Here is a 56420-nt window from a genome sequence, read left to right as displayed (position 1 = left end):
TCGAGCGCGATGACGCCGGGAAAGGTTTTGCGTATCCCTTCGATACGCAGCAACTCCTCTGTGCGGCTCACAGGTTGCTCCTCTGTACGGGGGACTTCTCGCCGCACGACCGGCGCACGACGAGACGGGCGTGGAGGGTGACCGACTGCGGGGGCCGCCCCTCGATGTGGTCGACCAGGGCGCGTACGGCGGCCCGGCCCAACTCGCCCGTCGGCTGGGCGATCGCGGTGATCGGCGGATCGGTGTGCACGAACCAGGGGATGTCGTCGAACGCGGCGAGCGCGATGTCCTGCGGAATCCGCATCCCGCGCGCGCGGATGGCGTCCAGCGCGCCGAGCGCCATCAGATTGTCGGCGGCGAAGACGACTTCCGGCGGCTCGGGGAGTTCGAGGAACCGCTCGGTGGCCCGCCGCCCGCTCTCGGCCTGGAAATCGCCCTGCCCTATGTAGGCGTCGGGCAGCGGGATCCCGTACTCGGCCATGGCCGCCCGGAAGGCCTCGACTCGTTCGCTGCCGGTCGTGGTCGCCCCCGGGCCGGCGATGATGGCCAGCCTGCGGTGCCCGAGCCCGTGCAGATGGGCGACGAGATCGCGTACGGCCGCACGTCCGTCCGCCCGTACCACGGGCACGTCGAGGCCCGGGATCCAGCGGTCCACGAACACCACCGGGGTTCCCGCGCGCGCGGCGTCCAGCATCCCGGGGGAGCCGCCGTCGGTGGGGGAGACGAGGAGGCCGTCGATGCGCCGGTCCAGCAGGGTCCGTACGTGGTGATCCTGAAGGTCGGGCCGCTCGTCGGCGTTTCCGATGATCACGCTGTAGCCGAGGGCGCGGGCCTCCTCCTCGACGGAGCGGGCCAGCTCGGTGAAGTACGGGTTCATCACGTCGCTGATGACCAGGCCGAGGGTGCGGGTCTGGTCCGTGCGCAGGGAGCGGGCGACGGCGTTCGGGCGGTAGCCCAGGGTCTCCACGGCGGCCAGCACACGGACGCGTGCGTCCGCACTGACCGACGGATGGTCGTTCAGGACCCGCGAGACCGTGGCGACGGATACGCCGGCCTCGGCGGCAACGTCCTTGATGCTCGCCATCGCCGCTCCACCTCCTTGTGGAATCGATTACATGAAGGATTGGAATCGATTACACGCGCATTGACAAGACCCCGAGACCGGATCGTGATGAAGCGAGCCGGCGCGGAGTGGCCGGGGGATTGTCCACACGTGTCCCGGGCTGTCAGACCGGGGCGGTAGCGTCGGATCATGTCTCAGCTGGCTGTCCTGGAGGGCGTGCTCGAACGGATCACGTACGCCAACGAGGAGAACGGATACACGGTCGCCCGGGTCGACACCGGCCGCGGCGGCGGCGACCTGCTCACCGTCGTGGGCTCGTTGCTCGGTGCGCAGGCGGGGGAGTCGCTCCGCATGGAAGGCCGCTGGGGCTCCCATCCCCAGTTCGGCAAGCAGTTCACTGTGGAGAACTACACAACCGTTCTCCCAGCCACCATCCAGGGCATCCGCCGCTATCTGGGGTCGGGCCTGGTCAAGGGCATCGGCCCGGTCTTCGCCGACCGCATCACCCAGCACTTCGGCCTGGACACCCTCCAGATCATCGAGGAGGAGCCGAAGCGGCTCATCGAGGTCCCCGGGCTCGGCCCCAAGCGCACCAAGAAGATCGCCGACGCCTGGGAGGAGCAGAGGGCGATCAAGGAGGTCATGCTCTTCCTCCAGACCGTCGAGGTGTCCACGTCGATCGCGGTCCGCATCTACAAGAAGTACGGCGACGCGTCGATCTCCGTGGTCAAGAACCAGCCCTACCGGCTCGCGTCCGACGTCTGGGGCATCGGCTTCCTCACCGCCGACAAGATCGCCCAGTCCGTCGGCATCCCGCACGACAGCCCGGAGCGCGTCAAGGCCGGTCTTCAGTACGCCCTTTCACAGTCCACCGACCAGGGCCACTGCTACCTCCCCGAGGAGCGGCTGATCGCGGACGCGGTGAAGCTCCTCCAGGTGGACACGGGCCTTGTCATCGAGTGCCTCGGAGAGCTGGCGGCACCTGCCGAGGGCGGCGAGGACCCCGGTGTCGTCCGCGAGAAGGTGCCGGGCCCGGACGGCGGCGAACCGGTGACGGCCATCTACCTGGTCCCCTTCCACCGCGCCGAAATCTCTCTGTCCGCCCAGCTGTTGCGCCTCCTGCGCACCGACCAGGACCGGATGCCCGGCTTCCGCGACGTGGCCTGGGACAAGGCTCTTGCCTGGCTGAAGGGGCGTACGGGCCAGGAGTTGGCGCCCGAGCAGGAGGAGGCGGTCCGGCTCGCGCTCACCAAGAAGGTCGCCGTGCTGACCGGCGGTCCCGGCTGCGGCAAGTCGTTCACGGTCCGTTCGATCGTGGAGCTGGCGCGCGCCAAGCGGGCGAAGGTCGTCCTGGCCGCCCCCACGGGCCGCGCCGCCAAGCGTCTCGCCGAGCTGACCGGGGCCGAGGCCTCCACCGTGCACCGGCTCCTGGAGCTGAAGCCGGGCGGCGACGCGGCGTACGACAAGGACCGGCCGCTGGACGCCGACCTGGTGGTAGTGGACGAGGCCTCGATGCTCGACCTCCTGCTCGCCAACAAGCTGGTCAAGGCGGTGCCTCCGGGCGCGCACCTCCTCTTCGTGGGAGACGTCGACCAACTCCCCAGCGTCGGCGCCGGCGAGGTGCTGCGCGATCTGCTCGCCGACGGCGGTCCGGTCCCTGCGGTCCGCCTCACCCAGGTCTTCCGCCAGGCGCAGAAGTCCGGGGTGGTGACGAACGCGCACCGGATCAACTCCGGGCAGCACCCGCACACGGACAACATGAACGACTTCTTCCTCTTCGTCGAGGACGACACCGAAGAGGCGGGACGGCTCACGGTGGACGTGGCGGCACGGCGGATTCCGGCCAAGTTCGGGCTCGACCCGCGCCGCGATGTGCAGGTGCTCGCGCCGATGCACCGGGGCCCGGCGGGAGCGGGAGCCCTCAACGGCCTCCTCCAGCAGGCCATCACGCCCGCCCGCCCCGACCTCCCCGAAAAGCGCTTCGGCGGCCGGGTCTTCCGCGTCGGCGACAAGGTCACCCAGATTCGCAACAACTACGAGAAGGGCGAGAACGGCGTCTTCAACGGCACGGTGGGCGTCGTCACCTCCCTCGACGAGGACGAGCAGCGCCTGACGGTGCTGACGGACGAGGACGAGGAGGTGCCGTACGACTTCGACGAACTCGACGAGCTGGCCCACGCGTACGCGGTGACCATCCACCGCTCCCAGGGCAGCGAGTACCCGGCGGTGGTGATCCCGGTGACCACGGGCGCGTGGATGATGCTCCAGCGCAATCTCCTCTATACGGCCGTCACCCGTGCGAAGAAGCTGGTCGTCCTCGTCGGCTCCCGCAAAGCGATAGGTCAGGCGGTCCGCACGGTGTCCGCCGGACGGCGGTGCACGGCCCTGGACTTCCGCCTGGCGCAGGCCTGACGCCTTCGGGGAGCCTCTTGAGAGCCCCCGAACGCCCCCTCGGGAAAAATGATCGATCAAACGAGTCGCAAAGGTCACACAGCACTTCCGGAACCAGGGCGAAGGGGGGCAGGATGAGTAGGTTGGCGGCACTCAGTGCCGCCAATAGGCCCAATGGTCGACCCCGAGTGCACTCTCCAGGGCCAAATGGGGGATGGTAGAGACAGTCAGGGCACCTCGAAGAAGAGGGACAACGTCGGTGAGGGATGACGTGAGCGACAACTCTGTAGTAGTGCGTTACGGCGATGGCGAGTACACCTACCCGGTGATCGACAGCACCGTCGGCGACAAGGGCTTCGACATCGGGAAGCTGCGCGCACAGACGGGTCTGGTGACGCTGGACAGCGGGTACGGGAACACCGCCGCCTATAAATCCGCGATCACCTATCTCGACGGCGAGCAGGGCATCCTCCGGTACCGCGGGTACCCGATCGAGCAGCTGGCCGAGCAGTCCACCTTCCTTGAGGTGGCCTCGCTGCTGATCAACGGCGAACTGCCGAACGTGGACGAGCTCTCCACCTTCAAGAACGAGATCACGCAGCACACCCTGCTGCATGAGGACGTCAAGCGTTTCTTCCAGGGCTTCCCGCGCGACGCCCACCCGATGGCGATGCTGTCGTCGGTGGTCAGCGCCCTGTCGACGTTCTACCAGGACAGTCACAACCCGTTCGACGAGAAGCAGCGTCACCTTTCGACGATCCGCCTTCTCGCCAAGCTTCCGACGATCGCGGCGTACGCGTACAAGAAGTCGATCGGCCACCCCTTCGTCTACCCGCGCAACGACCTCGGGTACGTCGAGAACTTCCTCCGCATGACGTTCTCGGTCCCGGCACAGGAGTACGTGCCCGACCCGGTCGTCGTCTCCGCGCTGGAGAAGCTGCTCATCCTGCACGCGGATCACGAGCAGAACTGTTCGACCTCCACGGTCCGTCTGGTCGGCTCCTCGCAGGCGAACATGTTCGCCTCGATCTCCGCCGGCATCTCCGCCCTCTGGGGCCCGCTGCACGGCGGCGCCAACGCGTCGGTCCTGGAGATGCTGGAAGGCATCCAGGCCAACGGCGGCGACGTCGACTCCTTCATCCGCAAGGTGAAGAACAAGGAGGACGGCGTCCGCCTGATGGGCTTCGGCCACCGGGTGTACAAGTCCTTCGACCCGCGCGCGAAGATCATCAAGGCTGCCGCGCACGACGTCCTCTCGGCGCTCGGCAAGTCCGACGAGCTGTTGGACATCGCCCTCAAGCTGGAGGAGCACGCGCTCTCCGACGAGTACTTCGTCTCGCGCAACCTCTACCCGAACGTGGACTTCTACACCGGCCTGATCTACCGCGCCATGGGCTTCCCGACCGAGATGTTCACGGTCCTCTTCGCCCTCGGCCGCCTCCCGGGCTGGATCGCCCAGTGGCACGAGATGATCAAGGAGCCCGGCTCCCGCATCGGCCGCCCCCGCCAGATCTACACCGGCGAGGTCCTGCGCGACTTCGTCCCGGTCGAGAGCCGCTAGCCAGGCTTGCCCGGGTCACTCACGGTGCCCTGAGGCGAACCGAGCCACAAAAATACGGAAAGCGCCCTGCTACCGGTCCCCCCACGGGCCGGCAGTCAGGGCGCTTTCCTTGTCCCGGTGCGGATTCCCCCCACGGGATCCGGCCGGGCGTCTATGGACAGCGCCTGAATCGCTGTGATCTTGCTACGAACGGGTTACGAACTGACTGCGAGCAAAACGAGCAAAACTTCCGTCAAGACGGTGCGGTTGGCCGGGACGCGTACCGCCGGGAGGGCCGCTCAAAGCTCCCCGGTGCACGTGTCCCGGCAACGCAGTTCCAGGAACGTCCCCCAAGACATCCCCAGATGCCAGTCACGCCCCCCAAGACGCTTCTGACATCGCCAACTTAGACTCACGAACCCCTTCGATGGTTACGTTCACATCACTGTGACCTGCGTCTCTTGCATATGTCCTGAAGATAGGCAAGAGACCCCAAATGCGAACCGGGCCCAAGCGTAAGGAAGATGCGCGAGCCTTGTGAAGAGCTTATGTGAGGCTCTCGCCGGACTCTAGGGGGGCTCTCACTCGAACATCATGAGAATGCCTTGAGCCGGAGGCTGTTCGTCACCACGAACACCGACGAGAAGGCCATCGCCGCCCCCGCGATCATGGGGTTGAGCAGCCCGGCCGCCGCCAGTGGCAGTGCCGCCACGTTGTATCCGAAGGCCCAGACAAGATTCCCCTTGATGATGGCGAGGGTTCGGCGCGACAGCCGGATCGCGTCCGCGGCCACCCGCAGATCCCCGCGTACGAGCGTCAGATCGCTCGCCTCGATCGCGGCGTCCGTGCCGGTGCCCATCGCCAGACCCAGGTCGGCGGTGGCAAGGGCTGCCGCGTCATTCACCCCGTCCCCCACCATCGCGACGCTCCGCCCCTGACCCTGGAGCCGCTTGACGACGTCGACCTTGTCCTCGGGCAGCACCTCGGCGATCACATCGCCGGCGTCGATCCCGACGGCGCGCGCCACGGACTCGGCGACCGCCCGGTTGTCACCGGTCAGCAGCATCGGCGTGAGTCCGAGGGCGCGCAGTGCGCGTACGGCCTCGGCGCTGGTCTCCTTGACCGCGTCGGCGACGGTCAGCACACCGATCGCCGTACCGTCCCGGGTGACCACGACGGCGCTGCGCCCTTCCGACTCGGCCGCGGACTTGGCGCGGGCCAACTCGGCGGGGAGTACGTCCTCGAACCGGCCGACCGTGACCTCGTGACCCGCCACGCGCCCGCGCACGCCACGCCCCGGAACGTTCTCGAAGTGCTCCGGCGGCGAAAACGCGCCAACGCGCTCCTGAGCGCCCGCGGCGATCGCCTGGGCAATCGGATGCTCGGAGGCGTGCTCCAGGGCGCCTGAGAGCCGCAGAACCTCGTTCTCGGCGGTGTCCCCGACGACGTAGACCTCTTGAAGTTTCATTCGTCCCGTCGTCACCGTCCCGGTCTTGTCCAGGACGACGGTGTCGACGCGGCGCGTGGACTCCAGGACCTCGGGCCCCTTGATGAGGATGCCGAGCTGCGCCCCGCGCCCCGTGCCGACCATCAGGGCGGTCGGAGTGGCGAGCCCCAGCGCGCACGGGCAGGCGATGATCAGCACCGCGACGGCGGCGGTGAAGGCGGCGACCGTGTCACCCGTGACCGCCAGCCAGACACCGAAGGTGCCGAGCGCGATCAGCAGCACCACCGGCACGAAGACCCCGGAGATCCGGTCGGCGAGCCGCTGCACCTCGGCCTTGCCGTTCTGCGCGTCCTCGACGAGCCGCGCCATCCGCGCGAGCTGGGTGTCCGCGCCGACCCGGCTCGCCTCGACGACCAGCCGGCCCCCGGCGTTCACGGTCGCGCCGGTCACCGCGTCACCGGTCGACACATCCACGGGCACCGACTCGCCGGTCAGCATGGAGGCGTCGACGGCCGAGGCGCCCTCGACGACGGTGCCGTCCGTGGCGATCTTCTCGCCGGGCCGTACGACGAAGCGGTCCCCGACGGCCAACAGGTGTACCGCAAGACGGACTTCACGCCCGTCCCGCAGCACGGAGACTTCCTTCGCGCCCAGTTCCATCAACGCGCGCAGCGCGGCGCCCGCCTGCCTCTTGGAGCGGGCCTCCAGATAGCGGCCGAGCAGGATGAACGCGATGACACCGGCGGCGACTTCAAGGTAGATCGCCGAGGTCCCCTCCGTACGCGAGACGGTGAACGAGAAGCCCTCCCGCATGCCCTCCATCCCTGCGTCCCCGAAGAACAGGGCCCACAGGGACCAGCCGAACGCGGCCAGTGTGCCGATCGAGATGAGGGTGTCCATGGTGGCCGCGCCGTGTCGCGCGTTCGTGAACGCGGCCTTGTGGAACGGGAGTCCGCCCCACACGACGACGGGCGCGGCGAGCGTCAGCGCCAGCCACTGCCAGTTGTCGAACTGGAACGCCGGGATCATCGACAGGAGGGCGACGGGGAGGGCGAGGAGGGCGGAGACGACGAGGCGCTCGCGCAGGGAGGCCAGTTCGGGGTCGCGCTCGCCTGTGGCGTCCGCTGCGGGCTGCGGCGGCGCGGGCTCCTCGGCCGTGTACCCGGTCTTCACCACGGTGGCGATCAGATCGGCGACCGCCACGCCCTCCGGATAGGAGACCTTCGCCTTCTCCGTCGCGTAGTTGACCGTGGCGGTGACGCCGTCCATGCGGTTGAGCTTCTTCTCGACGCGGGCCGCGCAGGAGGCGCAGGTCATGCCCCCGATGGCGAGCTCGATTTCCGACGTGGCGGCGAGCTTGGTTATGGGTGTCTCGGGTGCTGCGGTGGTCATGGTCCGGCTCCAAGGAAAGAACCGGGCCGTACGGAGCCAGTATCAGCTGGTCGGTACGGCCCGGTGTGGAGAGCTAGGTGATACGGAGAGATCTGCTCAGGCCTTGCCGACGAGCTCGAAGCCCGCCTCGTCGACCGCGGCGCGCACCGCGTCCTCGTCGAGGGCGGCGGCGGAGACCACGGTGACCTCGCCGGTGGAGGCCACGGCCTTCACCGAGCTGACGCCGGCGATCCCGGAGAGCTCACCGGAGACGGAGCCTTCACAGTGCCCGCAGCTCATTCCGCTCACCTGGTAGACGGTCGTGACGGAACCCTGGGTGTCGGTCTGCGCGGTCATGGCGTTACTCCTCATTGAGGCAGGTCGGGCGTGCGTACGTAGACGGCGGAGGAGTCCTGTGGCTCCAGGGTTGCCTCCTGATACGCAGGCTATACCCCTAGGGGGTACTTCTCCAAGTGGGGTCCCGGCGTGCCAGCGAACGCACCCAGCCGATGCCGGCGAGCGACACGATGACCATGGCGCCGATCGAGAACAGCGTGAAGAGATGCTTCTGCTCGGCGGTGGGCTGCGGGATGTAGCCCTGCGCGAACAGCGCCCTGTTGAGCCCCGTATCGGTCAGCCGCGCCACCAGCCAGAGCGCGATGCCGTGCGTCGAGTCCCACAGGGCGTGCAGGAGCGAGACGCCGAGGTAGGTGCCGAGCACGGGCCGGTTGAACTGGAAGCGCCCGTTCGGGTGGCGGTACGCGAGCAGCACCGCGCCCGCGATCGCGGTCCACAGGCCGTGCCCGAAGGGGGCGAGCACCCCGCGCAGGATCTCGGTCTCCAGGAGTGCGCGCAGGTCGACGCCCTTGAGTGAGACGGCGGCGTTGAACGCGTACCCCGCGCTCTCCAGCGCCGCGAACCCGAACCCGACGGTCGCGCCGAGCACGAGCCCGGCCCGTAGCCCGTGGATCCGGGGGTGCCGGCGCAGCATGAACATCAGCGCCGTGAGCTTCACCGCCTCCTCGATCAGCCCGACGCCGACGTACATCCACAGGGAGGGGTGCAGCAGGTAGTACTCCATGACCGACGCGCCCAGCACGCCGAGTGTGCCGCCGGTCAGGAAGCAGCCGAGGATCAGGTTCACGCCCAGGTCACGGCCGTGCCGCTCGTACGCCCAGAGCACGAAGGTGACGGGCACCAGGAAGCTGCCGAGCAGGATCAGGGTCGGCAGCAGGGTGGTGTTCTTCGTCGCGTACGTGACGATCGCGGTCAGCACCCAGAGCGTGAGCCCGCCCCACAGGCAGTGCTTCCAGAGTCCGGCACGGATCGGGAGGTACGACGACGGAGGCTGCTGGGGTCCGGGAATGCGGGCTTGAGGTGCACCGGGCGGCTGATTCTGGGTCACGGCTCATCCCTCGGGCTCGGACAGGGGCTGTCCATTCGGGCGGAGGCTGTCCATTCGGAGGTTGTCCATGGGGCGGAGGCTGTCCGCCGGGATGGATTTTTAGAACCCTATGGCGAGCGGCCCCATGCCGCAGTTCGGGAAAGCTGGTCTCCGAGAATGGTGATCTCCGGGCGAAAGGCGCCGGGTGACGGGCGAGGGTGAGGGGCGAGACGGATGCGGGCAGTGGTGTTCGAGCGGTACGGGGAGCCGGCCGAGGTACGTGAGGTGGCGGATCCGGCGCCCGCGGAGCACGGCGTCGTGGTGCGGGTCGAGGCCACCGGGCTGTGCCGGAGCGACTGGCACGGCTGGATGGGCCACGACCCGGACATCACGCTGCCGCACGTACCGGGACACGAACTCGCCGGGGTCGTCGAGGCGGTGGGCGCCCGTGTCACCGGCTGGCACCCCGGAGACCGGGTCACCGTGCCGTTCGTGTGCGCCTGCGGAAGCTGTCCCTCGTGCGCCGCGGGAGACCAGCAGGTGTGCGAGCGGCAGACCCAGCCGGGGTTCACCCACTGGGGCTCCTTCGCGCAGTACGTGGCCCTGGAGCACGCCGACGTGAACCTGGTCGCGGTGCCGGACGGACTGTCGTACGCGACGGCGGCCTCGCTGGGCTGCCGGTTCGCCACGGCCTACCGGGCGGTGGTCGCACAGGGTCGGGTGGCCGCGGGGGAGTGGGTCGCCGTACACGGCTGCGGGGGCGTCGGTCTGTCCGCCGTGATGATCGCGGCGGCCGCCGGGGCGCGGGTCGTCGCCGTCGACGTGTCGCCCCAGGCGCTGGACCTGGCCCGGAAGTTCGGGGCGGCGGAGACGGTGGACGCGTCGGGTGCGCTGGACACGGCGGAGGCGGTACGCGAACTGACCGGCGGCGGCGCCCACTTGTCACTGGACGCCCTCGGCTCCCCGGTCACCTGCGCGGCCTCGGTGAACGGCCTGCGCCGCCGGGGCCGCCACGTCCAGGTCGGGCTGTTGCCCGTGGCCCCCGAGGTCCCCATGTCCCGTGTGATCGGCCTCGAACTCGAACTCCTCGGCAGCCACGGGATGGCGGCGCACGCCTACCCGCCGATGCTGGAGCTGGTGCGGGCGGGCGTACTGCGCCCCGACCTCCTGGTCACCTCCACCATCCCGCTTAGCGCTGCGCCGACCGCGCTGACGGCGATGGGGTCGGCGCCAGGAGCCGGAGTGACGGTCATCGAGCCGTGGACATGACTGTGCCCCGCACACGGGCGGGGCACAGGGGAGGTATGGGTCAGCCGTCTCTACGACCGCGGTTTCCAGGGCGGGAGGCGACCCAGGCCCGGACAGTGTCCGCGTACCAGTAGGGCTTGCCGCTCTCCACGTGGTCGGGCGGGGGGAGCAGGCCGTGCTTGCGGTACGACCTCACGGTGTCCGGCTGCACCTTGATGTGCGCCGCGATCTCCTTGTACGACCAGAGCCTACGGTCGGTCATGAGTGGCACCTCCCTGCGCGTACCGCGGCGGCGGCCGAGGGCGGCCGTCGGGGGAGCCGGGCACTGCGCTGGTGATCAACAAGCCTGTGCCCCGTGAACGACACAGAGTGAGCACCGGGACGTGCCTGTGGACCGGGTGTGACGGAAGACCCGCGTACACGCGACATGTGTGACGGGAAGGGGTTATTTGTGACACGAGCGACGCAATTGGCGGATGACCACCATGAGGCCGCAGGGGCCCGCCGAGCCCTGAGCACTCGGCGGGCCTACCCCGCGCCACCCCACCCCGCGCCGCCGCCGGACAGGCCCTACGCCCCGCAGGACCTCAGGAACGCCCGCGTCCGCTCCGCGATCGGCAGCGGCTTGTCCGGAGGGCATGGGTACATGTCCTGCTCGACGATCGCGAAGAGGTCGATGTCGAGCTGTTGCGCGGCGGCGAGTACGGGCTCCAGTGCCGGTACGCCGGACGGCGGTTCGCACATCACGCCACGCGCCACGGCCGGACCGAACGGCAGCTCGTCCGCCCGCACCTCGGCCAGGATCAGCGGATCCACCTGCTTGAGGTGCAGGTAGCCGATGCGCTCTCCGTAGGTCTCGATGAGCTTGACGCTGTCGCCGCCGCAGTACGCGTAGTGCCCGGTGTCCAGACACAGCGACACCAGCGAGGAATCCGTCGCGTCGAGGAAACGCGCGACGTTCTCCTCGCTGTCGATGTGCGTGTCGGCATGCGGGTGGACGACGATCCGCAGCCCGTACCGCTCGCGCACCTCATGCGCCAGCCGCTCGGTCTGAGCGGTCAGATTGCGCCATTGTGTGGGCGTCAGCGTGCTGTCCTCCAGCACCTCGCCCGTCTTGTCGTCCCGCCAGAACGCGGGGATGACCACCAGATGCTCGGCGCCCATCGCCTGGGTGAGCGCCGCGATGTCCGAGACGTGCGCCCAGGTGGACTCCCACACGTCAGGACCACGGTGCAGCCCGGTGAAGACCGTGCCGGCCGAGACGGTGAGCCCGCGCTTCGCGGTCTCGGCCTTCAGGACGGCCGGATCGGAGGGGAGATAGCCGTACGGGCCCAGCTCGATCCACTCGTAGCCGGACCCGGAGACCTCGTCGAGGAAACGCTGCCAGGGGACCTGCTGAGGGTCGTCCGGGAACCAGACGCCCCAGGAGTCGGGAGCCGAACCGATCCGGATACGGGACAGTGAGGACGGAGGTGATGACTGCGGCGACGGCCGCGGTGACAACGACGTCATGGGCGTCAGCTTCCGGCGGCCTCCAAGGACGTGTCAATACCTCGTCCGAATGTCTGGACAAAACGTTGACAGGGCTCCCTGGACCCGACTAGACCTTTGCGTGCAGCCGAAGCGAAGGGAACTCGATGGCGTACGACCTGATCACCATGGGGCGGATCGGCGTGGACCTCTACCCGTTGCAGACGGGGGTTCCGCTGGCGCGGGTGACCACGTTCGGAAAGTTCCTCGGTGGCTCGGCGACGAACGTCGCGGTGGCGGCGGCCCGGCTCGGACGGCGTACGGCGGTGATCACGCGCACCGGCGACGACCCCTTCGGCACCTACCTCCACGAGGCGCTGCGCGACTTCGGTGTCGACGACCGCTGGGTCACCCCGGTGCCCGGGCTGCCCACCCCGGTCACGTTCTGCGAGGTCTTCCCGCCGGACGACTTCCCGCTGTACTTCTACCGGCAGCCCAAGGCCCCCGACCTGGAGATCGACGCCCACGACCTCGACCTCGACGCCGTCCACGGGGCCCGCGTCTTCTGGATGACGGGCACCGGCCTGAGCGAGGAGCCCAGCCGCACGGCGACGCTCGCCGCGCTGGCCCACCGTGCCAAGTCCGGTACGACGGTCTTCGACCTCGACTGGCGCCCCATGTTCTGGACGGACCCCGGGTCCGCCCGCCCCTTCTACGCCGAGGCCCTGCGCCACGCCACCGTCGCCGTCGGCAACATCGACGAGGTCGAGATCGCCACCGGCGAACGCGAACCGCACGCCGCCGCCCGCGCCCTGCTGGACGCCGGTGTCGAACTCGCCGTCGTCAAGCAGGGCCCCAAGGGCGTCCTCGCCGTCCACCGCGACGGCACCTCCGCCGAGGTCCCGCCCCTCCCGGTGACCGTCCTCAACGGCCTCGGCGCCGGCGACGCCTTCGGCGGCTCCCTCTGCCACGGCCTGCTCGCCGACTGGGACCTGGAGCGGATCATGCGGTACGCCAACGCCGCGGGCGCCATCGTCGCCTCCCGCCTGGAGTGCTCCTCCGCGATGCCGACCCCAGTCGAGGTCGAGGACGCGCTCACGGCAGGAGCGGTGCTGTGAGGGCAGGCCAGGTCGGGGGCGCGAGACACGAGGGCGGCGACCCGACGCCGCGCGAAGGCGGCGGCGCGGCCACGCGCGAAGGCGGCGGCGCGGCCACGCGCGAAGGCGGCGGCGCGGCCACGCGCGAAGGCGGCGGCGCGGCCACGCACAAAGACGCCGGCCCGGCCACGCACAAAGACGCCGGCCCGGCCACGCGCGAAGGCGGCGACCCGGCACCGTACAGCCGAGTCGACGTCGCCGAACTCGTCCGCATCCGCACCCGCCACCCCGAAGCCATCGCCGAGGCCGCCGCCCGCCGGCTCCGCCGTCCCCTCGTCAACGACGGCGGCCGCCTGATGATCGTCGCCGCGGACCACCCGGCCCGCGGCGCGCTGGCCGTCGGTGACCGCAAGTTCGCGATGGCGAGCCGCGCCGGTCTCCTGGAGCGGCTCTGTATCGCGCTCTCGCGCCCGGGAGTCGACGGCGTCCTCGCCACCGCCGACATACTCGACGACCTGCTCCTGCTCGGCGCGCTCGACCACAAGGTCGTGCTCGGGTCGATGAACCGCGGCGGACTCGCGGGCGCCTCCTTCGAGTTGGACGACCGGTTCACCGGGCACCGCCCGCAGGACATCGAGCGGCTCGGCTTCGACGCGGGCAAGCTGCTGCTGCGCATCGACTACGACGACCCTGGCTCGCTGCGCACCCTGGAATCCACCGCCCGTGTCATCGACGAGATGGCGGAGCGGCAACTCCCGGTGTTCGTCGAGCCGTTCCTCTGCCGTCGCCGCGAAGACGGCATCCTCCGAAACGATCTCAGCGCCGAGGCGGTCACCAAGTCCATCGCCATCGCGAGCGGCCTCGGCGGCAGTTCGGCGTACACCTGGCTGAAGGTCCCCGTCACCGAGAACCCTGACGACATGGCTCGCGTCATGGAGACGTCCACGCTGCCCGCCGTACTCCTCGGCGGCGATGTCGGCGAGGACCAGGAGGGCGCGTACGAGAAGTGGCGCGGCGCGCTTCAACTCCCCACCGTTCAGGGCCTGGTGGTCGGCCGTTCGCTGCTCTACCCGGCGGACGGCGATGTGACCGCGGCCGTGGACACCGCCGTCGGACTGCTGTGAGGACGAGATGACGCGCAACGCCCTGCAGGTCCCGAAGGGGAGCACCGCCAACGCGCAGTACGTCCTCGACGTCGACCCCAAGCGCGCCGGCTGGACCCACAGCAGCCTGCGCGTCGTCGAGCTCGCCCCCGGTGGCACACACACCTTCACCACCGGCGACAGCGAATGGATCGTGCTCCCTCTCAGCGGCGGCTGTACGGTGGACATAGCGGGCGAACAGTTTCAAATCCTGGGCAGGGAGAGCGTGTTCAGCGGAGTCACCGACTTCGCGTACGTACCCCGTGACGCCCGGGTCCAGATCACCTCCGGCGTGGGAGGCCGCTTCGCCCTGGCAGGAGCGAAGTGCGAGCGCCTACTCCCCGCCCGCTACGGCCCCGCGCCGGAGGTACCCGTCGAAGACCGCGGCAGCGGCAACTGCGCCCGCCAGGTGCGCAATTTCGCCTCTGCCGACGCCTTCGAGTGCGACAGGCTCATCGCCGTCGAGGTCATCACGCCCGGCGGCAACTGGTCCTCGTATCCGCCCCACAAGCACGACGAACACCGGCCGGGCGTGGAGTCGGAGCTCGAAGAGATCTACTACTTCGAGATCGACGGTCCGAACGGATTCGGCTATCAGCGCGTATTCCCTTCGCACGAGGGCGGATCCGACGTCCTCACCGAGGTCCGCACCGGCGACGCGGTCCTCGTCCCCGACGGATGGCACGGCCCGTCCATCGCCCAGCCCGGCCACGCCATGTACTACCTGAATGTGATGGCGGGACCTGGCGCGGAGCGGGAGTGGCGGATCTGCTTCCACCCAGAGCACACCGAGGGGTACCAATGACAGAGCCGACGTCGAAGGCGACGAAGGTGACGCGCGAGTCGACCGTGTCCAAGGCGCCTGCTGCGACGACCAGGCTGACGGTCGCACAGGCGCTGGTGCGGTTCCTGGCCGCGCAGTACACGGAACGGGACGGCGAGCGGCGGCGGTTGATCGGCGCCACCTGGGGGATCTTCGGCCACGGCAATGTCGCCGGGCTCGGCCAGGCGCTCGTCGAGTACGCGGACGAGATGCCGTACCACCAGGGCCGTAACGAACAGTCCATGGTGCACGCGGCGGTCGGCTACGCGCGCCAGTCCAACCGCCTCTCCACGCACGCCGTCACCACCTCCATCGGCCCCGGCGCCACAAACCTCGTGACCGGCGCCGCCCTCGCGACGATCAACCACCTCCCGGTCCTGCTCCTCCCTGGCGACACCTTCGCGACCCGCCCCGCCGATCCGGTCCTCCAACAGCTCGAAGTCCCGTACGCGGGCGATGTGTCGGTCAACGACTGCCTGCGCCCGGTGTCGAGGTACTTCGACCGGATCACCCGCCCCGAGGCCCTGATCCCGGCCGCTCTCCAGGCGATGCGGGTGCTCACCGACCCGGTCGAGACGGGCGCGGTCACGCTCGCGTTGCCGCAGGACGTGCAGGCGGAGGCGTACGACTGGCCCGAGGAGTTCTTCGCGGAGCGGACCTGGACCGTGCGCCGCCCGGCTGCCGACGTGTCCGAACTGACCGCCGCCGTAAGGGCGATCCGCGAGGCCCGCCGCCCCCTCATCGTCGCGGGCGGCGGCGTCCACCACAGCCGCGCCGAGGACGCGCTCGCCGAACTCGCCGCCGCCACCCGCATTCCCGTCGCCTCCACGCAGGCCGGCAAGGGCTCGCTGCGCTTCGACCACCCGCAGGATGTCGGCGGCATCGGCCACACCGGCACGGCGACCGCCTGCGAACTCGCCCGCACCGCCGACCTGGTGATCGGCGTCGGCACCCGCTACACCGACTTCACCACCGCCTCCGGCACCCTCTTCACCGCCAAGGGCGTCCGCTTCCTGAACCTCAACATCGCGCCGTACGACGGTCACAAGCTCTCCGGGATCCCGCTGATCGCCGACGCGCGGGCCGGACTCGAAGCCCTCACCGAGGCGTTGCTGCTGCACAAGCACCGCACCGAGCCCGCGTACGCCACCGAGTACAGCGACGACAAGGAGCGCTGGGAGTACCGCGTCGACGCGGCCTACGAGGCCGAGGACCTCGACATCCGGCCCACCCAGCCACAAGTCCTCGGCGTCCTGGACGAGTTGGTCACCGAGGACGACATCCTGATCAACGCGGCCGGATCGCTCCCCGGCGACCTGCACAAACTGTGGCGGGCGCGGTCGCGGGACCAGTACCACGTCGAGTACGGCTACTCGTGCATGGGCTACGAGATCCCGGCCGCGATCGGCGTACGGCTGGCGGCCCCGGACCGTCCCGTCTGGGCGCTGGTCGGCGACGGCACGTACCTGATGATGCCGACGGAGATCGTCACCGCCGTGCAGGAGGGCATCGCGATCAAGGTCCTGATCCTGCAGAACCACGGGTACGCCTCCATCGGCGGCCTCTCCGAGTCGGTGGGCGGCGAGCGGTACGGCACCGCGTACCGCTACCGCTCCGAGGACGGTACGTACACAGGGGCGCCGCTGCCGGTGGATCTCGCCGCCAACGCGGCCAGCCTGGGGATGCGCGTCCTACGCGCGAAGACCGTCCGTGACCTGCGGGCGGCCCTCGCCGAAGCACGGAGCGCCGACACTCCCACTTGTGTCTACGTGGAGACCGAAACGGCAGACACAGTGTCGGGCGCGCCTCCGGCCCAAGCCTGGTGGGATGTACCTGTGGCCGAGACCGCGACCCGTTCGTCGGCGGTCAAGGCGCGCGAGTTGTACGAAAGGCACGTCGCCGCCCGACGCCGCCATCTGTGAAGGAGTTCCTGTCCATGACGAAGACTGTCAACCACTGGATCGGTGGCAAGACCGTCGAGGGTGCGTCGGGTGCGTACGGGCCGGTCACCGACCCGGCGACCGGCGCGGTGACCACGCAGGTCGCCTTCGCGACCGTCGAGGAGGTGGACGCCGCGGTCGCCGCCGCGAAGGACGCCTACGCCACCTGGGGTCAGGCCTCGCTGGCCAAGCGGACCACGATCCTCTTCAAGTTCCGCGCGCTGCTCGACGCCAACCGCGACGCGATCGCCGAGCTGATCACCGCCGAGCACGGCAAGGTCCACTCGGACGCGCTGGGCGAGGTGGCGCGCGGCCTGGAGATCGTCGACCTGGCCTGCGGGATCACCGTGCAGCTGAAGGGCGAGCTGTCGACCGAGGTGGCGTCACGGGTCGACGTGGCCTCGATCCGGCAGCCGCTGGGCGTCGTCGCCGGCATCACGCCGTTCAACTTCCCGGCCATGGTGCCGATGTGGATGTTCCCGCTCGCCATCGCGTGCGGCAACACCTTCGTCCTGAAGCCGTCGGAGAAGGACCCGTCGCCCGCGATGAAGATCGCCGAGCTGCTCGCGGAAGCCGGTCTGCCGGACGGTGTCTTCAACGTCGTGCACGGGGACAAGGTGGCTGTCGACCGCCTCCTGGAGCACCCGGACGTCAAGGCGGTCTCCTTCGTCGGCTCGACCCCCATCGCCCGCTACATCCACACCACAGCCGCCGCCAACCACAAGCGCGTCCAGGCCCTGGGCGGCGCCAAGAACCACATGCTGGTCCTTCCGGACGCCGACCTGGACGCGGCGGCGGACGCGGCGGTGTCCGCGGCCTACGGCTCGGCGGGCGAGCGCTGCATGGCGATCTCGGCCGTCGTGGCCGTCGGCGCGATCGGCGACGAGCTGGTGGAGAAGATCCGCGAGCGCGCCGAGAAGATCAAGATCGGTCCGGGCAACGACCCGGCCTCCGAAATGGGCCCGCTGATCACGGCCGCGCACCGCGACAAGGTCGCCTCGTACGTGACGGGCGCGGCGGCGCAGGGATCCGAGGTCGTTCTCGACGGCACCGGCTACACGGTGGAGGGCTTCGAGGACGGCCACTGGATCGGCCTCTCGCTGCTCGACCGGGTGCCGGTCACCTCGGACGCGTACAAGGACGAGATCTTCGGCCCGGTGCTGTGCGTGCTGCGGGTGGAGACGTACGAGGAGGGCGTGGCGCTGATCAACGGCTCGCCGTTCGGCAACGGCACCGCGATCTTCACCCGGGACGGCGGCGCCGCCCGGCGCTTCCAGCTGGAGATCGAGGCGGGCATGGTCGGCGTGAACGTGCCGATCCCGGTGCCCGTCGGCTACCACTCCTTCGGTGGCTGGAAGGACTCCCTCTTCGGCGACCACCACATCTACGGCAACGACGGCACGCACTTCTACACCCGGGGCAAGGTCGTCACGACCCGCTGGCCGGACCCGTCCGAGGCCCCGACCGGCGTGGACCTGGGCTTCCCGCGCAACCACTGAGGCCCGTCGGCAGGGCTTGTGAGGCCGTCCGCATCGCGGACGGCCTCACTTTTTTCGCCGACCGCGCTGCGGTTCCCGTAGGGAGGCAAGAAACCCCCTGCGTTGACCTGTTGTGGCCTGATGGGCAGTCGAGACGCCTTCTGGCTTCGGATTTCGTAGGTGAACAGCCATTGACGCGCGGTTTCCGTCAAGGTTCCATCAACGCCGGGAGCGGACGAAGAGATGAACGACACGAGCCGCCGGAGGCGATAACGCTCCCGCCCGAGCCATCTGACGCACGACACGAGTCGATCGGAACCGCCGCATGACCGACACGCTCCGCCCTGTCGACACCGCCGCCCTCGACACTGCCCCCACGGCGTCCGACGGCCCCCGCAAGCTCAAGCGCTCCATCGGCATCGTCGGCGGCACCCTGCTGACGCTCTCCTGCGTGACCCCGGCCTCCACGCTCTTCGTGGTCGTGCCCGACCTCTTCTCGTCCCTCGGCACGGCGACCGCGCTCACCATCGCGATCGGCTCACTGCTCTGTATCGCCGTGGCGTTCTGCTACTCGGAGCTGGGCACCCTCATCCCCAGCGCGGGCGGCGAGTACGCCATGGTCTCGACGATGGCCGGACGCCTCGCGGGCTGGCTGGTCTTCGTCCTCTCGCTCCTGGTCGTCATGATCGTGCCGCCGGTGATCGCCATGGGCACGGCCGACTACCTGGCGCCGATCGTGCATCTGAACCCCTCGATGGCGGGCGCCGGCGTGATGCTGCTCGCCACCCTCGCGGGCCTCCTCGACCTGCGCGCCAACGCCTGGATCACCGGCGTCTTCCTGGTCCTCGAAGTCATCGCGGCGGCCGTCGTGGCGGTCCTCGGCTTCTCGCACAGCGAGCGCGGCCTCGGCAGCCTCACCTCGATGCGGGTGGCCGGCTCCGGAGGCCACACGGACACCGTGACGGCCATGCTGGTGGTCTCCGGACTCGCGATCGCGCTCTTCATCACCCAGGGCTTTTCGACCGCGGTCTACCTCTCCGAGGAGCTGGAGAACCCGCGCCGCAACGTCGCCCGCACGGTCCTGGCCACCCTCGCCATCTCCACGGTGATCATCCTGGTCCCGGTCGTCGCGATCACCATGGGTGCCCCCGACCTCTCCGCCCTCACCGGCGGCGACATCAGCACCATGGTCACCGCCTGGTCGAACTCCGCCGTCGGCACCTTCGTCAGCCTCTGCGTGGCCCTCGCGATCATCAACGCCGGCATCGTCATGGTCATCCAGAACTCCCGCGTCCTGTTCGCCTCGGCCCGCGACAAGGCCTGGCCCGAGCCGGTCAACGGAGTCCTGACCAGGCTCGGCCGCTTCGGCTCCCCGTGGGTCGCCACACTCCTGGTGGGCGTCCCCGGCGCGGCCCTCTGCTTCGTCAACCTGGACACCCTGTACGGCGTCACGGGCGTCTCGGTGACCGGCATGTACCTGCTCGTCGCGGTCGCCGCACTGTTCGCCCGACGCGGCCCGCACACCCACACACCCGCCTGGCGCATGCCCCTGTGGCCCGCCGTACCGGTCGTGCTGATCGCCGTCCTCGCGTACGTCCTCAGCATGCAGGAGGCCGAGTACCTCCTGTGGACCGGCGGCATCGTGGCCGTAGCCACCCTTTACTGGGCCTTCTATCTGCGGCCGCGCCGCGAGACCCGGTGGCTGGTGTCGATCCCGGAGGACGCGCGGGCGTAACCGGGCTGCCGGGCAGCCTGCCGGGCATGAGGTCGGTCGGACAGCCAGGTGATCGGGCAGCCGGTCCTCGGCCGCTCGTACCACGGTCGCGGTATGCCGGCCCGGTTCCGTACTCCCGTGGGAGGGGCGGGGGTTCAGACCGGCGGCGGCATCGGTTGACAGTGGTGGGCCTTACCGTTGACGCATGGATCTTCGACTGCCCCGACTTCGGGTGCCCGCACTGCGGAGGCCGCGACGGTGGATCGCCGCCGCGGCCGCCGTTGTGGTGCTCGCCGGCGCCGGGACGTGGACGGCCGTCGCCTCCGACGACGCCCCGTCCGTACAGCGCGCCGACCGCGTCATGGACATGGGCGACGGGGTGAGCATCGACACCTCGTACTTCACCGCGGGACCGAGCGCGGACCGCCGCCCCGCCGTACTGCTCGGGCACGGCTTCGGCGGCAGCAAGGACGACGTGCGGGCGCAGGCGGAGCAGCTCGCGCGGGACGGATACGCGGTGCTGACCTGGTCGGCGCGCGGTTTCGGCAACTCCACGGGCAAGATCGGGCTGAACGACCCGAAGGGCGAGGTCGCCGACGTCTCCAAGCTCATCGACTGGCTCGCGAAGCGCCCCGAGGTCCAGCTCGACAAGCCCGGCGACCCGCGCGTGGGTATCACCGGCGCCTCGTACGGCGGGGCGGTCGCCCTGGAGGCCGCGGCCTACGACCAGCGGGTGGACGCGATCGCCCCGGAGATCACCTACTGGAACCTGTCGGACGCCCTCTTCCCGAACGGCGTCTTCAAGAAGCTCTGGGCCGGCATCTTCATCAACTCCGGCGGCGGCTGCGACAAGTTCGAGACCCAGCTGTGCGAGATGTACAACCGCGTGGCGGAGTCCGGAAAGCCGGACGCGGCGGCGACCAAACTCCTTGACGAGCGCAGCCCCTCCGCGGTCGGCGACCGCATCAAGGTGCCCACGCTCATCGTGCAGGGCCAGACCGACTCCCTCTTCCCGCTCGGCCAGGCCGACGCCATGGCCAAGCAGCTCCGCGCCAACGGCGCACCCGTGGACGTCGACTGGATCTCCGGCGGGCACGACGGCGGCGACCTGGAGGCGGACCGCGTCCAGGCCCGGGTCGGCTCCTGGTTCGACCGGTATCTGAAGGACGAGACGGGCGTCGACACCGGCCCCGCGTTCCGCGTGACCCGCACCGGAGGCGTCGACTCCACCGACGGCGCCGCACAGCTCCGGGGCGCGAGCGGCGACACCTACCCCGGCCTGGAGAACGGCGAGCACGCCGTGGCGCTGGCCGGACGCGAGCAGAGCTTCGAGAACCCGGCGGGCGCCAACCCGCCCGCCATCTCGGCCCTCCCCGGCCTCGGCGGCGCGGGCGGCCTGTCCCAGCTCTCGTCCCTCGGCGTCGGGGTGTCGCTCGACTTCCCTGGCCAGTACGCGCAGTTCGCGTCCTCGGCGCTCGGCAGCGACCTGCGGATCACCGGATCGCCGACGGTGACCGTGCACGTCACATCCAGCACCGACGAGGTCGTCCTCTTCGCGAAGGTGTACGACGTCAACCCCGGCGGCGGACAACAGGTGCTCCCGTCCCAGCTGGTGACTCCGGTGCGCGTCGAGGGAGCCAAGGCGGGCAAGGACGTCACCATCACCTTGCCGGCCATCGACTACGAGGTGCAGGAGGGCCACCGGCTGCGCCTGGTCCTGGCCTCGACGGACCTCGGCTACGCGTCACCGGGCGCCCCGGCGACGTACACGGTCTCCCTGAAGGGCGACCTGCACGTCCCCACCGCCCCCGCCGTGACGACGGCCGCCGCGTCGCTCCCCGGCTGGGTGTGGTGGCTGCCGATCGCCGGAGCGCTGGTCGCGCTGGCCCTGCTGCTGACCGGCCGGCGCCGTACGACCGCCGGACCGCCCGACCCCGAGCTGGCCGAAGTCCCGCTCCAGATCACCGACTTGAGCAAGCGGTACGCGAAGTCGGCGGACCGGTACGCGGTACGGGAGCTGTCGTTCCGCGTGGAGAAGGGCCAGGTCCTGGGTCTCCTCGGGCCGAACGGCGCGGGCAAGACGACCACCCTGCGCATGCTGATGGGCCTGATCAAGCCGGACGGTGGTGAGATCCGCGTCTTCGGCCATGAGATCCAGCCGGGCGCGCCGGTCCTCTCCCGGGTCGGCGCGTTCGTCGAGGGCGCGGGCTTCCTCCCGCACCTCTCGGGCCGCGACAACCTGGAGCTGTACTGGCAGGCCACCGGCCGTCCGCCCGAGGACGCCCACCTGGAGGAGGCCCTGGAGATCGCGGGCCTCGGTGACGCGCTGGCCCGCGCGGTCCGCACCTACTCCCAGGGCATGCGCCAGCGCCTGGCCATCGCCCAGGCCATGCTCGGCCTCCCGGACCTGCTGATCCTCGACGAACCCACCAACGGCCTGGACCCGCCGCAGATCCGCGAGATGCGCGAGGTGATGATCCGCTACGCCGCCGCAGGCCGCACGGTCATCGTCTCCAGCCACCTGCTCGCCGAGGTCGAGCAGACCTGCACCCACCTGGTCGTCATGGACCGGGGACGGCTGATGCAGGCGGGTCCGGTGTCCGAGATCATCGGCTCCGGCGACACCCTCCTCATCGGCACGGGTTCCCGCGTGGACGAGCCGATCGCCGAGAAGGTCGGCGCGCTGCCTGGCGTCGCCTCGGCCGTCGTCACCGACGACGGGATCCTGGTCAGGCTCGACCCCGGCGCAAGCGCACAGCGCCTGGTTGTGGAGCTCGTACGGCTCGAAGTACCCGTGGAATCGGTGGGCCCCCACCGCCGACTCGAAGACGCCTTCCTCACCCTGATCGGGGGCAACGCATGAGCACCCTCATCGAGCGGGCCGAGACGGCCGACGGATACCGGGCGCGCCGGACGCTGCCGCTGCGCGTGGAGCTGATCCGGCAGCTGAAGCGGCGCCGCACCCTCGTGATGGGGGCGATCCTCGCGGCGCTGCCCTTCGTGCTGGTCGCGGCGTTCGCGATCGGCGGTACGCCGGACGGGCGTGGCAACCAGATCACGCTGATGGACACGGCCACCGCGTCGGGCGCGAACTTCGCCGCGGTGAACCTCTTCGTCTCCGCGGGCTTCCTGCTGGTGATCCCCGTCGCGCTGTTCTGCGGCGACACCATCGCCTCCGAGGCGAGCTGGTCCTCGCTGCGCTACCTACTGGCGGCGCCCGTGCCAAGGGCCCGCCTGCTGTGGTCCAAGCTGACCGTCGCACTGGGCCTCAGCCTCGCCGCGATGGTGCTGCTGCCGATCGTCGCGCTGGTGGTCGGCACCGCGGCCTACGGCTGGGGCCCCCTGGAGATCCCCACCGGCGGCGCGCTCTCCGCGGGCACCGCGGCACAGCGCCTGCTGGTCGTGGTGGCGTACATCTTCGTCTCCCAACTGGTCACCGCGGGGCTCGCGTTCTGGCTGTCGACCAAGACGGACGCCCCCCTCGGCGCGGTCGGCGGAGCGGTCGGACTGACGATCGTGGGGAACGTACTGGACGCCGTCACCGCGCTGGGCCACTGGCGCGACTTCCTGCCCGCGCACTGGCAGTTCGCCTGGGCGGACGCCGTCCAGCCGCAACTGGAGTGGTCGGGCATGATCCAGGGCTCCGCGATTTCGGTAACGTACGCGCTCGTCCTGTTTGCCCTGGCCTTCCGGGGTTTCCGGCGCAAGGACATCGTGTCCTAGGTCTCCGGAGGATCTCCTACCGGTCTCGGCGGCCGCCCACCGTGGCCGCTTCGAGATCCATCCGCAACGCTCCGTCACGCACATCTCGGCCCCCTCGGACGTCACAGTCACAGACGTAGGCCCATGTACAGGCCGCTCACCGAGGGGGCACAGATGGGGAACGACCACATACGGGCGAGGGCTGTCACCACTCGCAGCCGTCGACTGCACGGCACACTGCTCGCCCTGACAACCGCGGGCGCCCTGCTGCTCACCGGCTGCAGCGGGGGTGACAGCGGTCACGGCTACTCGACGGACCGGAACGACGGCACGGCACCGCTGCCCGCCCCCGCCCACCCGACGGGCGGCGCCTCACAAGGCGAGCAGAGCGGTGAGCAACAGGGCGACGAGAGCCGTGAGTTCGCCCCGTCCCCCGACTACCTCTCCACCTTCGCCCTGGACGTCGACACCGCGTCGTACGGCTACGCCCGCCGCACCCTCGCGGACGGCAAAATGCCCGACCCGTCGACGATCCGCCCCGAGGAGTTCGTCAACAGCTTCCGCCAGAACTACGAACGCCCCGACGGCAACGGCTTCTCGGTCACCGTCGACGGTGCCCGCACCGACGACGAGGACTGGTCGCTCGTCCGGGTCGGCCTCGCCACCCGCGCCGAGGAGGACGACGACGAACGCCCGCCCGCCGCCCTGACGTTCGTCATCGACGTCTCCGGCTCCATGGACGAACCGGGCCGCCTCGACCTGGCCAAGGACTCCCTCGACGTGATGACGGACCGCCTCCGCGACGACGACTCGGTCGCCCTGGTCACCTTCAGCGACGAGGCCGAGACCGTCCTTCCGATGACCCGGCTCGGCGACCACCGGGGCCGCGTCCACGACGCCGTCGACCGTCTGGAACCCCAGTCCTCGACCAACCTCGGCGCCGGCGTCGAAACCGGCTACGCCACCGCCACGGAAGGCCTGCGCGAGGGCGCCACCAACCGCGTCGTCCTCGTCTCCGACGCCCTCGCCAACACCGGCGACACCGAAGCCGACACGATCCTGGAGCGCATCGCTGACAACCGCCGCGAGCACGGCATCACCCTCTTCGGCGTCGGCGTCGGCAGCGACTACGGCGACGACCTGATGGAGCAACTCGCCGACAAGGGCGACGGCCACACGACGTACGTCTCGGACACCGAGGACGCCCGCGAGGTCTTCTGCGAGGAACTCCCGAAGAACATCGACCTCACCGCCCGCGACGCCAAGGCACAGGTCGCCTTCGACCCCGAGACGGTCGAACAGTTCCGGCTCATCGGCTACGACAACCGCCAGGTCGCCGATGAGGACTTCCGCGACGACCGCGTGGACGGCGGCGAGGTCGGCCCCGGCCACACGGTGACCGCCCTCTACGCGGTCCGCACCAAGCCCGGCACCTCCGGCCACCTCGCCACGGCGAGCGTCCGCTGGCTCGACCCGGAAACCCGCTCCCCGCACGAAGAGTCCGGCCAGCTGGAGGCCGGGAACCTCGACGACAACCTCTGGACCTCCTCCGACGGCCTCCAGGTTGCCGCGGTCGCCGCGTACTTCGCCGCCGCCCTGCGCCAGGGAGACAACCGCTGGACGCGACTCCCCGGCAGCCTGCCCCTAACCGAACTCAGGTCCCGCGCCGACAAGTTGGCGGCTGACACCGAGGACAAGGCGGTACGCGAACTCGCCGACGCCATCGAGACCGCGACCGGTATGGAGAGCTGAGTCAGACGGCGCCGGGCCGCCGCCCGGCGCCGTGCAGCAGCGTGTCGACGACGAGCGTCGCCAGGGTGTCGGGATCGGGGTCCGGCCGCTCGTCGCCGTGCAGGGCCTCGCCGATCAGGGCGTAGTAGACGCGGCGGACCCACTCCAGGTCCGCGGCCGGGTCGAGCAGGCCCTCGTCCCTGGCTCGTCCCAGGAGTTCGACGCAGCGCGCCCCGACCTGGTCCCAGCCCGCCGCCGCGGCGCCGCCCTCGTCGGCCGGCCGCCCCAGGGCATAGCTCCAAGCCCCCTTGATCCGCAGCACGTTGGCGGTGACGCGATGCAGCGCGACCAGCGGCGGCGCGGTGTCGGGCCGCGCGTCCTCGATGGCCTGCCCGAGCTGCCGTACGGCTGACTCGGCGAGCGCCTCGATCAGCGCCTGCCGGCTGGCGAAGCGCCGGTGGACCGTCGTCCTGGCCACCCCGGCGGCCTCGGCGACCTGCTCCATGGACGCACTCGGATCGGCGGCGAGCACCCGCTCGGCCGCCTCCAGAATCGCGCGCACACTGCGCTCGGCATCGGCCCGTAGCGCTCGGCCCATGGGCTCCTCCACTCCGTCGGCTCCTGACCCCCACTGGACGTAGATGATACGCCCGAGTCGCCGTTCCCCAGATATCTGCATCACTCATGTTGCAATTAATAGAATAAGAGCTACAGTGGTGTCTTAGTTAGACGTTCGACTCGTCTTCACCCCGACCTTCTGAAGGGGAACAGCCATGACCAGCACATCCACCGGACCCACTGCCCTCATCACCGGCGCCTCCTCAGGACTGGGCGCCGAGTTCGCCACCCAGCTCGCCGCGGGCGGCCACGACGTGATCCTCGTCGCCCGCTCCCGCGACCGCCTCGAAGAACTGGCCGACCGGCTGCGTACGGCGTACGGCGTCCAGGCGCACGTCCTGCCCCAGGACCTCGCCGAGCCCGACGCCGCCGACCGCATCGCCGAGGCCCTCACCGCCCGCGGTCTCAGCGTCGACCTGCTGGTCAACAACGCCGGCTTCGGCACCTGCGGCCGCTTCGAGGAGATCGACCCGCGACGCGAGCACGACGAGATCATGGTCAATGTCGTCGCCCTCGTCGACCTCACCCATGCCGTGCTCCCCGGCATGCTGGAGCGCGGCTCCGGAGCCGTCCTCAACGTCGGCTCCACGGCGGGCTATCAGCCGGGCCCGTACTTCGCGGTCTACAGCGCCACCAAGGTCTTCGTCCTCAACTTCTCGCTGGCGCTGCGCCAGGAGTACCGAGGCCGCGGCATTCGGGTCACGGCCCTGTGCCCGGGCCCGGTCGAGACGAACTTCTTCGAGGCGATCGGCACCCGCAAGGCCGCGCTGTCGGGCTCGTTCAGCACCTCGGAACCGGTCGTTCGCGCCGCCCTGCGCGCCCTCGACCGCGACCGCGCGTACGTCACCCCGGGGCTGAGCAACGCACTGGGTGCCCACCTGAACCCGCGCCGCCCGCGCACCCTGGTGGCGGCGATCGCCGAGCGCATCACGCGCAAGGTCCTGGAGCCGGAGCAGAAGTCCTCCGAACCCGCGACCACGTGAACCGACTCCGCACAACCCGTTGAATTTCCGTTACGCCTGGGTAAGTTGACCCCCGTTCAGAACCCTGCGACCGGGAGCCGTGATGGGCGTACGCAAGGACCTGAAGCGGGCGAGGAAGCGCACCGGCCTCGCGTCCCGCGCCGAGGTGGAGCTGACCAGGGACTCCACCGGCACCGTCCGAGAGGCCCGCACCCCACGCCTTGCCCCGCCCCCCACCACCGGCAGCACCGCCGACCTGCCCTTCACCAACGCGGCCGAGTTCCCGGGCGCCGTCGTCCTGCGCCGCCAGGAACACGGCACCTGGCACCCGGTCACCGCGGTGGCCTTCGCCCGCGAAGTCACCGCCACCGCGAAGGGGTTGATCGCGGCCGGACTCGAACCGGGCGGCCGGGTCGCGGTGATGTCCCGTACTCGCTACGAGTGGACGGTCCTCGACTTCGCGATCTGGGCGGCGGGCGGCCAGACCGTCCCCGTCTACGCGACCTCGTCCGCCGAGCAGGTGGAGTGGATCGTCAGGGACTCGGGCGCACGCTTCGTGATCGTCGAGACCCCCGAGAACGCCGGCGCCGTGGCCACCGCCACGGCCCGGCACCCCGAACCCCCGCGCGTCTGGCAGCTGGACGCGCACGCGATGCCCGAACTCGCCACCCTGGGCCGGGACATCACCGACGAGGAGGTGGTCAAGCGCCGCGCCGCCCTCACCCCCGACACCATCGCCACCGTCTGCTACACCTCCGGAACCACCGGCCGGCCCAAGGGCTGTGTCCTCACCCATGCCAACCTGCACGCCGAGGCCGCCAACACGGTCGAGCTGCTGCACCCCGTCTTCGAGGAGGTCACCGGCCAGAACGCCTCGACCCTCCTCTTCCTCCCGCTCGCTCACATCATGGGCCGCACCCTCCAGATCGCCTGCCTGATGGCCCGCATCGAGGTGGGCCACTGCCCGAGCATCAAGCCCGATGAACTCCGCCCTGCTCTACGGGAGTTCAGGCCGACCTTCCTGGTCGGCGTCCCCTACCTCTTCGAGAAGATCCACCACACCGGCCGCGCGACCGCCGAGAAGATCGGCCGGAGCGCCTCCTTCGACCGCGCCGACCGCATCGGCGTCCGCTTCGGCGAGGCGTATCTGAACAAGTTCCTGGGGACGGGCAAGGGACCAGGGCTCGGCCTGTACGCCGCCTGGGCGCTCTACGACCTGCTGGTCTACCGCCGCATCCGCAAGGAACTCGGCGGCCGGGCCCGCTACGCCATCAGCGGCGGTTCCCCGCTCGACCGCGACCTCAATCTCTTCTTCTACGCCGCCGGAATCATCGTCTACGAGGGCTACGGCCTCACCGAGACCACGGCCGCGGCGACGATCGTCCCGCCCCTGCGCCCCCGCCCGGGCACGGTCGGCCTCCCGGTCCCCGGCACCGCCATCCGCACGGCCGACGACGGCGAGGTCCTCATCAAGGGCGGCGTCGTCTTCGGCGCGTACTGGAACAACCCGGCGGCGACGGACGCGGTACTGCGCGACGACTGGTTCGCCACCGGCGACCTCGGCGCCCTCGACGACGACGGCTACCTCACCATCACCGGCCGCAAGAAGGACCTCCTCGTCACCTCCGGCGGCAAGAACGTCTCACCCGCCGTCCTGGAGGACCGCCTGCGCAGCCGCTCGCCCGTCGGCCAGTGCGTCGTCGTCGGCGACAACCGCCCCTACATCGCCGCCCTGATCATCCTGGACCCCGAGTCCGTCGCCCACTGGCTCGCCGTACGTGAACTGCCCGCCGACACCCCGCTGTCCGAGCTCGCGGCCGACCCCCGGATGCGCGCCGACGTCCAGAAAGCCGTCGACCACGCGAACGAAGCGGTCTCGCGTGCCGAGTCCATCCGCCGGTTCACCCTGGTGGCAGGCGAGTTCACCGAGGACAACGGACTGCTCACCCCGTCCCTGAAGGTCAGACGCCATGCGGTGACGGCCGCGTACGCGGACGAGATCGAGGCGCTGTACGGGACTGAGCGCCTGGACTGAACGCCGGGCTGAGCACGTGCCCCGCACGGGGGAAGCGGGCATGAGAAAGCGGGCCGCCGATGGTGCTCGGCGGCCCGCTCTACCCGGTGCTGAGGTGAGATCAGCTGTTGCCGGTGCCGTTGCCGGACAGGACCGGGATGTTGTCCAGGATGTGCGACAGCGGCTCGTCGCCCTTGGCCTGGGTCGAGTTCTCGACACACTGCTGGTTCTGCGGGGCCGACAGGATCGGGATGTCCTGGACGGCGACGCCGCCGATGCCCGCGATGCCGCCGGCGTTGACCTTCGCGGGCAGGCCGATGCAGGGCTTGTTGAGCGAGCCCTGGATGAGCGAGAGCTGCGGGCTCATGTCGCCCTCGGTCTTGGAGTTGCCGAACTCCTGGACCGCGCCGTTGCCGCTGGTGGACGTGGTGCCGTTGTCGTTGCCGATCGCCAGGGCCTGGGGGGCGACCCCGGCCGAGATACCAGCGACGGAAGCGGCAATAGCGGCGGTTGCCCACAGCTTCTTCATGTTCATTCCCTTCAGAAAGCGGACTCCAGTGAGGAGCTGCGTGATGATCAACTGCGTAGCCCCTGCCGGGGTTGCGGGTTATGCCCCGTTTGGCCCAGCGTGAATTTATGAACGCCCATCAGGGGTGCGTCAGTTCGTGAACCACAGGCCGACGGGCCGCCGGGAGACCGGCGGCCCGCTGACGAGAACTCCGAAGAGAACTAGTTGTTGCCGGCGCCGTTGCCGGACAGAACCGGGATGTCGTCCAGGATGTGCGACAGCGGCTCGTCGCCCTTGGCCTGGGTCGAGTTCTCGACACACTGCTGGTTCTGCGGGGCCGACAGGACCGGGATGTCCTGCAGCGCGACACCGCCGATGAGGGCGGCTCCACCGAGGTTGAGCTTGGCCGGCAGGCCGACACAGGGCTTGTTGAGCGAACCCTGGATGAGCGCCATCTGCGGGCTCATGTGGCCGTAGGTGGCCGAGTTGCCGTAAGACTGCACGGCGCCGTTGCCGCTGGTGGACGTCGTGCCACCGTCGTTCCCGATCGCCATCGCCGGCGTCGCGGCGGCAGCGGACGCACCGACGACGGAAGCGGCGACCGCCGCAGCAGCCATAACCTTCTTGATCACTAGCTAGTCCCTTCTGGAGAAACCCCGTCCACCGGAGCGCTCTGGTCAACTGCCCCGGCCGTTCTTGGTTGCTCTCTTTCACTCCGATGGCCCACATCGAAGAGTGATTCCGGCATGCCCGCGCCATTTGTATTCCCGCTCGATTCCCCGGGGTCACCTCGCGCCGAACGGGCCATTCGGGTGAAGCACCGCAACCATTCCGGCGTGGCCGGGTTGATCCGAGAGCAGGAACACGTGTGTCTGCCAGGAAAGGAACGCAAAATGCTTAAGAAGGCAATGGCCGCGGCGGCGGTCGCCGCTTCCGTGGTCGGTATCTCGGCGGCGGCCGCCCCTCAGGCGCTTGCCATCGGTGACGACAACGGCACCACCTCGGTCAGCGGAAACGGCGCGGTCCAGCAGTTCGGCAACTCCAAGACCAAGGGCGACAAGAGCCCGCAGCTGAGCCTGGCTCAGGGTTCGCTGAACAAGCTCTGTGTCGGCCTGCCGGTCAAGGGCAACGTGGGCGGCATCGCGGCCATCGGCGGCGTCGCCGTCCAGGACATCCCCGTCCTGTCGGCCCCGCAGAACCAGCAGTGCGCCGAGAACTCGACCCAGGCCAAGGGCGACGAGCCGCTGTCGCACATCCTGGACGACATCCCGGTTCTCTCCGGGAACGGCATCGGCAACAGCTGACCGTTGTCTCGAAAAGGCTCGGGCCGCCCGGCGCGTTGACGCACGGGCGGGCCCGGGCTTTTCCGCAATCGACTTCCTTTTCTGTCACAGGGCGATTCGAGTGAATTCCCAAGTGGCTTACGTTGTGTAGTTTCTTCGGTCGGCTGTCCCTCGTTTACAGCCTGCAGGTCATGGTGCGAGCCGTTCATGCTGTGCTCGCTCGGTTTCGGCCGTCATAGAGGCATGACCGCAGAGAAGGGAAAGCACGTGAAGCTCAAGAAGAGCGCTGCTGTCGTCGCGGGCGCGATCATGGCCCTGGGACTCGCCTCCCCCGCCTTCGCGGACGCCGGCGCCGAGGGTGCGGCTGTGGGTTCGCCGGGTGTCCTCTCGGGCAACGTGGTCCAGGTTCCCGTTCACGTTCCTGTCAACGTGTGCGGCAACTCGATCGACGTCATCGGTCTGCTGAACCCCGCGTTCGGCAACACCTGCGTCAACGACTGACGCAAACGGCACAGCAGCCACATCGGCTGGGTCACAGCCGGCCTTGGAACGCCTTTCGGTTCCAAGGCCGGCTTTCCTCACTTCATCAAGCAGGAAGGCAAGAGATTGCGACAGACCCTGAGCAAGGGAATGGTCGTGGCCGCGGCCGCGACGAGCATCCTGTCCCTGTACGCCGCCCCCGCCTTCGCCGACTCGAAAGCGAGCGGAAGCGCCCAGGACTCGCCCGGCGTGGGGTCGGGCAACAACCTCCAGCTTCCGGTGGACGCACCGGTGAACGCCTGCGGCAACACCGTCGACGTGATCGCCGCGCTCAACCCGGCGTTCGGCAACTCCTGTGCCAACGGCTCGGGTTCGGGTTCCCACGGATCGCACGGCGCGCCGCACAGCTCCTCCGGCTCCGACGACTCGTCGGGCTACGGCTCCGGCCACTCGGGCGGCGGGCACACAGGCGGCTATGGCGGTGACCATGGCAGCGGCTATGACAGTGGCTACGGCAGTGGCACCGGTGGTGGCTCCGGCTTCTCGGCGTACGGCGAGACGTACGGTTCGCCCGGCGTCCTGTCGGGCAACAACGCCCAGGCCCCGGTGGACGTTCCGGTGAACGCGTGCGGCAACACGGCGGACGTGGTCGGCGTGGGCAACCCCACCTTCGGCAACAACTGCGACAACGGCCCCGCGGGCTACGGCGACACCCCGCCGACGACGCCCCCGGTGACGCCTCCCACGACACCCCCCACCAAGCCACCGACGACGCCTCCCACGACGCCGCCGACCACACCCCCGACGACGCCGCCCACAACGCCGCCGGGGACACCGCCCAGCACCCCGCCGGGGACGCCCCCCACGACCCCTCCCACAACACCGCCGGGGACACCCCCGACGACGCCGCCCACAACACCACCGGGAACACCCCCCACCACACCCCCCGGCACTCCTCCCACCACCCCGCCCGCAACTCCTCCCTCCGGGCCCCCGCCCACCCTGCCGCACACCGGCAGTGAAGGACTGCTCGCGACCTCGGCCGCCAGCGCCGCCCTGCTCGCGGGCGGAATCGTCCTGTACCGACGAGGCCGAGCCGCGTCCCGCCGGTAGCACCCCGGGTGCCGGACGCGTCACGCGCCCGGCACCCGAGCCGGCGTCACCGCCGAGCCGGGTCCGGTGCCTCGCGCCGCCGCTGCGGTACGGGCACAGGCATCGTGCGCAGCCGCCGCCGTACCCCTCGTACGAGCGTCTGGGCCGTGAACGTGGCGCCGTGCACGAAGCGCATCGCCGGGCCGAAGCCGGACGCCGTCACCAGGCCCGCCATGAAGAGGCCGGGCACCGAGGACTCGAAGTCCCGGCCGACCTCGGGGGAGCCGTCGGCCACCGCGGCCAGGTCCCCGCGCAGTTCGTCGGCGAGCAGGCCGAGCCGTTCGCGGGTCGCCCTGAACCCCGTGGCCGCGATGACGTGTTCGGTCTCCAGGGACGTCAGCTCACCGCCGCGGCTCACCGTCTCCAGGCGTACGCCGCCTCCGGACGCGTACACCGCGGCGACCTCGTGGCCAAGGAGCAGTTCGACGGCCGGCTCGACGCGGTCGCGTACCCACCAGGCGCCCGCCGGACCCAGGGCCGTGGCCGCGATCCGGGCGCGGGTGGTCTCCGGGAGGCGGCGGAAGAGGCCGGGGCGCTCGGAGTAGAACCAGTTGCGCCAGCCGGGGCCGAGGCCGCTGTGCGGGGTGCGGGCCGACTCCCACCACGGGCGCTCCAGTGCGGGCGGCACGTCGTTCCAGGTCAGGTGGTCGGCGCGGGCCAGGACCCGGACGCGGGTGCCCTGTTCGGCGAGGATGGCCGCCGTCTCCAGCGCGGCCTGACCGCCGCCGATCACGGTGACGTCCTGGCCGCGGAAACGGTCGAGGTCGCCGTGGTGACTGCTGTGCGAGACCTGCGAGGGTTCGAGCTCGCGCAGGGCGGCCGGTACCTCGATGAAGGGCAGGACGCCGATGGCGAGGACGACCGTGCGGGCGTGCAGGACCTCGCCGTCGTCCAGGACCGCCTCGAAGCCGCCGGGGACGGCACTCACCCGGACCACCGTGCGCTCGTCGACCTCGGGCACCGCGTTGCGGGCGAACCACAGGCCGTACGAGGCGAACATCTCGACCGGGATCGGCTCGCCGTGCCTGGCCTGTACACCCTGACCGGCGCAGTACGTGTCGAGCCGCCAGCGGCCCGCGGGGTCGGAGAGGTTGGACGCCGCCGGCTCCGACTTCAGGAACATGCCGCGGGGCATGTGGTCACGCCAGGACGCCATCGGCCGGCCGAGGACGCGCAGGCTCAGCCCGGCCGCCGCGGCGTGGGAGGCGACGGACAGGCCGTACGGGCCGGCTCCCACCACCAGGAGGTCGTACATCAGCAGCTGCTCGCTTTCTCGTCGTCGGTCAGGGGAGTGGGGACACCCGGCTGTCGTACGACCCGCGCCTGAGCGGCGGCAGGAGCCGGATGCCGTACGCGGTCCAGCAGGCGCCGGCCCACATGGCGGCCCCACAGGGCCCACATCGCCAGCCCGGGCGCGGGGTCGTCGCGTGCGTGCCAGGCCAGTTCGCACCCGGCGGCCTGGGGGCGCAGCGCGCTGAGCGGGGCGTAGTTCTCCACCACGAACGCGCGGCCGGGCAGCGGCGCCGGATCCGGCAGCGGACGGTGCGTCAGGTCCAGGTGCAGGGCGCGTACGACGTCCAGGCCCGCCCCGTCGGCGAAGAGCCGGAACTGGGCGCCGGGGCGGGGGTTGAAGTCGAGCAGGTGGTAGCGGCCGGTGGTGCCGTCCCTGCGGAAGTCGAGGTCGAAGACGCCGCGGTAGCCCAGCACCCCGATGAGCTGTTCGACGAGCGACTGGAGCTGCGGGTTGGGGGTCCAGCGGCCGACGGCGGTCAGCCCGGCGCCGCGCGGCCAGGCGCGCTGCTTTCGGCCGGGCCCGCCTCCGCACACCGCCCCGGACCGGTCGGCGTACCCGTGGAAGAACCAGTCGCGGTCGGGGCCCGGCGGCAGGAAGGCCTGCAACAGCAGTCGGCTGCCCGCCTCCTCGGCGCGCAGATACAGCGCCTGCGCCTCCTGCGGCGAGCGCACTACCACTGTGCTGCGCAGCCCCGACCCGGCGGGCACCAGCCAGGGGCGGCTCCACTTCGCCACCACCGGCAGCCCCAACTGCCAGGCCGCGGCGACCGCCTGCGCCGGGCTGTCCGGGATCAGCGTCACCGGGTGCGGAACGCCCGCGCTCTCGCACACGGCGGCCAGTTCCGCCTTGTCGGCCACGCGTTCGGCGAGAGTTTCGGGCTGCTGCGGCAGCAGATAGGAGGGGGCGAGGTGTTCACGGCACCGGCCGACCGCTACGGCGCTCGCGTCATCCATCGGGATGAGTACGGCGGGACGGGATACGCGCGCGGCCACTCGGCGCAATGCGGTGACGATTTCTCCGGTGGATGCGCCGGGCGGTGGCGGGGGATGCATCTCGCAGACAAAACGCGACCTGCGGACGGGACTTCCCGTTGAATCGGCGACGACATGCACCTCCACGCCCGCTCTGCCGAGTGAGCGTGCGGCCCCCAGCGTTCCGTGGTGAAAGGGGTTCTGGTCGATCCGTAGAAGCACGGCGGGGACGCGGGTGTCGAGAAACGGCACGGAATTTCCTTCGGGTCGGTCACCCGTGCGGGTGATCGGCACACTCAAAGGCCGGAGCCTCGGTTGGCGGAATGGGTATTCATATGACTGAGTGTCAGTAGGCGGAAGTAGCCAGAAGGCAAATCGGAGTTCCGCAAGACGGAATGTGCCGTCGGAACAGCAGAGTGGAGAGAGGAGCAGGCATGGCCCCTCAGCAGCAACGGCCCCGGAGCAGGCGGCTGGCGTGCGTCGCGGCCGGAATCGTCGCGTCGGTCGCCCTGGCGTCGGGTCCGGGATACGCCGTGGGCGCCGGGGTGGTGGGAGTCGCCGATCCTCCGGCGCCGACCCCGGCGTCGGTGACCCCGGCGACGACACCTGTCACGCCCGCACCTCTCACACCACCCGCGACACCTACAACGCCCGTGACGCCGGCGACTCCCACGGAGACGACCGCGCCGTCCGTCCCCTCCGGGGAACCGAAGCCCGCCGAAAAGGCACCCGCGTTCGGCGCCTACCTCGACTACGGCGCCCGCGGTGTCGCCCGGATCGCCGAGCTCAGCAAGTGGCTGGGCGGTACCGAACTCCGCGTCGGGCACACGTATCTGCCCGGCGACCGCTGGAGCAACATCGAGGGCGCCCCCGGCTTCCTCGACGTCTGGGCGGACTGGCGGCTCGAACAGGACGACCGGATGCTCGTCCTCAACGTGCCGATGATGGAGCGCAACGAAGGGCACGTCTCCGACGCCGAGGTCAAGGTGCTGCTGCGCCAGGCCGCCGCCGGAGCGTTCGACAAGCACTTCCGCGCGCTGGCCGAACGCCTTGTCGAGCTGAAGGTGCCGGACACCGTCATCGTGCTCGGCTGGGAAATGAACGGCATTACGTACACCCATCGCTGCGGTCCCGACCCGGAGGCCTGGAAGAAGTACTGGAACAGAATCGTCACCACCATGCGTGCGGTGCCGGGACAGAAATTCCGGTTCGACTTCACCCCGAACCGCGGCCGGGACGCCATCCCCTGGACGCAGTGCTATCCGGGGGACGACACGGTCGACATCATCGGCATGGATTCGTACGACCAGCCGTCGGGGCTGTCATTCGACGAGCAGGTGAAAGAGCCGTACGGCCTTCAGGAGCACGTGGACTTCGCCAAATCCCATGGCAAGCCCATTTCCTATCCTGAATGGGGACTCTTCCGCAACGGCGACAATGCGGCGTACATGAAGCGCATGCTCGCGTGGATGGACGAGCACAAGCCGCTGTACAACACGGTCACCGACTACTGCCCGCACGGTGTGTGGCAGTGTGCGGACAACCCGAAGGCGTCCGAGATCTACCGCTCGGCGCTGTCCGGCCACACGGATCCCACCCCCGTTCCCACACCGCCCACTCCCGAACCGACTCCGCCGCCCACCCCGGTGCGCCCGCCCAACTGCTCGCCGGTGGACCTGAGCGACTGGGTCGAGTACTGGATCGGCGGGAAGCTCTGCCTCCGCTTCGACTGGTGGTCGCGCGACCGGTGATGGGGACATGAGACCGGTGGCGGCGGGTCGTTCACGGCCTGCCGCCACCGCGCTCCCTCCAGCGTCGCAACAGCTCCTTGCCCCGGCTGCGGACGGCGACGTCGCAGACGACCGCGGACATCAGCGGCGCCGTCCGTCGCCGGGAGAGCAGAAGACGCTGGTTGACGACGGGTTCCGGGCGCCAGTGGTGCTTGTAGGGCTCGTCGCCGCGCAGCAGGCTCAGCGCCGCACGTCCGCCCGCCTCGGTGTGCTGGGCGCAGGCGTTGAGCAGTATCACCGCGACGTCCGCCTTCCGCTCACGCAACTGCGGATGGGCGCCGTACAGATAGCCGCCCGCGAGGCGCCGCGACAGCAGCGTGAGGTCCACGGCCATCACGGTGTCGTCGAGCCGGAACTCGGTGACCACCGCGTCCCCCGAGCGCACCATCGGACCGACCGACCGGACCAGATGCTCGGAGAACCGCTCCTGAAGGTGTTCCGACGTCACCTTCCGCCCCTGCCACTGCAGTTGATGCAGTTCGAGCAGCCGCCGCAGCGCCGCGTCCACCTCGTCATGGCTTACGACGCGCTGCTCGACCCCGAGCGCACTGAGCTTGCGCAGCTTGGCCCGCACCCGCTGGGCCTTCGAGGAGGGGAGCCGGCCGACCAGCTCGTCCATGGAGGTGCCCGGCAGCTCCAGGCAGAGCGAGTCACGCACCCGGCTGCGCGGCCCGCGCCAGCGCTCGAAGATCCGCTCCACCGCGCCGCCGGGCCGTACCTCGCGGAAGTCGATGAGCGCGGTGCGGGCGGCCGCCGACAGCCCCTCGGTGAGGGTGGCCGCCGCCCGGTCGGCGTGCTCGTCGTCGATGAGGACGTCCCCGTAGTCGGAGATCGCCCCGCCGAGCGGTACGAGCGCGGGCAGCGGACGGCGTACGCGCATCAGTGGTGCCACCGCCCGCAGCTCACCGCCGTCATCACGCACGAGCACCAGACGCAGGCGCCCGGGAGTGCCGTACGAGAGCCACCAGGAGTGCAGCCAGGCGTGACTCTGGAACGGGGTGGCCGTGGCGCAACTCCGATACAGGCGGCCCCAGGCCGGGCCGAGCTCGGCGAACTCGCGCTCGTCGGTGACGAGTTCGGCCACCAGCGTCCCGGCGGCGGCGGTTTGCAGCGTGCCGCTCACATCTGCCCGCGCACATCGGCGGCCATGGCGGGGCTCGGCACGGAGGCCGGGCGGGCGGTGCCCGCGGTGCGCCGGGGGCGGACGAGCAGCACCAGTCCGCCGAGCAGGCCGCCCGCGCTGGCGCCCACCAGCCCGGTCACCGACGCGGAGGCCGAGGACGCCTCGGTGGGCTTCGTGGCGCGGGCGAACTGCTGGAGTTCGACGTTCGTGTCGGCCTTGGCGTCGTTCGCGTGCCGGGTCAGCGCGCGCGAGACGGCGTTGGCCATGTCGGCGGCGAGGTCGGGGCGCGAGGACGTGGCCGAGACGGAGACCATAGGGGCGTCCGGGGAGGTCGCGGTCTGCACGCTCTCCTGGAGGGTCTTCACCGGCACACCGGCCCACACCTGCGCGTCGCCGAGCACGGCGAGCTGGGTGGCGACCCGGCCGTACGCCTGGGCGAAACCGAGGGCGGCCGCCGGGTCCGACTTCTCGGTCGGTACGGCGACGACGTAACTCGTGGCCGTGTACGTCGGGGCCTTGACGACCCCGTAAGCGCCGCCGAGCAGCCCGCCGAGCACGGCGCCGGCGGCGAGCAGCGACCAGGGGGGCATGGTCTTCGCCCGGGCGATGGCCGCTGCGTTCGGGCGGAGGCCTCTGGTGGGGTTTTCGGTCATCAGGAACTCACTCCCAGTCAGGTGCGGGACACAGCGGCCGCGTACACGTCCATGAGCTGTGCGGCGCTGCGGGTGATGCAGTAGTGGTGGGCGGCGTCCGGTACCGAGCGGGGCGCGGGGCCCTCCTCGCGGACTTTTCTCAGGGCGCGGGCGAAAGAGTCCGACCCGCCCTGGACCCGACGGGCACTGCGTCCGGCGTGTGCCGGCAGGTCCTCGACGGCCGGGCAGGAGACGTACAGCACGGGCAGTCCGGCCGCCATCGCCTCGACGACGGCCAGGCCGAACGCCTCTTCGGCGCAGGGCGAGGCGAGGACGTCCATGGCGGCTATCAGCGACGGCAGATCCGCGCCGGGCAGGCCGCCGGTGGGGCGCTCGCCGGTGAACAGCACCCGGTCCGCGATCCCGGCCTGCTGCGCCGCCCGCCGCAGCACGCTCTCCTCCGCGCCGCCACCGACGAGCAACAGCCAGTAGTCGCTGGGCAGTTCGGCCAGCGCGCGGATGAGCACGTCGAACCGCTTGGCCGCCGTGAGCCTGCCGACCCCGCCCACGACGTACGCGCCCTCCGGCAGCCCGAGCCGGCGCCGGGTGCGCTCGCGCAGCACCGGGTCGAAGCGGAAGCGGGCCAGGTCGATGCCGTTCGGGACGACCTCGATGCGCGGTGCGGGCACGCCCCAGCGCTGCAACCGGTCGGCGACGGTCGGCGAGACGGCGACGGTCGACCGGCCGAGCCGCTCGCTGGCCAGGTACAGCGCCCGCACTCCCGCGCTCAGCCTGCGCCCTTCCATCTGGGAGTCGCCGAGGGAGTGCTCGGTGGCCACGACGGCCCTGACTCCCGCCAGGCGGGCGGCGAGCCGGCCGTACACGCAGGCCCGGTAGAGGTGCGTGTGCACGAGGTCGTACCGGCCCGCGCGGATCAGCCTCACCAGGCGGGGGAGCGCGGCGAGGTCGCGGTTGCCCGCCATGCCGAGGTGCGTGACGCGTACGCCGTCGTCGGTGAGCCCGTCGGCGACCGCGCCCGGGTTGGTGAGGGTGACGACATCACAGTCGACCGGCAAGTGGCGCAGAAGCAGCCTGAGTTGCTGCTCGGCGCCGCCGACACCGAGGCCCGTGATGATGTGCAGGGCCTTCATCAGACTCCCTCGGCCGGACGCCTGCGCAGCCGGTGCAGCTTGAGCTTCAGCAGCAGGCGTACGGCGGTGTCGTTCTCGCCGATGTGGACGCGGGGGAGGGCGTGCGGGCCGGTCAGCGGGCCGGGGTCGATCGCGCAGGCGTACGTGTATCCGGCGTTCCGTACGGCGTCCACGACCCGCTGGTCGATCGTCCCGTACGGATAGCAGAACCCCTCGACGTGAGCACCGATCAATTCCGAGAGCACTGCTCTGCTTTCGGTGACCTCGGTGTACACGAGGGCGTCGTCGGCCTGGGTGAGGTCGACGTGGGTGAGCCCGTGCGAGCCGATCTCGATGCCCACGGAGGCGGCGGCGAGCCGGATGCCCTGCTTGCTCAGCAGCGGCTTGCGGGGGCCGAGCGGGTCCCAGCCGTTGTCGCCGCTAAGCCGGCCGGGCAGGACGAAGAGGGTGGCACCGCAGTCGTGACGCTGCAGGAGCGGCAGGGCGTTCTCGACGAAGTCGGCGTACCCGTCGTCGAAGGTGAGACCGACGAGGTCGCGTCCCTTGCCCCGGGCGCGGGCCGCGAGCAGGTCGCTCATGCTCACACCCCGCAGGCCGCGCCGCCGCAGCCAGGTCAGCTGCTGGTCGAGGCGGTCGGGGGAGACCGTGATGCGGTACGGGTCGTCGGAGGGGTCGCCCACCGAGTGGTACATGGCCACCCACGGGGCCGTCGTGTCGAGGCGTCTGGTGGCGGGTGCGTCAGCGGAAACGGGCATGCGGGAGCCTTTGTGTGAGCGAACGGAGGGCGGGTGCGAAGCCCTGGACCCCCAGGGCCCAGGCGAGCAGGGCGAAGACGACGGTCACGGCTGTGCCGCCGGCGAGGAGAGCGAGCAGGGGGGAGTCCACGCCGCTCGCGCAGAGCCCGCCCACCACGGCGGCGACCGCCGCCGCGCGCACCGGTTTGCTGAGCTCGGCCAGCACCTGCCGGGTGCGGATCGGCACACTGCGCGGGCCCATGCCGTACAGCAGGAGCACGGCGCTGACGGTGATGCCGAGGGCGTTGGCGGCGGCGATCCCGAGCACTCCCCAGGAGCCGACGGTCAGCGCGCCGACCCAGGAGGTCGCGATGATCCCCACGGTCATCGCGAACAGCGGGTACCAGGTGGGCCGCCCGCCCGAGAAGTACGAGCGGACGAGCGCGCCGACCAGGGTGTGGCCGAGCAGCCCGAGGGCGTACACGCGCATGACGGAGGCGGTGGCCGCCGTGTCCTGCGCGGTGAACGCGCCCCGCTGGAACAGGAGATGGATCATCTGGGGCGCACACGCGACGACCACCGCCGCGCCGAGCAGCACTGTGCAGGAGACCAGTGCGAGATCGCGCTCCACGCGGTTGCGGGCGCGCTCGGTGTCGCCCTCGGCGATCGCCTGCGCGACCACCGGGAAGGTGACGGTGCACAGCATCAGCGAGAGCACCATCGGCATCTGGGCCACTTTCTGGGCGTAGTTCAGATGCGAGATGGCGCCGGCGGGCAGCGAGGAGGCCAGGAAGCGCTCGATGAGGATCTGGGACTGACGGCACAGGGCGAAGAGCAGCACCGTGGTGACGAGGCTCAGGTCCATCGGGCGCGTCTCCTCGACGGTGCCCAGGTCTTCCGCCGCCACCGGCTTGCGCCTGAGCTGCCGCCACAGCGAGGGCGCCTGCGCCGCCACCATCAGCCCGCTGCCCAGCGCGACCCCGAGGGCCGCCGAGCGCACACCCCAGTGGCCGCCCAGGACGAACATCGCCGTGATGATCCCGGTGTTGTACGCCACGTAGATGACCGCGGGTGCGACGAACCGCCGGTGCGCCCGCAGCACCGCGCTGCAGTACCCCGCGAAGCCGAAGCCCAGCACACAGGTCGCCGTCAACCGGGTGCAGTCCACGGCCAGTTGGCGATCGGGCAGACCGGGTGCGAGTGCTTCGACCAGCTGGGGCGCCCCGACGATCAGCAGCGCACAGGCGGCCACGAAGGCCAGCGACAGCCGGGGCAGGGTACTGGCGACCAGCGCACGGACCGGATCGCCCGCGGCTCCCTGCGCCCGCCTGGCCACCGCCATGCTGAACGCCGGGATGAGGATGAAAGCCAGCCCGTCCTCGATCAGCAGCGTCGACGCGAACTCCGGCACCGTCCACGCCACCAGGAACGCGTCCGTCTCCGCCCCGGCCCCGAAGAGATGCGCCAGCGCCTGGTCCCGGCCGAGACCGAGCAGGGCTCCGGCGATGGAGAGAGCGACGGTGACGAGGGCGGCCTTGGCGAGGAAACGGTTGGATGAGGAGGGCGGGTCGTCGGGTTTCGGAGCGGCTGGGGGGGCGGTGCGGGCGGCGGGCAGGGGGACGGAAGCCGCGTGCCCCCGGGAACCGCCGGCACCACTCGCGTCGACGCTGGGGCCGGTTGCACACGGGGCTCTACTGGCGTCGGCTGCGCCTGTCACCGTGCCGGCGCCGGTCGCGCCCGGAGCCTTGCCGGCGTCGGCTGGGCGCACAACGGCGTTGGGAGTTGTTGTGCATGCGCCTTTGTCGGCGCTGGCTGCACGCGTCACGGCGCTAGGAGTGATTGTGCCCGCGCCTTTGTCAGCGCTGGCTGCGCGCGCCACCGTGCCGGCGCCGGTCGCGCCCGGAGCCTTCCCGGTGTCGGTTGTGCGCGCACCTTTGCCGGTGTCGGCCGGGTGCGCCACCACGCTGGGGCCGGTTGTACCCGGAGCCTTGCCGGCGTCGGGTGTGCGCGTCAGCATGCCGGCGCCGGGTGCGCCCGGAACCTTGCTCGCGCCGGCCGGGCGCGTCACCGCGCTGCCGCCGGTGGTGCCCGCGGTCTTGCCCGCGTCGGCCCGGCGCGTCACCACGCTGCGACCCGTACCGCTGACCGTGGGCCCGGCCGTGCCGTCGACCTCGCCACCCGCCCCACCCTCGGCCCCGGCCCGAGGCGGCGTCACAGTCATCGCGCCAAGGCCTCTTCCAGTGATCCCGGGGCTGCCACCGACCGTGACGGCGACCCCGGTGCCGAGGAAGCCCGATCCATCAGCGCCCACCAGCCCACGAGCCCGAAGCAGACGGCCGTCAGCACCGTCGAAGGTCCGCCGATGTCGGCGTACATGAAGTCGATCAACTGCCAGCCGAGCAGCCCGCACGCGACCAGCGCGCAGTCGAGGCCCGAGGCGGTGCCGACGCCCGACGGGGATTCACTGTCCGACGGTGTCAGCCGCACTCGTACGAGCCCCCGCAGCGCGCACGCCAGGAGTGCCAACCAGCTGCCCGCGAGGGCGAGCAGTCCGATCAGCCCCTGTTCACTGAGGACGAGGAGGTACATGTTGTGCGGGGAGAGCAGCGGCTGCTTGCGGAAGGCGGCGCCGGCGCCTCCGGTGTCGCTGCCCGAGGAGAGCGCGAGGGAGGCGTGGCCGTCGCGGTGGTCGGGGAAGCCCTTCAACCCGACGCCGGTCAGGGGGTGTTCACGCCACATGTCGACGGCCGCGGCCCACATCGTGTACCGGTCGGTCACCGACTGGTCCGGCGCGTCGGTGACCTGCGTGATGCTGCTGATCCGCTCCTGGAGCATCGCGGAGCCGACGCCGAAGCCGCCCACGAGGATCACCACCGCGGCGGCCACCACCGCGCCCACCTTCACCGCTCGCCGCAGCCCCGCCAGCACCAACTGCGCCCCGCACGCCGCCGCCGTGGCGATCCACGCGCCCCGGCTGAACGACAGCGCGAGCGGCAGCAGCAGTACCAGCGAGCACACCACGGCGACCGTCCGCTGCCGGGCGGCGCCCGACCCGAGCGCCAGCCCCACCGCGCACACCAGCCCGAACGCCACCACGGTCGCCATCCCCATGATGTCCGACGCCCCGAACGTTCCCACCGCCCGGATGTCCTCGCCCTGGTACGAGGCACCGGTCCCGGTGACGAACTGGTGCACCCCGATCGCCCCCTGCCACAGCGCAAGACCGACGAACGACCAGGCCAGCAGCCGGAAGTCACGCCGGTCCCGCACCAGCAGCAGCACCGCCGCCGGGACCAGCACGAACACCTGGAGGTAGCGGGCGAGGCCGGTGATCCCGGCCCCCGGGCCCGCCGCCCCGGCAGCCGCGACCGCGATGCCGATCACGGGCAGCCCGATGACCACCGCCGCCGTACGGGACAGGGGGCGCCGCCGGCCTCGTACGAGACGCACCGCGCAGCACAGCACGACGAGCCCGGAGACGGCGTCGGCCACCGTCGCGCCGCCCTCGCCGCCGGGCGCGACCGGCAGCCCGAGCAGGGCGATCACGGCGACGACAGGCAGAACGGGCAGCGTCCGCCCGAGTGCGGACGTCAGTGTGCCCAGGGGCGAGAGGGGCAGGACTTGGCTCACCGGCTCAGCTCCCCGTCGGACGTACGAGCGCGGCGGCCGTGCGCAGCAGGATGCAGATGTCCTGCCACAGCGACCAGTTGTCGATGTAGGCGTTGTCGAACCGGCAGCGGTCCTCGATCGAGGTGTCGCCGCGCAGCCCGTGCACCTGGGCCAGTCCTGTGATGCCGGTCCGCATCCGGTGGCGGGCCGCGTAACCGGGGTAGGTCTGGCTGAACTTCCCCACGAAGAAAGGGCGTTCGGGGCGCGGTCCGACCAGGCTCATGTCACCCCAGAACACATTCCACAGCTGGAGCAGCTCGTCCAGCGAGGTGCGCCGCAGGAAGTGGCAGAACCGGCTCATCTCGCGCTCGTTCGCCACGCTCCAGCGGGTCGCGGCCTCGTGCGCGTCGACCGGTCGGTGGGTGCGGAACTTCAGCAGCGTGAAGGGGCGTCCGTCCTTGCCGATGCGCTCCTGCCGGAAGACCACGCCGGGCCCGTCGCTCAGCCGCAGCACGACCGCGCACACCAGGAGCAACGGACTGACCAGCAGCAACAGCGTCCCGGAGACGGCGACATCGAGGAGCCGCTTGCCGATGCTGCCACGGCGCCTGGGGGCGGACAACTGTCGGCAGGAGAACCCCGCGAGCTGGCCGTGCTGCCCGTGCGTCCCGCTGTCGTACGACGGCGAGTCCGCGTCGATCTCCCACACCACGCAGCCCGCCTCGGCCAACGCCCGCAGCAGCGGCCCGCGTTCGCCACCGGACTTCACGACGAGCACGGCCCGCACACTGTTCTGGATGAGGGCCCGCTGCACCTCCTCGCCCGTGGTGAGGACCGGCAGCCCCTCACCTCCGGACGCCTGGTCGGCGACGATGCCCACCGGCCGTACACCGCAGGCCGGATGGCGCAGGAAGGCGGCGGCCACCCGTTGGGCCGTCGCGGCGGGACCGATCACCAGCGCGGCGCTCGGGCGCCCCACAAGGGCCCTGCGCCGCCGCCAGTGGAGAGTGCCGCGGCCCGCGCAGCTCGCCACCGACTGCAGGACGCAGCCCACGGCCAGGGTCCGGGCGGACAGCACGGCGGCGGGGAAGAGCGCCGCGAGCACGGCCGCCGGCACGCACCAGGCCACCGCGATCCGCGCGCAGACCGCGGGCAGTTCGTCCAGTACGGCGGGCACGGGCTCGGCGCGGTACAGCGACGCGTGTGCGTTCAGCCAGACCACGCCGAGCACCAGCGCGAGGATCAGGAGCGGCTGGCGCTGGGTCTGGGTGAGCGCAAGACCGGCCAGCAGCGCCGCACCGCCGTCCACGGCGAACAGCGGCAGCCGCGAGGCCCGCCGCACGGAAGGCCGGTGTCCGGCCGGGAATCTGAAGCCGCCTGCGGCCCCGCGAGGTGGGATGACCGAGACGGGCGAGAATCCGTACTCCCGGGGCTGTCCGCCCGGGGAGGGAACGGTGCTTTCCGCAGTCACGAGTGGATGGACTCCCTGCACTCGGTGGGTTCCCCGCTCGCGGCGTGTACGCCGAGCCTCGGAGTGAGCAGCTCGCGGTAGAGGTCCGCGACCGCGTCGGCCGTACGGCGCACGTCGTGCGTGGTCAGTACGTGACGGCGTCCCTGATGGCCGAGGGACTCGCGCAGCAGCGGGTCGGACAGCAGTTCGGAGATCGTGTGGGCGAGCGGGCCCGGCGCCTGCGAAGGCACCAGACAGCGCTCGCGGAGGTCCGGCGGCAGGCTTTCCCGGGCGCCGTCCACGTTCGTCAGTACGACCGGGCGCCCACAGGCCATGGCCTCCAGCGGAGCCAGCGCCATGCCCTCCCAACGGGACGGCAGCACCACCAGATCGGCGGCCTGATACCAGGGCACGGCATCCTCGGCGGCCCCGGCGAACAGCACCCCGTCGGGCGCCCCGGCGTGCAGCGATTCGGCGTCCGGTCCGTCCCCGACCAGCACGAGCCGGGCCGCGGGCACCCGCCGGACCACCTCGGGCCACGCCTGAAGCAGGACGTCCTGCCCCTTCTGCCGGCACAGCCGCCCCACACAGACCACCAGGGGGGTCGCCGGTCCGACCCCAGCCTCGTCGAGCAGCGGAATCCCGGCTCGAACGGTGTCCACGGCCGCGGGGTGGAAGCGCGCCGGATCGATCCCGTTCGGGATCACATGCCAGGGAGCGTGCACTCCGGCGCGTACGCCGGTATCGCGCTCCGCTTCGCTGACACACACCACCCGGGAGGCCCAACGCGCCCCCCACCGTTCCCACTTCAGCGCGAGCCCCGCGGTGACCCCGCCGACGGCCTCGAACGACCAGGCGTGCGGCTGGAAAACGGTCGGCACCCGCCCGCGTACGGCGAGCCGGGCGGCGAGACCGGCCTTGGCGCTGTGCGCGTGCACCAGATCGGGCCGCACGTCCGCGACGACGCGCCCGAGCCGCCGTACCTCCTGAACGAGCGAAGGCCCCGGCGCACGCGTCGCCGGCCAATCGCGTACGTCGCCGCCGAGCGCCCGGAGCGTCCGGGCGAGGTCGCTGCCGCCCGGGCACGCGACGGTGACGTGCGTTCCGGCGGCGAGCTGCGCCTTCACCAGGTCCGTCACCACCCGGGCGACACCGCCGTCGACCGGCTGGGTGACGTGCAGGACCCGCGACGGAGGGTCGGTTGACAGTTGCATGCGCGGTTCCTTGCTCACTGGCGGCGCGCGGGCGCGCGCGTCACTGCTTCGCGTCGACGGCGGTGAACAGTGCCCCGACCCACGCCGTGTCCCGCTGCGAAACGAGCCGGAAGGTCAACTGGTCACCCCCACGGCGGATCCCCTTACCAAGTTCGAGGACATCCGAGTCGTAGCCGAGCGTGTTCGGATACGCGGGAACCCGCTCCATCGCGCCAGGACCCGGCTCGCTGATCGTCGAATTGAGCACGTCGTCACGGGGGTTGGCCCCGTCGCCCAGAGCGGTCGGCGCACCGCGTCCGGTCGACACGGTCAGCGAGTCGCCCCGGCTCCCGCGATCGCCGTTGTAAGCGACAAGCCCCGCACGCCCGCCGGCCCCCTCGGGGAACCGCAGCCCGCGCAGCCGGATCACCTGGTCCGCACGCGGACCGAGCGCGTCGAAGCCGTCCCACATCGCCAGATGCCGCAGCGGTTCAGACTCCTTCTCGTACGCCACCATCAGCGTCCAGCCGCCCCAGGCCCCGGCGGCCGAACGGCCCATCGCCACATTCACCTGTGCCACCGTGTACAGCCCCGAACCGTTCGCCCGCACCAGCTTCGTGACGTCCGCCGAGGCCTGGAAGGCGTCGGCGCCGCGCGCCACCCGGTGTCCGACGACGCTGTCCGCGAGCACGGCCTTGTACTCGCCGTCGGGCTCCGCGATCAGCACCCGCCCGTTGTCCTTCGCCGGCTTCTGCTCACCGACGCGGAGGTTGCCGCCCCAGTACAGCCGCGCGTAGGTGACCCGCGCGCCCTGAGGCAGACGCACCTCGCCGAGACTGGAGTTGTACGTGTTCGGGTCCTTGTCGACGTCGACGTAGAACATGTCGAAGTCGCCGTTCACGGCCGTTCCACCGGTGCGCGCGGCGGAGCAGGACGGCGCCGGCCGCGTGAGCGTCGCACGGCAGCTGATGGAGGAGTTGGCCGCCCGGACGATTCCGCCGTGCTGCAGTGCGCGGTACCGCTGGGTGAAGGTGACGCTCTCCGCCTCGGCGGCGGACGGTGCGGCCGTCGCGGGGCAGCCCGGTGCCAGGAGGGTGGCGAGGACAGAGCAGCCGACCATCGCACGGCGCAGCAGAGGACCCGGGGAATTACGCATGACCGGCGGTGCCCTTTCGGGGGAAAAGGTTCTGGACCAGCGGACGTCCGGAGCGTTCGGTGTACTCCGGATCGACGGAAATATGTAGATCACATATGTGCGCGCTGACTCCCCGTCTGTTCACGACGTCTTGTGAGGCCTGCTGCCACGCAGTCTCGGGAGGAACGCAACACTAGCCGCTATCCGTATTTAATCGGTGAAAGCTGACAAGTGTGTCGGAATGGTGAAGTCGGGCAGTTTAGGAGATCACCCTTTCGGAGGCACAACCCGCGCGTGTGCCGCGCGTTGATTGAGGAGCCGGGCATCCCCGCCCGGATGTTGTGTCGATTTCAAGGAGCACTTCTCCATGTCGCGTATCGCGAAGGGCCTGGCCCTGACCTCCGTTGCCGCCGCCGCCGTGGCGGGCACCGCCGGCATCGCCGCCGCCGACAGCGACGCACACGGCGCGGCCGCCCACTCCCCGGGCGTCCTGTCGGGCAACGTCCTGCAGGCCCCGATCCACGTCCCGGTCAACGTCTGCGGGAACACGATCAACGTCATCGGTCTGCTGAACCCCGCGTTCGGCAACACCTGCGTCAACGACTGACGTCAGCGCGGACCTTCTGCCGGCCGTCCTCCCCAACGGGAGGGCGGCCTGTTCGCGTTGCCTCGAATGGGGGGAAGCGGGTCCTCTCTCCCGGTAAGGCGTCTCACCAGGGAGGACGCCGGTGCCAAGCGCGCACCGGTCCGCTACATGGAGCACTCGATCGGTTGCATACGGCGATGATCACTTTCACGGTGAGCACAAGGTCCGAACGAACCATCGAAGGGAACCATCCATGCGTGCTCTGCCCGCACGGCGCATCGCGTCCTCCGCACTCTGCGCCACGCTTCTGCTCGGGATCGCCGCACCGGTCGCCATAGCGGCTGACGGTGACTCGGCGCGTGGCCACACCTCTGCGGTGGCGGCGCCCGTCCCCGGCGCGGACGCGCTCCTGGCGCAGGTCAAGTCCCTCGCCGACATCGCCGGCGTGCTGGCACCGGTCACCGATCTGCTCAACGCCGTGCTCAAGGCGGACAACGGCCAGCTCTCCGCCGACCAGGCGGCCACCCTCGGCCAGGCCGTGAAGGACGCGATCGCCAAGCTCACCGCGGCGGCTCCGGTGACGCCGCCGGCGGCGGTCCCGGCGGTGCCGGCCGTGCCCGCGGTGCCGGCCGCTCCGGCGCTGCCTGCCTTGCCCACGCTGCCCAAGAGTGCCGAGGCCCAGGACGACAAGGCTCCCGGCGCGAGCGGTCCGCGTGCCGCGGCTCCCGCGGACCTGGCGGGTGACGCGCTCGCCGCCCTGCAGAAGGCGGTCGACACGCTGCTCGCGGCGGTCACCTCCGGCGATCCCGCCGGAGTGGTCCCCGCGGCGACGGCTGTGGTCACGGGACTCGTCAACCTCGTTGTCGCCATCGTGCTCGGCGGCGGCCTGCCCGTGCCGGACCTGCCCGGTCTGCCGAGCCTGCCCTCTCTGCCGGCGGTTCCGGCGGCCCCTGCGGTTCCGGCCCTCCCGACGGGCGGTCTTCTGCCCTCCTGAGTACGGGGAGCGGTGCTGAGGCGAAGCAGTCTCTCCCCTGCCGCCGTGCCGGCCGATCCGGTCGGCACGGCGGCTGTTTTGCATTCGCTCTTATATGAGAATGCGACGCGCCGTTCATTCGGGTGGGGTGCAGGAAACTTCTGCACACGGGGTTTCCGTCGCGTCCGGTCCTCGTTAGCCAGGGCGTATGCACATTCCCTCTGGTGACATGAGTTGCCGAAGAAAGGAACACGATGAAGTCCCTGAAGGCCGCCGCTGTCGTTGCCGGGTCCATCGCCATCGCTGGTGCCGCCGCGCCCGCCTTTGCCTACGAGGCCTCCGACGTCACCCCCACCAGCCTCAACGGCGCCCTGGAGACCATCACCAGCCAGCGCTCGCTCAGCCTGAAGGACGTACAGCCTCTTCAGCACCAGTCGGACGCGCTCAACACCGAGAACGCGAGCTCCCCGCTCAGCGCCGTGAACAACGCGACGGACGCGCTCAACTCGGCCGGTGGTCCCACGGCGCTCCTCGGCGGACTTCCCCTCCAGGGCTGACCCGAGCTAATCAGTTCATTTCATCGCGTGTCTTTTCCGCAAGGCCTGCTGACACCTCCATACGCTGGAGCAAATCTCCGAGGAAAGGGCTGACGATGAACACTGCCAAGAAAGCCGCTCTGATTATCGCCACCGCCGGAATGGCAGCCGGTGCCGCTTCGGGCAGCGCCTTCGCCGACGCCGGTGCGCAGGGTGCGGCGGTCAAGTCCCCGGGCGTCCTGTCGGGCAACGTTGTTCAGGTACCGGTGCACGTTCCGGTGAACGTCTGCGGCAACACGGTCGACGTCATCGGGCTGCTGAACCCGGCGTTCGGGAACACCTGCGTCAACAAGTGACGCCGTACGCGGGCTGAGTCGTACGCAGGCTCCAAGGGGCCGATTCCGCACCTTGCGGAATCGGCCCTTCGCGTTGTCGGCTGCGCGTCGGCGGCCGGGGGTGCCAGCTGTGCATTGGCTGCTGTGGGTTGACGGCTGTGGGTTCTCGGCTGTGCGTTGTTCGAAAAACGTCCCTCTTTCGTGTGGTCGGGCGGGCGGTTGTCGCCCGGGCGGGTGAGAAAGGGGCGGACCCGTTCGGGTGCGTCGATAAGGTTCCGCGGTGACCTCAACCTCAAGCGAAACGCGCCCTTTCCGGGCCGCCGATCTCGGCACGCTCGCCGTGATGGCCTTCAGCGGCGACGCCCCCGACGGCGACATGCCGTATCTCCTCGCCTATTCCCTGGGCGACAGCGAGGGCGGCCCGGAGGCCACCTCGGCCGCCATCGAGCGGCTGCTGAGCGACAACGGTCTGCCCGTCGGCGACACGCTCCTCGACGGTTCGCGGTTCCCGAGCCTGCCGCTCACCCTCCTCGTCGAGGCGGGCCAGGCCGTCGTCACCATGCCGTCCCTCAACGCGCAGTGCGTCGTTCCTCCCGAGTGGCTCGCGGCGGTCGGCGAACGCGGCTACGCCTACTTCCTGTTCGCCACCCGCGCCTGGCCCGACGCCGAGCCCGGCAAGCCCGTCGACCCGGAGAACCTGGCCGCCTTCGCGGGTGACGAGGAGACCCTGAACAGCGCGGCGCACGTCCTGCTGCCCGCGCGTCGCCTGCGTAGCTGATGACACGGACCGCGGGTGGCAGCCGCGCGCTCGCCCTGCTGCTGGTGATCACGGGGGCGGCCGGTCTGCTGGCCTCCTGGGTCATCACCATCGACAAGTTCAAGCTCCTGGAGAACCCGGACTTCGTGCCCGGCTGCAGCCTGAACCCGGTCGTCTCCTGCGGCAACATCATGAAGAGCGACCAGGCCTCGGCCTTCGGGTTCCCCAACCCGATGCTGGGCCTGGTGGCGTACGGCATCGTCATCTGCGTCGGTGTCAGCCTGCTCGCCGGAGCGGTCTTTCCGCGCTGGTACTGGCTGCTCTTCGACGCGGGCACGTTGTTCGGCGTCGGATTCTGCACCTGGCTGCAGTTCCAGTCGCTCTACCGCATCAACTCGCTGTGCCTGTGGTGCTGTCTGGCGTGGGTCGCGACGATCCTCATGTTCTGGTACGTGACGTCATTCAACGTACGGAATGAATTCCTGCCCGCGCCGGGCTGGTTGAGGGGATTCCTCGCGGAATTCACCTGGGTCCTGCCGGTGTTGCACATCGGCGTCATCGGAATGCTGATCCTGACCCGATGGTGGGACTTCTGGACGAGCTGACTATTGGGCTCGTTGGGGGAATCTTGCGCTGATGACGTTCTCAGGATCGTTACGCGGTACGGACGTTGACCCCCCGAATCCTGAAAGGGACCGTACCTGAAATGAAGTCGACCACTCGAGGAACTCTTGCCGCTGTCCTGACCGGCGTCGCGGCAGCGGTGGGTGCCACCGCGGCCCCCGCCGTCGCGGCCGAGACGGTACCCGTCCCCGTACCGCTGGACGGTGTGGAGAGGGCCCTCAACGTGCAGACGCCCAAGATCGCCGGGCAGCTGCCGGTACCCATGCCGGGCAGCCCCGACGGCCCCCGGTATGTCGAGGGTCGGCTGCTCCCCGAGCGTGCCCTGCCGCAGCTGCCGGTCAGTGCCGGGCTGCCCGGTGCGGACGTACACACGCCCCTTCCGCATGTTCTCGGGGACGGCTTCGACCACCTCGGAGTCGGAGCGCCCGCGGCCGACCTCCGGACGCTGACCCCCGGGCTGTCCCTGGACACCCCGCTCACCCCGCCGAACCCCGACAACTTCGGTCTGCCGGAGCCCAAGCTCCCCCAGGTCGCCGTACTCACACCGCTGCTGCAGACGGTGCCGGGCGCGAACGTGGTGATGGGGGCGGGGGCGTAACGGCCGTACGGGGCGAGGCCCGGGTGCCCGGCCCGGGCCTGCCGCCCGCACCGCCCCGCGAGTGATTCCGACCGACACCGACCGACACCGACCGACACCGACCGCACCGGTCTGATCCGGCTGATCCGTCCGGCGAGGAGAGAACCATGTTCGTCAACAGAGTGCCGAGCAGAGTGTCGAGCGCGGTGTCGGTGAGGGCGGTGGCGCCGGTCGTCCCGGGGAGCGCGGGGCAGGCGGGCCGCCCGGTGGGCTCGCGGCGCGGGACCCGGCGGGACGTTGTGCGCGGCCTGCTCGCGTCGGCCGTCGCCGTGGCGCTGGCCCCGGTCGTCGCTGCCTCCCGGCCCCCGCGCCCTCCGGTGCCCGCCCGACCCGAGGACCTCTCGTTCGACGAGATGTACCGAGGTCGCCACCTTCTCGGTGCGAAGACCGGTGTGGGCGGCCGCGCCGCGTTCGGCGGGGGCGAGTGGCAGATCAGCGTGGACGGCCGGCCGCTGCATCTGATGCGCCGCGCGGACGGCACCTATCTGAGCATGGTGGACCACTACCGGTCGTATCCGACAGCGCTGGCCGCGGCCCGCGCGGCCGTCGACGAACTGGGCCCCTCGGAGCAACTGCGCGGCATGGACGCGGAGGAGAGTGACACCGAGGGGCGTGACGCGGAGGGGGGTGGTCACGAGCATGGTGTACACGCGTAAGGACGTCAGCACGCTGACGCGCGCGGAGCGGCGTCGCTTCGTCGACGCGATGCTGGAGGTCAAACGCAGGGGCGAGTACGACGAGTTCGTGCGCACGCACATCGAGTACTACGTCTCGGACGGCGAGGGCGGACTGCGTACGGCCCACATGGCTCCCTCCTTCTTCCCCTGGCACCGGCAGTTCCTGCTGGACCTGGAAGGGGCGCTGCGCCGCGTGGACTCCGGGGTGAGCGTGCCGTACTGGGACTGGACGCGGGACCGTACGACGTCGTCCGCGCCGTGGACCGCGGACCTGCTCGGAGGCAACGGGCGGCGCTCCGACCGGCAGGTCATGACCGGGCCCTTCGCCTACGCGCACGGCAAGTGGCGGATCAGGGAGGCGGTGACCGACGGCGAGTTCCTCACCCGCGAGTTCGGCCGCCCGCAGGCGCCGATCGAACTGCCCACGAAGCGTGAACTGGACTCCGCTCTGGCAGATCCCGTCTACGACACCGCGCCCTGGAACTCCACGTCCTCCAAGGGGTTCCGTAACCGGCTCGAAGGGTGGGGCTCGGGGTCCGGGCCCGCGGCCTGGCGCAACCACAATCGCGTGCACCGCTGGGTCGGCGGGCACATGCTCGGCGGCGCCTCGGTCAACGACCCCGTCTTCTGGCTGCACCACGCCTTTGTGGACCTTCAGTGGTCCCGCTGGCAGAAGCGGCACCGTGGCGCGCGCTATCTGCCGGAGCGGCCGCCGGGGCCGGGTGACGAGCAGAACGGACGGATCGTCGCCCGGCATGAGGAGCTGCCGCCGTGGGGTGTGACGCCGGACGAGCTGGAGGACCACAGCCGGATCTATCGGTACGCGTGAGCATCTGTCGGTAGGTGTGAGAAGGCCCGCGGCAGTGATCACTGCCGCGGGCCTTCTCGTACGTGCGTCGGGTCAGCTGCCGTAGCCGCTGGGGCCGTGGTGGCCGCCCTTGTCGTGGCCGCCGTTGTTCACGCAGGTGTTGCCGAAGGCCGGGTTCAGCAGACCGATGACGCTGACGGTGTTCCCGCACACGTTGACCGGCACGTTGATCGGGAGCTGGACGACGTTGCCCGACAGGACGCCGGGCGAGCCGACGGCCTCGCCCTGAGCACCGGCGTCCGCCATGGCCAGACCGGCCCCGCTGAGCACCACGGCACCCGTGCCGAATGCGACACCGGCTACCTTCGCGATGCGAGACATCACGTTCTCCTTTGATTCGGTGAGTGCGACCGCTCGACCGCGACCGCACTCACCCTTCAACGCGCGCACTCACCACTGGTCACGGCTGGTCGCGGCCTTCATCGGGCGATCGCTCCTGGGCACGCGGTGGACGCGGGTGGAAAACCGCTTCGGCTCGCGGTGTGCCCTCGCATAGCCTGCCGGGCATGCCAACCGACCAACTGATCGGCCTGTTCGCCGAAGAGACCCGGGCCCGCGCCTTCGCCGCGGTGGCCCTCGGCGCGGACACCCCCGCGAAGGTGATGGAGAAGGCAGGGCTCTCCCCGAAGGACGCGACCGTGGCGCTGCGACGCCTCCAGGACCAGGGAGCGATCGCGGCGGGCGGCGACGGGGGACTGAGCGTCGCCTACGACCGCTTCAGGGAACTCGCCCGCTCCGCGCGGGTGCCGTCCGCCGAGAACCACGGTTCCGGGGACGAGCAAACGGAGGCGGTCCTGCGGACCTTCGTGCGCGACAGGCGTCTGGTGCGGCTGCCCTCCCAATGGCAGCGCAAGCTTGTCGTTCTCCGGCACATCGCCGAACGGACCTTCGAGCCCGGCGTCGAGTATCCGGAGCGGACCGTCAACGAGAAACTGCGCGCCTGGTGCGAGGACGCGCCGGTCGACCATGTGACGCTGCGGCGGTACCTGGTGGACCTGCGTCATCTGCGGCGGCAGGACGGGCTCTACTGGCGGCCCGTGGGGGTGTGAGGCGGCACGGTTCCGGGGGCGCTGCTCAGCTGAGGCGGCGTACCGGTGAGCCCGCCAGGAACGCCTGGATGTCCTCGACCGCCCCGCTGTAGTACGCCTCGTAGTTGGCGCGCGACACATAGCCGAGGTGCGGGGTGGCGAGCAGGCGCGCGGCCGAGCGCATCGGATGGCCGGCGGGGAGCGGCTCGACGTCGAACACGTCGACGCCCGCTCCGGCGATCCGGCCCTCGTGCAGGGCGGCGAGCAGTGCGTCCTGGTCGACGATCGCCGCGCGTGAAGTGTTGACGAGGTAGGCGGTCGGCTTGAGGAGGGCCAGTTCGGCGGCGCCGATCAGGCCGTGGGTGCGGCCGCTGAGCGCGAGGTGGACGGAGACGAAGTCGCTGTTCGTGAGCAACTCCTCCTTGGAGGAGGCCAGCTCCACACCGATCTCGTCGGCGCGCTCCTTGGTGAGATTCTGGCTCCACGCGCCGACCCGCATACCGAACGCGAGGCCCACCTGCGCCACCCTGCCGCCGATCTTCCCGAGCCCGAGCAGACCGAGCCGGCGGCCGTACAGATCGGCGCCGAGGGTGCTCTGCCAGGGGCCGCCCGTACGCAGTGCCTCGTTCTCGGTGACGAGCCCCCGCGCGAGGCCGAGCAACAGTGCCCAGGTCAGCTCGACCGGGGGAGTGGAGGAACTCGGGGTGCCGCACACGGTCACGCCGTGCGCCTCGGCGGCCGCGTAGTCGATCACCGTGTTGCGCATCCCGGAGGCGATCAGCAGCTTCAGGCGGGGCAGCCGGGCCAGCAGCGACGCGGGGAAGGGCACCCGCTCGCGCAAGGTGACGACGATGTCGAAGTCCGTCAGCGCGGCGGCCAGCGCGTCCTCGTCCGCGAAGTGCCGGGCGAAACCGACGACCTCGACCTCGTCCGCGACCGGTGACCAGTCGGCGACCTCGGTCGCGGCGTCCTGATAGTCGTCCAGCACGGCACAGCGAAGTCGCATGTCAGGTCCCTTCCAGGGCTCAATCGGACCCTACCCGAGCGACGGAAGGGCGCCAGGGCGGGGCCCCAGGAGGCGGCTCCTCCGGAAGCCGCGACGGCCGCTCGCCCGCCATGGCAGTCTGGGCACCCATGAGAGCGTCCCTGGCAGTACGGAGCCTGCGCGCGGCGGTGTTCGCCGTGCTGTGCGTCCTGCTGGCCGCCGGGGGGCACGGGCTGGCGACGGGGGAGGCGCCGCCCCTCTGGGCGGACGGTGCCGGGGTCCTCGCTCTCTTCGCGGCGGGCTGTCTGCTGAGCGGCCGGGAGCGGTCGCTCGTCGGGATCGGCGGCGGGATGCTTGCCGCGCAGGCCGGACTGCATCTCGGGTTCGAGGCGGCCCGGCCACGCATGGCGATGAACATGGACGGCGCGCACATGACGCACCAGCACGCCATGACGTCCCACGCCACCGCCGCCCACCTGGCGGCCGCTCTCGTCGCGACCTGGTGGCTGCGGCGTGGCGAGGCCGCGCTGTGGTCCCTGCTGCGCCGGGCGGTGACGCTCGTACCGGGTCTCGCGGCCTGGTGGCGGGTGCGCACGGGGCCGTGCCACGCTCAGGCGCACTGGAACGTCGTATGCCGGAACGCGGCCGAGCCGTGGCCACTTCGGCAGGTGCTGCTGCGGCACGCCGTCTCCCGCCGGGGACCGCCCGCAGGGCTCGTGTACACGCCCTGACCTCATCCCCACCAGTACGGAGCTTCCCTGATGTCCCCGATAC

At 70.6% G+C, this 56420-nt stretch carries 54 protein-coding genes (2 of these 54 cut by a window edge); 30 read left to right on the top strand and 24 right to left on the bottom strand.

Annotation, left to right across the window (positions count from 1 at the left end; all coding sequences use genetic code 11):
* Positions 1 to 71: the 5' end (the start) of a sugar ABC transporter ATP-binding protein gene (locus AB0N66_RS20125; RefSeq protein WP_365436513.1), read on the bottom strand. Its footprint begins 1459 nt before the window's first position; only the first 71 of its 1530 coding nucleotides appear in the window; its start codon is at positions 69 to 71; its stop codon lies beyond the left edge, outside the window.
* Complete coding sequence (locus tag AB0N66_RS20120; RefSeq protein ID WP_365436510.1) at positions 68 to 1084, bottom strand: LacI family DNA-binding transcriptional regulator; 1017 nt, start codon at positions 1082 to 1084, stop codon at positions 68 to 70. The genes AB0N66_RS20125 and AB0N66_RS20120 overlap by 4 nt, the downstream gene beginning before the upstream one ends.
* Positions 1085 to 1252: 168 nt before the next feature.
* On the opposite strand from AB0N66_RS20120, the gene AB0N66_RS20115 reads away from it, so the two are divergent.
* Both AB0N66_RS20115 and AB0N66_RS20110 read left to right on the top strand, forming a co-directional pair.
* Positions 1253 to 3475, top strand: a complete 2223-nt coding sequence (locus AB0N66_RS20115) for an ATP-dependent RecD-like DNA helicase (protein WP_365436507.1) — start codon at positions 1253 to 1255, stop codon at positions 3473 to 3475.
* A 250-nt stretch (positions 3476 to 3725) separates the two neighbouring features.
* Positions 3726 to 5015: a citrate synthase gene (locus AB0N66_RS20110; RefSeq protein WP_365436504.1), complete on the top strand. Its 1290-nt coding sequence runs from the start codon at positions 3726 to 3728 to the stop codon at positions 5013 to 5015.
* Positions 5016 to 5586: 571 nt separating this feature from the next.
* Here the strand turns inward: AB0N66_RS20110 and AB0N66_RS20105 are convergent.
* The 3 genes from AB0N66_RS20105 to AB0N66_RS20095 form a co-directional block, all read right to left on the bottom strand.
* Positions 5587 to 7833 (bottom strand): heavy metal translocating P-type ATPase, encoded by a 2247-nt coding sequence (locus tag AB0N66_RS20105; RefSeq protein WP_365436501.1) that lies wholly within the window; start codon positions 7831 to 7833, stop codon positions 5587 to 5589.
* A gap of 96 nt (positions 7834 to 7929) precedes the next feature.
* Positions 7930 to 8169, bottom strand: coding sequence for a heavy-metal-associated domain-containing protein (locus AB0N66_RS20100; RefSeq protein ID WP_365436498.1), 240 nt, complete (start codon positions 8167 to 8169; stop codon positions 7930 to 7932).
* Positions 8170 to 8266: 97 nt separating this feature from the next.
* Complete coding sequence (locus tag AB0N66_RS20095) at positions 8267 to 9217, bottom strand: PrsW family intramembrane metalloprotease (protein ID WP_365436495.1); 951 nt, start codon at positions 9215 to 9217, stop codon at positions 8267 to 8269.
* A 213-nt stretch (positions 9218 to 9430) separates the two neighbouring features.
* On the opposite strand from AB0N66_RS20095, the gene AB0N66_RS20090 reads away from it, so the two are divergent.
* Positions 9431 to 10465 (top strand): zinc-dependent alcohol dehydrogenase family protein, encoded by a 1035-nt coding sequence (locus AB0N66_RS20090; RefSeq protein WP_365436492.1) that lies wholly within the window; start codon positions 9431 to 9433, stop codon positions 10463 to 10465.
* 40 nt (positions 10466 to 10505) lie between these two features.
* Here the strand turns inward: AB0N66_RS20090 and AB0N66_RS20085 are convergent, their stop codons facing one another.
* Positions 10506 to 10706: a MerR family transcriptional regulator gene (locus AB0N66_RS20085; protein ID WP_055615575.1), complete on the bottom strand. Its 201-nt coding sequence runs from the start codon at positions 10704 to 10706 to the stop codon at positions 10506 to 10508.
* Positions 10707 to 11014: 308 nt separating this feature from the next.
* Complete coding sequence (locus AB0N66_RS20080) at positions 11015 to 11956, bottom strand: sugar phosphate isomerase/epimerase (RefSeq protein ID WP_365436489.1); 942 nt, start codon at positions 11954 to 11956, stop codon at positions 11015 to 11017.
* A 125-nt stretch (positions 11957 to 12081) separates the two neighbouring features.
* Here AB0N66_RS20080 and iolC point away from each other — a divergent pair, with 125 nt between their 5' ends.
* From iolC to AB0N66_RS20035, 9 genes are all read left to right on the top strand, one after another.
* Positions 12082 to 13032, top strand: a complete 951-nt coding sequence (gene iolC, locus AB0N66_RS20075; RefSeq protein ID WP_365436486.1) for a 5-dehydro-2-deoxygluconokinase — start codon at positions 12082 to 12084, stop codon at positions 13030 to 13032.
* A 251-nt stretch (positions 13033 to 13283) separates the two neighbouring features.
* A complete protein-coding gene (locus AB0N66_RS20070; protein ID WP_365436822.1) occupies positions 13284 to 14135 on the top strand; it encodes a deoxyribose-phosphate aldolase in 852 nt (283 codons plus the stop codon).
* Positions 14136 to 14142: 7 nt separating this feature from the next.
* Positions 14143 to 14958, top strand: coding sequence for a 5-deoxy-glucuronate isomerase (gene iolB / locus AB0N66_RS20065; RefSeq protein ID WP_365436483.1), 816 nt, complete (start codon positions 14143 to 14145; stop codon positions 14956 to 14958).
* Entirely contained in the window at positions 14955 to 16898 is a 1944-nt protein-coding gene (iolD, locus tag AB0N66_RS20060) for a 3D-(3,5/4)-trihydroxycyclohexane-1,2-dione acylhydrolase (decyclizing) (protein WP_365436480.1), read from the top strand. Before iolB ends, iolD begins: the two co-directional genes overlap by 4 nt.
* 14 nt (positions 16899 to 16912) lie before the next feature.
* Positions 16913 to 18415 carry a CoA-acylating methylmalonate-semialdehyde dehydrogenase gene (gene mmsA / locus AB0N66_RS20055; protein ID WP_365436477.1) on the top strand — a complete coding sequence of 501 codons (1503 nt, stop codon included), beginning with the start codon at positions 16913 to 16915 and terminating at the stop codon, positions 18413 to 18415.
* A 304-nt stretch (positions 18416 to 18719) separates the two neighbouring features.
* Positions 18720 to 20129 carry an APC family permease gene (locus tag AB0N66_RS20050; protein ID WP_365436474.1) on the top strand — a complete coding sequence of 470 codons (1410 nt, stop codon included), beginning with the start codon at positions 18720 to 18722 and terminating at the stop codon, positions 20127 to 20129.
* Between the two features lie 184 nt (positions 20130 to 20313).
* Positions 20314 to 22971, top strand: a complete 2658-nt coding sequence (locus AB0N66_RS20045) for an alpha/beta fold hydrolase (protein WP_365436471.1) — start codon at positions 20314 to 20316, stop codon at positions 22969 to 22971.
* On the top strand, positions 22968 to 23831 hold the full coding sequence (locus AB0N66_RS20040; RefSeq protein ID WP_365436468.1) for an ABC transporter permease: 864 nt from the start codon (positions 22968 to 22970) through the stop codon (positions 23829 to 23831). The genes AB0N66_RS20045 and AB0N66_RS20040 overlap by 4 nt, the downstream gene beginning before the upstream one ends.
* 153 nt (positions 23832 to 23984) lie before the next feature.
* A complete protein-coding gene (locus AB0N66_RS20035; protein WP_365436465.1) occupies positions 23985 to 25562 on the top strand; it encodes a von Willebrand factor type A domain-containing protein in 1578 nt (525 codons plus the stop codon).
* A 1-nt stretch (position 25563) separates the two neighbouring features.
* Here the strand turns inward: AB0N66_RS20035 and AB0N66_RS20030 are convergent, their stop codons facing one another.
* Positions 25564 to 26139 carry a helix-turn-helix domain-containing protein gene (locus AB0N66_RS20030; RefSeq protein WP_365436819.1) on the bottom strand — a complete coding sequence of 192 codons (576 nt, stop codon included), beginning with the start codon at positions 26137 to 26139 and terminating at the stop codon, positions 25564 to 25566.
* Between the two features lie 175 nt (positions 26140 to 26314).
* Here AB0N66_RS20030 and AB0N66_RS20025 point away from each other — a divergent pair, with 175 nt between their 5' ends.
* Both AB0N66_RS20025 and AB0N66_RS20020 read left to right on the top strand, forming a co-directional pair.
* Entirely contained in the window at positions 26315 to 27142 is an 828-nt protein-coding gene (locus AB0N66_RS20025) for an SDR family oxidoreductase (RefSeq protein WP_365436462.1), read from the top strand.
* An 82-nt stretch (positions 27143 to 27224) separates the two neighbouring features.
* Complete coding sequence (locus tag AB0N66_RS20020) at positions 27225 to 29156, top strand: AMP-dependent synthetase/ligase (protein ID WP_365436459.1); 1932 nt, start codon at positions 27225 to 27227, stop codon at positions 29154 to 29156.
* Positions 29157 to 29256: 100 nt separating this feature from the next.
* Here AB0N66_RS20020 and AB0N66_RS20015 read toward each other — a convergent pair whose 3' ends face one another.
* Entirely contained in the window at positions 29257 to 29664 is a 408-nt protein-coding gene (locus tag AB0N66_RS20015) for a rodlin (protein WP_365436457.1), read from the bottom strand.
* Positions 29665 to 29864: 200 nt separating this feature from the next.
* Positions 29865 to 30275: a rodlin gene (locus AB0N66_RS20010; protein WP_365436454.1), complete on the bottom strand. Its 411-nt coding sequence runs from the start codon at positions 30273 to 30275 to the stop codon at positions 29865 to 29867.
* 261 nt (positions 30276 to 30536) lie between these two features.
* On the opposite strand from AB0N66_RS20010, the gene AB0N66_RS20005 reads away from it, so the two are divergent.
* The 3 genes from AB0N66_RS20005 (at position 30537) to AB0N66_RS19995 (ending at position 32519) form a co-directional block, all read left to right on the top strand.
* Complete coding sequence (locus tag AB0N66_RS20005; protein ID WP_365436451.1) at positions 30537 to 30947, top strand: rodlin; 411 nt, start codon at positions 30537 to 30539, stop codon at positions 30945 to 30947.
* A gap of 288 nt (positions 30948 to 31235) precedes the next feature.
* Complete coding sequence (locus tag AB0N66_RS20000) at positions 31236 to 31427, top strand: chaplin (RefSeq protein ID WP_365436816.1); 192 nt, start codon at positions 31236 to 31238, stop codon at positions 31425 to 31427.
* 105 nt (positions 31428 to 31532) lie between these two features.
* The gene (locus AB0N66_RS19995; protein WP_365436448.1) at positions 31533 to 32519 is read left to right on the top strand and encodes a chaplin; all 987 of its coding nucleotides are present in this window, start codon (positions 31533 to 31535) and stop codon (positions 32517 to 32519) included.
* Between the two features lie 46 nt (positions 32520 to 32565).
* Here the strand turns inward: AB0N66_RS19995 and AB0N66_RS19990 are convergent, their stop codons facing one another.
* From AB0N66_RS19990 to AB0N66_RS19980, 3 genes are all read right to left on the bottom strand, one after another.
* Positions 32566 to 33813, bottom strand: a complete 1248-nt coding sequence (locus AB0N66_RS19990; RefSeq protein WP_365436445.1) for an FAD-dependent oxidoreductase — start codon at positions 33811 to 33813, stop codon at positions 32566 to 32568.
* The gene (locus AB0N66_RS19985; RefSeq protein WP_365436442.1) at positions 33813 to 35075 is read right to left on the bottom strand and encodes an ATP-grasp domain-containing protein; all 1263 of its coding nucleotides are present in this window, start codon (positions 35073 to 35075) and stop codon (positions 33813 to 33815) included. Before AB0N66_RS19985 ends, AB0N66_RS19990 begins: the two co-directional genes overlap by 1 nt.
* A gap of 190 nt (positions 35076 to 35265) precedes the next feature.
* The gene (locus AB0N66_RS19980) at positions 35266 to 35436 is read right to left on the bottom strand and encodes a hypothetical protein (protein ID WP_365436439.1); all 171 of its coding nucleotides are present in this window, start codon (positions 35434 to 35436) and stop codon (positions 35266 to 35268) included.
* A gap of 40 nt (positions 35437 to 35476) precedes the next feature.
* On the opposite strand from AB0N66_RS19980, the gene AB0N66_RS19975 reads away from it, so the two are divergent.
* Positions 35477 to 36574 carry a glycosyl hydrolase gene (locus tag AB0N66_RS19975; RefSeq protein ID WP_365436436.1) on the top strand — a complete coding sequence of 366 codons (1098 nt, stop codon included), beginning with the start codon at positions 35477 to 35479 and terminating at the stop codon, positions 36572 to 36574.
* A 31-nt stretch (positions 36575 to 36605) separates the two neighbouring features.
* On the opposite strand, the gene AB0N66_RS19970 is transcribed toward AB0N66_RS19975, so the two are convergent.
* The 9 genes from AB0N66_RS19970 to AB0N66_RS19930 all read right to left on the bottom strand — a co-directional run bounded on the left by AB0N66_RS19970 (position 36606) and on the right by AB0N66_RS19930 (position 47661).
* Entirely contained in the window at positions 36606 to 37736 is a 1131-nt protein-coding gene (locus tag AB0N66_RS19970; protein ID WP_365436433.1) for a GNAT family N-acetyltransferase, read from the bottom strand.
* Entirely contained in the window at positions 37733 to 38389 is a 657-nt protein-coding gene (locus AB0N66_RS19965) for a lipopolysaccharide biosynthesis protein (protein WP_365436430.1), read from the bottom strand. Before AB0N66_RS19965 ends, AB0N66_RS19970 begins: the two co-directional genes overlap by 4 nt.
* 17 nt (positions 38390 to 38406) lie before the next feature.
* Complete coding sequence (locus AB0N66_RS19960) at positions 38407 to 39519, bottom strand: glycosyltransferase (RefSeq protein ID WP_365436427.1); 1113 nt, start codon at positions 39517 to 39519, stop codon at positions 38407 to 38409.
* A complete protein-coding gene (locus AB0N66_RS19955; protein ID WP_365436424.1) occupies positions 39519 to 40274 on the bottom strand; it encodes a polysaccharide deacetylase family protein in 756 nt (251 codons plus the stop codon). The genes AB0N66_RS19960 and AB0N66_RS19955 overlap by 1 nt, the downstream gene beginning before the upstream one ends.
* A complete protein-coding gene (locus tag AB0N66_RS19950; protein WP_365436813.1) occupies positions 40258 to 41868 on the bottom strand; it encodes a lipid II flippase MurJ in 1611 nt (536 codons plus the stop codon). Before AB0N66_RS19950 ends, AB0N66_RS19955 begins: the two co-directional genes overlap by 17 nt.
* A gap of 602 nt (positions 41869 to 42470) precedes the next feature.
* Entirely contained in the window at positions 42471 to 43856 is a 1386-nt protein-coding gene (locus AB0N66_RS19945; RefSeq protein ID WP_365436811.1) for an O-antigen ligase family protein, read from the bottom strand.
* Between the two features lie 31 nt (positions 43857 to 43887).
* A complete protein-coding gene (locus AB0N66_RS19940; protein WP_365436421.1) occupies positions 43888 to 45333 on the bottom strand; it encodes an exopolysaccharide biosynthesis polyprenyl glycosylphosphotransferase in 1446 nt (481 codons plus the stop codon).
* Positions 45330 to 46526, bottom strand: a complete 1197-nt coding sequence (locus AB0N66_RS19935) for a glycosyltransferase family 4 protein (RefSeq protein ID WP_365436418.1) — start codon at positions 46524 to 46526, stop codon at positions 45330 to 45332. Before AB0N66_RS19935 ends, AB0N66_RS19940 begins: the two co-directional genes overlap by 4 nt.
* Before the next feature lie 40 nt (positions 46527 to 46566).
* On the bottom strand, positions 46567 to 47661 hold the full coding sequence (locus AB0N66_RS19930; protein WP_365436415.1) for a DUF3344 domain-containing protein: 1095 nt from the start codon (positions 47659 to 47661) through the stop codon (positions 46567 to 46569).
* Between the two features lie 346 nt (positions 47662 to 48007).
* Here AB0N66_RS19930 and chpG point away from each other — a divergent pair, with 346 nt between their 5' ends.
* The 9 genes from chpG (at position 48008) to AB0N66_RS19885 (ending at position 53594) form a co-directional block, all read left to right on the top strand.
* Positions 48008 to 48247: a chaplin ChpG gene (chpG, locus tag AB0N66_RS19925; protein WP_365436412.1), complete on the top strand. Its 240-nt coding sequence runs from the start codon at positions 48008 to 48010 to the stop codon at positions 48245 to 48247.
* Between the two features lie 232 nt (positions 48248 to 48479).
* A complete protein-coding gene (locus AB0N66_RS19920; RefSeq protein ID WP_365436409.1) occupies positions 48480 to 49220 on the top strand; it encodes a hypothetical protein in 741 nt (246 codons plus the stop codon).
* A gap of 233 nt (positions 49221 to 49453) precedes the next feature.
* Positions 49454 to 49756, top strand: coding sequence for a hypothetical protein (locus AB0N66_RS19915; RefSeq protein ID WP_365436406.1), 303 nt, complete (start codon positions 49454 to 49456; stop codon positions 49754 to 49756).
* A gap of 140 nt (positions 49757 to 49896) precedes the next feature.
* Positions 49897 to 50091: a chaplin gene (locus tag AB0N66_RS19910; protein WP_365436808.1), complete on the top strand. Its 195-nt coding sequence runs from the start codon at positions 49897 to 49899 to the stop codon at positions 50089 to 50091.
* A gap of 259 nt (positions 50092 to 50350) precedes the next feature.
* A complete protein-coding gene (locus tag AB0N66_RS19905) occupies positions 50351 to 50848 on the top strand; it encodes a DUF5949 family protein (RefSeq protein WP_365436403.1) in 498 nt (165 codons plus the stop codon).
* The gene (locus AB0N66_RS19900) at positions 50848 to 51432 is read left to right on the top strand and encodes a vitamin K epoxide reductase family protein (RefSeq protein WP_365436400.1); all 585 of its coding nucleotides are present in this window, start codon (positions 50848 to 50850) and stop codon (positions 51430 to 51432) included. Before AB0N66_RS19905 ends, AB0N66_RS19900 begins: the two co-directional genes overlap by 1 nt.
* A gap of 101 nt (positions 51433 to 51533) precedes the next feature.
* Positions 51534 to 52049, top strand: coding sequence for a hypothetical protein (locus tag AB0N66_RS19895; RefSeq protein WP_365436397.1), 516 nt, complete (start codon positions 51534 to 51536; stop codon positions 52047 to 52049).
* Between the two features lie 146 nt (positions 52050 to 52195).
* Positions 52196 to 52744: a tyrosinase family oxidase copper chaperone gene (locus tag AB0N66_RS19890; RefSeq protein ID WP_365436394.1), complete on the top strand. Its 549-nt coding sequence runs from the start codon at positions 52196 to 52198 to the stop codon at positions 52742 to 52744.
* Positions 52728 to 53594 (top strand): tyrosinase family protein, encoded by an 867-nt coding sequence (locus tag AB0N66_RS19885; protein ID WP_365436391.1) that lies wholly within the window; start codon positions 52728 to 52730, stop codon positions 53592 to 53594. Before AB0N66_RS19890 ends, AB0N66_RS19885 begins: the two co-directional genes overlap by 17 nt.
* Before the next feature lie 72 nt (positions 53595 to 53666).
* Here AB0N66_RS19885 and AB0N66_RS19880 read toward each other — a convergent pair whose 3' ends face one another.
* Positions 53667 to 53954 (bottom strand): chaplin, encoded by a 288-nt coding sequence (locus AB0N66_RS19880; protein WP_365436388.1) that lies wholly within the window; start codon positions 53952 to 53954, stop codon positions 53667 to 53669.
* 185 nt (positions 53955 to 54139) lie between these two features.
* Between AB0N66_RS19880 and AB0N66_RS19875 the strand changes: the two genes are divergently transcribed.
* A complete protein-coding gene (locus AB0N66_RS19875; RefSeq protein ID WP_365436385.1) occupies positions 54140 to 54682 on the top strand; it encodes a DUF2087 domain-containing protein in 543 nt (180 codons plus the stop codon).
* A gap of 25 nt (positions 54683 to 54707) precedes the next feature.
* Here the strand turns inward: AB0N66_RS19875 and AB0N66_RS19870 are convergent, their stop codons facing one another.
* Positions 54708 to 55667: a D-2-hydroxyacid dehydrogenase family protein gene (locus AB0N66_RS19870; RefSeq protein ID WP_365436382.1), complete on the bottom strand. Its 960-nt coding sequence runs from the start codon at positions 55665 to 55667 to the stop codon at positions 54708 to 54710.
* 128 nt (positions 55668 to 55795) lie between these two features.
* Here AB0N66_RS19870 and AB0N66_RS19865 point away from each other — a divergent pair, with 128 nt between their 5' ends.
* Both AB0N66_RS19865 and AB0N66_RS19860 read left to right on the top strand, forming a co-directional pair.
* Complete coding sequence (locus tag AB0N66_RS19865) at positions 55796 to 56377, top strand: hypothetical protein (protein WP_365436379.1); 582 nt, start codon at positions 55796 to 55798, stop codon at positions 56375 to 56377.
* Positions 56378 to 56407: 30 nt separating this feature from the next.
* Positions 56408 to 56420, top strand: the 5' portion of a protein-coding gene (locus AB0N66_RS19860) for a YcnI family protein (RefSeq protein WP_365436376.1). 725 nt of this gene lie beyond the right edge of the window; 13 of the gene's 738 nt are visible here — the first part of the coding sequence; the start codon lies at positions 56408 to 56410; its stop codon lies beyond the right edge, outside the window.

Origin of the sequence: Streptomyces sp. NPDC093544, assembly GCF_040683495.1 — a bacterium.
Lineage (GTDB): Bacteria > Actinomycetota > Actinomycetes > Streptomycetales > Streptomycetaceae > Streptomyces.
This window is presented reverse-complemented; position numbering and strand designations above follow the sequence as displayed.

Bases quoted from the DNA above. Each gene is read 5' to 3' on its own strand.
- AB0N66_RS20120 (WP_365436510.1), bottom strand. From the start codon at position 1,084: ATGGCGAGCATCAAGGACGTTGCCGCCGAGGCCGGCGTATCCGTCGCC.
- AB0N66_RS20115 (WP_365436507.1), top strand. From the start codon at position 1,253: ATGTCTCAGCTGGCTGTCCTGGAGGGCGTGCTCGAACGGATCACGTAC.
- AB0N66_RS20105 (WP_365436501.1), bottom strand. From the start codon at position 7,833: ATGACCACCGCAGCACCCGAGACACCCATAACCAAGCTCGCCGCCACG.
- AB0N66_RS20100 (WP_365436498.1), bottom strand. From the start codon at position 8,169: ATGACCGCGCAGACCGACACCCAGGGTTCCGTCACGACCGTCTACCAG.
- AB0N66_RS20090 (WP_365436492.1), top strand. From the start codon at position 9,431: ATGCGGGCAGTGGTGTTCGAGCGGTACGGGGAGCCGGCCGAGGTACGT.
- AB0N66_RS20085 (WP_055615575.1), bottom strand. From the start codon at position 10,706: ATGACCGACCGTAGGCTCTGGTCGTACAAGGAGATCGCGGCGCACATC.
- AB0N66_RS20080 (WP_365436489.1), bottom strand. From the start codon at position 11,956: ATGACGTCGTTGTCACCGCGGCCGTCGCCGCAGTCATCACCTCCGTCC.
- iolC (WP_365436486.1), top strand. From the start codon at position 12,082: ATGGCGTACGACCTGATCACCATGGGGCGGATCGGCGTGGACCTCTAC.
- iolB (WP_365436483.1), top strand. From the start codon at position 14,143: ATGACGCGCAACGCCCTGCAGGTCCCGAAGGGGAGCACCGCCAACGCG.
- iolD (WP_365436480.1), top strand. From the start codon at position 14,955: ATGACAGAGCCGACGTCGAAGGCGACGAAGGTGACGCGCGAGTCGACC.
- mmsA (WP_365436477.1), top strand. From the start codon at position 16,913: ATGACGAAGACTGTCAACCACTGGATCGGTGGCAAGACCGTCGAGGGT.
- AB0N66_RS20050 (WP_365436474.1), top strand. From the start codon at position 18,720: ATGACCGACACGCTCCGCCCTGTCGACACCGCCGCCCTCGACACTGCC.
- AB0N66_RS20045 (WP_365436471.1), top strand. From the start codon at position 20,314: ATGGATCTTCGACTGCCCCGACTTCGGGTGCCCGCACTGCGGAGGCCG.
- AB0N66_RS20040 (WP_365436468.1), top strand. From the start codon at position 22,968: ATGAGCACCCTCATCGAGCGGGCCGAGACGGCCGACGGATACCGGGCG.
- AB0N66_RS20035 (WP_365436465.1), top strand. From the start codon at position 23,985: ATGGGGAACGACCACATACGGGCGAGGGCTGTCACCACTCGCAGCCGT.
- AB0N66_RS20030 (WP_365436819.1), bottom strand. From the start codon at position 26,139: ATGGGCCGAGCGCTACGGGCCGATGCCGAGCGCAGTGTGCGCGCGATT.
- AB0N66_RS20025 (WP_365436462.1), top strand. From the start codon at position 26,315: ATGACCAGCACATCCACCGGACCCACTGCCCTCATCACCGGCGCCTCC.
- AB0N66_RS20020 (WP_365436459.1), top strand. From the start codon at position 27,225: ATGGGCGTACGCAAGGACCTGAAGCGGGCGAGGAAGCGCACCGGCCTC.
- AB0N66_RS20015 (WP_365436457.1), bottom strand. From the start codon at position 29,664: ATGAAGAAGCTGTGGGCAACCGCCGCTATTGCCGCTTCCGTCGCTGGT.
- AB0N66_RS20005 (WP_365436451.1), top strand. From the start codon at position 30,537: ATGCTTAAGAAGGCAATGGCCGCGGCGGCGGTCGCCGCTTCCGTGGTC.
- AB0N66_RS20000 (WP_365436816.1), top strand. From the start codon at position 31,236: ATGGCCCTGGGACTCGCCTCCCCCGCCTTCGCGGACGCCGGCGCCGAG.
- AB0N66_RS19990 (WP_365436445.1), bottom strand. From the start codon at position 33,813: ATGTACGACCTCCTGGTGGTGGGAGCCGGCCCGTACGGCCTGTCCGTC.
- AB0N66_RS19965 (WP_365436430.1), bottom strand. From the start codon at position 38,389: ATGACCGAAAACCCCACCAGAGGCCTCCGCCCGAACGCAGCGGCCATC.
- AB0N66_RS19960 (WP_365436427.1), bottom strand. From the start codon at position 39,519: ATGAAGGCCCTGCACATCATCACGGGCCTCGGTGTCGGCGGCGCCGAG.
- AB0N66_RS19955 (WP_365436424.1), bottom strand. From the start codon at position 40,274: ATGCCCGTTTCCGCTGACGCACCCGCCACCAGACGCCTCGACACGACG.
- AB0N66_RS19935 (WP_365436418.1), bottom strand. From the start codon at position 46,526: ATGCAACTGTCAACCGACCCTCCGTCGCGGGTCCTGCACGTCACCCAG.
- AB0N66_RS19930 (WP_365436415.1), bottom strand. From the start codon at position 47,661: ATGCGTAATTCCCCGGGTCCTCTGCTGCGCCGTGCGATGGTCGGCTGC.
- chpG (WP_365436412.1), top strand. From the start codon at position 48,008: ATGTCGCGTATCGCGAAGGGCCTGGCCCTGACCTCCGTTGCCGCCGCC.
- AB0N66_RS19920 (WP_365436409.1), top strand. From the start codon at position 48,480: ATGCGTGCTCTGCCCGCACGGCGCATCGCGTCCTCCGCACTCTGCGCC.
- AB0N66_RS19915 (WP_365436406.1), top strand. From the start codon at position 49,454: ATGAAGTCCCTGAAGGCCGCCGCTGTCGTTGCCGGGTCCATCGCCATC.
- AB0N66_RS19910 (WP_365436808.1), top strand. From the start codon at position 49,897: ATGGCAGCCGGTGCCGCTTCGGGCAGCGCCTTCGCCGACGCCGGTGCG.
- AB0N66_RS19900 (WP_365436400.1), top strand. From the start codon at position 50,848: ATGACACGGACCGCGGGTGGCAGCCGCGCGCTCGCCCTGCTGCTGGTG.
- AB0N66_RS19895 (WP_365436397.1), top strand. From the start codon at position 51,534: ATGAAGTCGACCACTCGAGGAACTCTTGCCGCTGTCCTGACCGGCGTC.
- AB0N66_RS19890 (WP_365436394.1), top strand. From the start codon at position 52,196: ATGTTCGTCAACAGAGTGCCGAGCAGAGTGTCGAGCGCGGTGTCGGTG.
- AB0N66_RS19885 (WP_365436391.1), top strand. From the start codon at position 52,728: ATGGTGTACACGCGTAAGGACGTCAGCACGCTGACGCGCGCGGAGCGG.
- AB0N66_RS19880 (WP_365436388.1), bottom strand. From the start codon at position 53,954: ATGTCTCGCATCGCGAAGGTAGCCGGTGTCGCATTCGGCACGGGTGCC.
- AB0N66_RS19875 (WP_365436385.1), top strand. From the start codon at position 54,140: ATGCCAACCGACCAACTGATCGGCCTGTTCGCCGAAGAGACCCGGGCC.
- AB0N66_RS19870 (WP_365436382.1), bottom strand. From the start codon at position 55,667: ATGCGACTTCGCTGTGCCGTGCTGGACGACTATCAGGACGCCGCGACC.
- AB0N66_RS19865 (WP_365436379.1), top strand. From the start codon at position 55,796: ATGAGAGCGTCCCTGGCAGTACGGAGCCTGCGCGCGGCGGTGTTCGCC.